The organism is Chitinispirillales bacterium ANBcel5 (assembly GCA_029688955.1).
GTDB classification, from domain to species: domain Bacteria; phylum Fibrobacterota; class Chitinivibrionia; order Chitinivibrionales; family Chitinispirillaceae; genus Cellulosispirillum; species Cellulosispirillum alkaliphilum.
Genome location: JARUKZ010000026.1, coordinates 1 through 57,671, shown reverse-complemented (window position 1 = coordinate 57,671; position 57,671 = coordinate 1). Strand labels below are relative to the sequence as shown.

At 41.0% G+C, this 57,671-nt stretch carries 50 protein-coding genes (1 of these 50 running past the window's edge); 19 read left to right on the top strand and 31 right to left on the bottom strand.

Going from position 1 to position 57,671, the window contains the following annotated elements; translation table 11 throughout:
- Positions 1-953: the 3' portion of a GNAT family N-acetyltransferase gene (locus tag QA601_13575; protein ID MDG5816118.1), read on the top strand. Its footprint begins 124 nt before the window's first position; 953 of the gene's 1,077 nt are visible here — the last part of the coding sequence; the start codon falls outside the window, past its left edge; the stop codon is at positions 951-953.
- Between the two features lie 121 nt (positions 954-1,074).
- On the opposite strand, the gene QA601_13570 is transcribed toward QA601_13575, so the two are convergent.
- Positions 1,075-1,767: an FKBP-type peptidyl-prolyl cis-trans isomerase N-terminal domain-containing protein gene (locus tag QA601_13570; protein ID MDG5816117.1), complete on the bottom strand. Its 693-nt coding sequence runs from the start codon at positions 1,765-1,767 to the stop codon at positions 1,075-1,077.
- Between the two features lie 177 nt (positions 1,768-1,944).
- On the opposite strand from QA601_13570, the gene QA601_13565 reads away from it, so the two are divergent.
- Positions 1,945-2,763 carry an aldo/keto reductase gene (locus QA601_13565; protein MDG5816116.1) on the top strand — a complete coding sequence of 273 codons (819 nt, stop codon included), beginning with the start codon at positions 1,945-1,947 and terminating at the stop codon, positions 2,761-2,763.
- 19 nt (positions 2,764-2,782) lie between these two features.
- On the opposite strand, the gene QA601_13560 is transcribed toward QA601_13565, so the two are convergent.
- Both QA601_13560 and QA601_13555 read right to left on the bottom strand, forming a co-directional pair.
- Complete coding sequence (locus QA601_13560; GenBank protein ID MDG5816115.1) at positions 2,783-4,159, bottom strand: hypothetical protein; 1,377 nt, start codon at positions 4,157-4,159, stop codon at positions 2,783-2,785.
- Positions 4,156-4,998 carry a TIGR02147 family protein gene (locus QA601_13555; protein ID MDG5816114.1) on the bottom strand — a complete coding sequence of 281 codons (843 nt, stop codon included), beginning with the start codon at positions 4,996-4,998 and terminating at the stop codon, positions 4,156-4,158. Before QA601_13555 ends, QA601_13560 begins: the two co-directional genes overlap by 4 nt.
- 512 nt (positions 4,999-5,510) lie before the next feature.
- Here QA601_13555 and QA601_13550 point away from each other — a divergent pair.
- Complete coding sequence (locus QA601_13550; protein ID MDG5816113.1) at positions 5,511-7,946, top strand: carbohydrate binding domain-containing protein; 2,436 nt, start codon at positions 5,511-5,513, stop codon at positions 7,944-7,946.
- A 305-nt stretch (positions 7,947-8,251) separates the two neighbouring features.
- Complete coding sequence (locus tag QA601_13545) at positions 8,252-8,422, top strand: hypothetical protein (GenBank protein ID MDG5816112.1); 171 nt, start codon at positions 8,252-8,254, stop codon at positions 8,420-8,422.
- Between the two features lie 780 nt (positions 8,423-9,202).
- On the opposite strand, the gene QA601_13540 is transcribed toward QA601_13545, so the two are convergent.
- Positions 9,203-10,504: a hypothetical protein gene (locus QA601_13540; protein MDG5816111.1), complete on the bottom strand. Its 1,302-nt coding sequence runs from the start codon at positions 10,502-10,504 to the stop codon at positions 9,203-9,205.
- Between the two features lie 249 nt (positions 10,505-10,753).
- On the opposite strand from QA601_13540, the gene QA601_13535 reads away from it, so the two are divergent.
- Positions 10,754-12,055, top strand: a complete 1,302-nt coding sequence (locus QA601_13535; GenBank protein MDG5816110.1) for an erythromycin esterase family protein — start codon at positions 10,754-10,756, stop codon at positions 12,053-12,055.
- Between the two features lie 73 nt (positions 12,056-12,128).
- Here QA601_13535 and QA601_13530 read toward each other — a convergent pair whose 3' ends face one another.
- Complete coding sequence (locus QA601_13530) at positions 12,129-16,523, bottom strand: acyl-CoA dehydratase activase (protein ID MDG5816109.1); 4,395 nt, start codon at positions 16,521-16,523, stop codon at positions 12,129-12,131.
- A gap of 285 nt (positions 16,524-16,808) precedes the next feature.
- On the opposite strand from QA601_13530, the gene QA601_13525 reads away from it, so the two are divergent.
- The gene (locus QA601_13525; GenBank protein ID MDG5816108.1) at positions 16,809-18,536 is read left to right on the top strand and encodes a hypothetical protein; all 1,728 of its coding nucleotides are present in this window, start codon (positions 16,809-16,811) and stop codon (positions 18,534-18,536) included.
- Positions 18,537-18,685: 149 nt separating this feature from the next.
- Positions 18,686-19,039 carry an HU family DNA-binding protein gene (locus QA601_13520; GenBank protein MDG5816107.1) on the top strand — a complete coding sequence of 118 codons (354 nt, stop codon included), beginning with the start codon at positions 18,686-18,688 and terminating at the stop codon, positions 19,037-19,039.
- A 47-nt stretch (positions 19,040-19,086) separates the two neighbouring features.
- Here QA601_13520 and QA601_13515 read toward each other — a convergent pair whose 3' ends face one another.
- Both QA601_13515 and QA601_13510 read right to left on the bottom strand, forming a co-directional pair.
- The gene (locus QA601_13515; GenBank protein MDG5816106.1) at positions 19,087-20,031 is read right to left on the bottom strand and encodes an RluA family pseudouridine synthase; all 945 of its coding nucleotides are present in this window, start codon (positions 20,029-20,031) and stop codon (positions 19,087-19,089) included.
- Positions 20,028-20,954 (bottom strand): response regulator, encoded by a 927-nt coding sequence (locus QA601_13510; protein MDG5816105.1) that lies wholly within the window; start codon positions 20,952-20,954, stop codon positions 20,028-20,030. Before QA601_13510 ends, QA601_13515 begins: the two co-directional genes overlap by 4 nt.
- Before the next feature lie 118 nt (positions 20,955-21,072).
- Between QA601_13510 and QA601_13505 the strand changes: the two genes are divergently transcribed.
- The 10 genes from QA601_13505 (at position 21,073) to QA601_13460 (ending at position 31,808) form a co-directional block, all read left to right on the top strand.
- On the top strand, positions 21,073-23,226 hold the full coding sequence (locus tag QA601_13505) for a ComEC/Rec2 family competence protein (protein ID MDG5816104.1): 2,154 nt from the start codon (positions 21,073-21,075) through the stop codon (positions 23,224-23,226).
- 200 nt (positions 23,227-23,426) lie between these two features.
- Positions 23,427-23,765, top strand: a complete 339-nt coding sequence (locus QA601_13500; GenBank protein MDG5816103.1) for an STAS domain-containing protein — start codon at positions 23,427-23,429, stop codon at positions 23,763-23,765.
- Between the two features lie 72 nt (positions 23,766-23,837).
- A complete protein-coding gene (locus tag QA601_13495; protein MDG5816102.1) occupies positions 23,838-24,380 on the top strand; it encodes a DJ-1/PfpI family protein in 543 nt (180 codons plus the stop codon).
- A gap of 27 nt (positions 24,381-24,407) precedes the next feature.
- Complete coding sequence (locus QA601_13490) at positions 24,408-25,595, top strand: leucine-rich repeat domain-containing protein (GenBank protein ID MDG5816101.1); 1,188 nt, start codon at positions 24,408-24,410, stop codon at positions 25,593-25,595.
- Positions 25,596-25,686: 91 nt separating this feature from the next.
- Positions 25,687-26,787 carry a glycine cleavage system aminomethyltransferase GcvT gene (gene gcvT / locus QA601_13485; protein ID MDG5816100.1) on the top strand — a complete coding sequence of 367 codons (1,101 nt, stop codon included), beginning with the start codon at positions 25,687-25,689 and terminating at the stop codon, positions 26,785-26,787.
- A 32-nt stretch (positions 26,788-26,819) separates the two neighbouring features.
- On the top strand, positions 26,820-27,209 hold the full coding sequence (gene gcvH, locus QA601_13480; GenBank protein ID MDG5816099.1) for a glycine cleavage system protein GcvH: 390 nt from the start codon (positions 26,820-26,822) through the stop codon (positions 27,207-27,209).
- Positions 27,206-28,543 (top strand): aminomethyl-transferring glycine dehydrogenase subunit GcvPA, encoded by a 1,338-nt coding sequence (gcvPA, locus tag QA601_13475; GenBank protein MDG5816098.1) that lies wholly within the window; start codon positions 27,206-27,208, stop codon positions 28,541-28,543. The genes gcvH and gcvPA overlap by 4 nt, the downstream gene beginning before the upstream one ends.
- Positions 28,534-29,988 (top strand): aminomethyl-transferring glycine dehydrogenase subunit GcvPB, encoded by a 1,455-nt coding sequence (gcvPB, locus tag QA601_13470; GenBank protein ID MDG5816097.1) that lies wholly within the window; start codon positions 28,534-28,536, stop codon positions 29,986-29,988. The genes gcvPA and gcvPB overlap by 10 nt, the downstream gene beginning before the upstream one ends.
- Positions 29,989-30,096: 108 nt before the next feature.
- Entirely contained in the window at positions 30,097-30,546 is a 450-nt protein-coding gene (locus QA601_13465; GenBank protein MDG5816096.1) for a hypothetical protein, read from the top strand.
- An 812-nt stretch (positions 30,547-31,358) separates the two neighbouring features.
- On the top strand, positions 31,359-31,808 hold the full coding sequence (locus tag QA601_13460) for a hypothetical protein (protein ID MDG5816095.1): 450 nt from the start codon (positions 31,359-31,361) through the stop codon (positions 31,806-31,808).
- A 25-nt stretch (positions 31,809-31,833) separates the two neighbouring features.
- Here QA601_13460 and QA601_13455 read toward each other — a convergent pair whose 3' ends face one another.
- The 12 genes from QA601_13455 to QA601_13400 all read right to left on the bottom strand — a co-directional run bounded on the left by QA601_13455 (position 31,834) and on the right by QA601_13400 (position 40,660).
- Complete coding sequence (locus QA601_13455; protein ID MDG5816094.1) at positions 31,834-32,511, bottom strand: HAD hydrolase-like protein; 678 nt, start codon at positions 32,509-32,511, stop codon at positions 31,834-31,836.
- 169 nt (positions 32,512-32,680) lie between these two features.
- Positions 32,681-33,424, bottom strand: coding sequence for a tetratricopeptide repeat protein (locus QA601_13450; protein ID MDG5816093.1), 744 nt, complete (start codon positions 33,422-33,424; stop codon positions 32,681-32,683).
- A gap of 12 nt (positions 33,425-33,436) precedes the next feature.
- Positions 33,437-34,015, bottom strand: a complete 579-nt coding sequence (locus QA601_13445) for an OmpA family protein (GenBank protein ID MDG5816092.1) — start codon at positions 34,013-34,015, stop codon at positions 33,437-33,439.
- A gap of 25 nt (positions 34,016-34,040) precedes the next feature.
- Positions 34,041-35,288 carry a hypothetical protein gene (locus tag QA601_13440; GenBank protein MDG5816091.1) on the bottom strand — a complete coding sequence of 416 codons (1,248 nt, stop codon included), beginning with the start codon at positions 35,286-35,288 and terminating at the stop codon, positions 34,041-34,043.
- Between the two features lie 2 nt (positions 35,289-35,290).
- Positions 35,291-36,064, bottom strand: coding sequence for an energy transducer TonB (locus QA601_13435; GenBank protein ID MDG5816090.1), 774 nt, complete (start codon positions 36,062-36,064; stop codon positions 35,291-35,293).
- On the bottom strand, positions 36,054-36,473 hold the full coding sequence (locus QA601_13430) for a biopolymer transporter ExbD (protein ID MDG5816089.1): 420 nt from the start codon (positions 36,471-36,473) through the stop codon (positions 36,054-36,056). Before QA601_13430 ends, QA601_13435 begins: the two co-directional genes overlap by 11 nt.
- A 33-nt stretch (positions 36,474-36,506) precedes the next feature.
- Positions 36,507-37,259 carry a MotA/TolQ/ExbB proton channel family protein gene (locus QA601_13425; GenBank protein ID MDG5816088.1) on the bottom strand — a complete coding sequence of 251 codons (753 nt, stop codon included), beginning with the start codon at positions 37,257-37,259 and terminating at the stop codon, positions 36,507-36,509.
- 245 nt (positions 37,260-37,504) lie between these two features.
- Positions 37,505-38,419, bottom strand: coding sequence for an AEC family transporter (locus tag QA601_13420; protein ID MDG5816087.1), 915 nt, complete (start codon positions 38,417-38,419; stop codon positions 37,505-37,507).
- A 78-nt stretch (positions 38,420-38,497) separates the two neighbouring features.
- Positions 38,498-38,713, bottom strand: coding sequence for a hypothetical protein (locus QA601_13415; protein MDG5816086.1), 216 nt, complete (start codon positions 38,711-38,713; stop codon positions 38,498-38,500).
- Positions 38,714-38,731: 18 nt separating this feature from the next.
- Positions 38,732-38,947 carry a hypothetical protein gene (locus QA601_13410; protein MDG5816085.1) on the bottom strand — a complete coding sequence of 72 codons (216 nt, stop codon included), beginning with the start codon at positions 38,945-38,947 and terminating at the stop codon, positions 38,732-38,734.
- 32 nt (positions 38,948-38,979) lie between these two features.
- Positions 38,980-39,648, bottom strand: a complete 669-nt coding sequence (locus tag QA601_13405) for a BON domain-containing protein (protein MDG5816084.1) — start codon at positions 39,646-39,648, stop codon at positions 38,980-38,982.
- A gap of 1 nt (position 39,649) precedes the next feature.
- Positions 39,650-40,660, bottom strand: coding sequence for a dihydroorotate dehydrogenase-like protein (locus tag QA601_13400; protein ID MDG5816083.1), 1,011 nt, complete (start codon positions 40,658-40,660; stop codon positions 39,650-39,652).
- 165 nt (positions 40,661-40,825) lie between these two features.
- Here QA601_13400 and QA601_13395 point away from each other — a divergent pair, with 165 nt between their 5' ends.
- Complete coding sequence (locus QA601_13395) at positions 40,826-41,338, top strand: AAA family ATPase (GenBank protein MDG5816082.1); 513 nt, start codon at positions 40,826-40,828, stop codon at positions 41,336-41,338.
- A 1-nt stretch (position 41,339) separates the two neighbouring features.
- Here QA601_13395 and QA601_13390 read toward each other — a convergent pair whose 3' ends face one another.
- From QA601_13390 to QA601_13340, 11 genes are all read right to left on the bottom strand, one after another.
- Positions 41,340-41,849, bottom strand: coding sequence for an acyltransferase (locus QA601_13390; protein MDG5816081.1), 510 nt, complete (start codon positions 41,847-41,849; stop codon positions 41,340-41,342).
- Between the two features lie 42 nt (positions 41,850-41,891).
- Positions 41,892-42,482, bottom strand: a complete 591-nt coding sequence (locus tag QA601_13385; GenBank protein MDG5816080.1) for a UbiX family flavin prenyltransferase — start codon at positions 42,480-42,482, stop codon at positions 41,892-41,894.
- Between the two features lie 12 nt (positions 42,483-42,494).
- Complete coding sequence (locus QA601_13380; GenBank protein ID MDG5816079.1) at positions 42,495-43,478, bottom strand: hypothetical protein; 984 nt, start codon at positions 43,476-43,478, stop codon at positions 42,495-42,497.
- An 18-nt stretch (positions 43,479-43,496) separates the two neighbouring features.
- A complete protein-coding gene (locus QA601_13375) occupies positions 43,497-44,546 on the bottom strand; it encodes a UbiD family decarboxylase (GenBank protein ID MDG5816078.1) in 1,050 nt (349 codons plus the stop codon).
- Positions 44,547-44,553: 7 nt separating this feature from the next.
- Positions 44,554-45,906: an NAD(P)-binding protein gene (locus QA601_13370; protein ID MDG5816077.1), complete on the bottom strand. Its 1,353-nt coding sequence runs from the start codon at positions 45,904-45,906 to the stop codon at positions 44,554-44,556.
- Between the two features lie 7 nt (positions 45,907-45,913).
- Positions 45,914-47,080, bottom strand: a complete 1,167-nt coding sequence (locus QA601_13365) for a glycosyltransferase family 4 protein (protein MDG5816076.1) — start codon at positions 47,078-47,080, stop codon at positions 45,914-45,916.
- A gap of 10 nt (positions 47,081-47,090) precedes the next feature.
- Complete coding sequence (gene hemB / locus QA601_13360; GenBank protein ID MDG5816075.1) at positions 47,091-48,068, bottom strand: porphobilinogen synthase; 978 nt, start codon at positions 48,066-48,068, stop codon at positions 47,091-47,093.
- Positions 48,069-48,070: 2 nt separating this feature from the next.
- On the bottom strand, positions 48,071-49,720 hold the full coding sequence (locus QA601_13355; protein MDG5816074.1) for a hypothetical protein: 1,650 nt from the start codon (positions 49,718-49,720) through the stop codon (positions 48,071-48,073).
- 85 nt (positions 49,721-49,805) lie between these two features.
- Entirely contained in the window at positions 49,806-51,008 is a 1,203-nt protein-coding gene (hemA, locus tag QA601_13350; GenBank protein MDG5816073.1) for a glutamyl-tRNA reductase, read from the bottom strand.
- Between the two features lie 238 nt (positions 51,009-51,246).
- Entirely contained in the window at positions 51,247-52,776 is a 1,530-nt protein-coding gene (locus QA601_13345) for a hypothetical protein (GenBank protein ID MDG5816072.1), read from the bottom strand.
- Positions 52,777-52,916: 140 nt separating this feature from the next.
- Complete coding sequence (locus tag QA601_13340; protein ID MDG5816071.1) at positions 52,917-53,252, bottom strand: hypothetical protein; 336 nt, start codon at positions 53,250-53,252, stop codon at positions 52,917-52,919.
- A gap of 332 nt (positions 53,253-53,584) precedes the next feature.
- Here QA601_13340 and QA601_13335 point away from each other — a divergent pair, with 332 nt between their 5' ends.
- Positions 53,585-56,974, top strand: coding sequence for a fibro-slime domain-containing protein (locus QA601_13335; GenBank protein ID MDG5816070.1), 3,390 nt, complete (start codon positions 53,585-53,587; stop codon positions 56,972-56,974).
- Here the strand turns inward: QA601_13335 and thiF are convergent.
- On the bottom strand, positions 56,964-57,608 hold the full coding sequence (gene thiF / locus QA601_13330) for a sulfur carrier protein ThiS adenylyltransferase ThiF (GenBank protein ID MDG5816069.1): 645 nt from the start codon (positions 57,606-57,608) through the stop codon (positions 56,964-56,966). The two genes, QA601_13335 and thiF, sit on opposite strands and share 11 nt — an antisense overlap.
- Positions 57,609-57,671: the final 63 nt, after the last annotated feature.

The window sequence follows — 57,671 nt, the reverse complement described above, 5'->3', positions numbered from 1 at the left end:
ACACTTTCATTGCTCTGAAAGGTAATGAGATTGTTGGAGGAGCGATTCTTGACCTTTTCACGCTTCCAAACCGAGGTAAAATAGGGAAAGTTTCCTGGATTTTTACAGATCCTCAGGCCAGAGGCTTAAAGCTGGGCCAGCGTTTAACCGAGAAGGCCCTTGAGTTTTTCGGTGAAGAGGGCTGTGATGAACAGATAGCTGCGGTTGAAGGAAACAACACCAGTTCAAGCAAGCTTTTCGCTACACGCGGTTTTGATATTATCTCTCCGGGAGCACAGTTTCGACGCTATGGTGGTTGGACATTTCTAATGTGGTTAAAGATGTTTCACTATATGACACCAGGGGTTTTCCTTTGGGCTCGCCCAGTTGCCCAAAAACGGGACAGCCCGGCACTTCAATGGACTGCAACACTTGTTCTTAATCTGATCATTATTTCATTGATCTATAGTTTGACAAACCAGGGAGATTTCGCTCCATTGGTTTATTATTGCGTATCATTTGCATTACTTCTTGGGACGCGACAAATTGCTATGCAGATTACAGCAGCCATTATAAATTACAGGGTACGGTTTAGGATCTTTGAATCAGGGTTTCCGCTAAGCTTCATGATTGCCATACTACTAAGAGGCTTTTTCCCTGTGTTAGGAAATGTTTATCCAGCAGAAAAGGTATGGAAGTATAGCGAGAATATACCCCAATTAGGCAAAATAGCCTTATCTGGTATTTTAATTGTGGCTTTACCTATCTTTGGAGTATGGAGTTATGCTCAGCAGTCCGGGACATCCAATATGTTTATACACTCTTTTATAAGTATAGGCATATTTTTTCTGATTTTTGATCTACTTCTCTTCTTTTTCCCCTTTAGTGGTTTTAACGGAAAGAGATTGTGGGATTGGAACAAGTTTTTATGGGCACTGCTATCGTTTTTTGCACTTGTTGTTATTTTTCTATGAAACCTTACCTTCAAAATATAATTAAACCATTAGCGTATCCTGACAGAGAACAAATAGAGGAGAACGGCGAAACCCAAAAGCCCCGTTACTAAACAGGACAGTTATCGCCGTCTCTTAGGCATCAATCCAAAATCTCCACCAGTTCCACTTCAAAAATTATCACCGAATAGGGTGGCACCTCTGGTGGAATACCGTTTGAGCCGTAAGCAAGATCGGGGGGAATGAAAAAGCGGTAACTGCTCCCCGGGCTCATCATTTGTATGCCTTCAGAAAGACCGGGGATAGTTTTGTCAAGATCGATAATGTAAGCCAGATCTGGAAGAGAACGGTCAATGACCGTTTTATCGGTAAGCATCCCGATGTATATTGCCCGTACGGTGTCTTGGGGACCTGGCTGTTTTCCTTCTGAGTGGCTCAGAACTATGTACTGTAAACCGCTTGCAGTTGCTCTCACTCCCCTTCGCCTTCGATTCTGAGACATATAGATAACACTCTCTTCACGAAGACGCTCGCTTATCGTTTCAAGCTCCTTTTCCTCAAGCTCCTTTATTTGCTCGGCAAATACCTGCCGGACAGAATCCCGCTGCTTCGACTCCAAAAGAGACTCTTTACCGGTAAGCACCTGTGTAACAGCCATGGTAAACAGATCGATATTGAAATCTCTTCCAAATTCCTGAAGCTGTGATCCTACATCCCTGCCAAGTACATAACTAAGAGTGTCTGTATAGTTATGCAATACTTCACTTTTATCTTCAGAAACAACTGTACCTGCAAGTACCATTACTAACAAAAGAAAACACATCTTCTTTTTCACAAAATTCCTCCAGTGCACAAACAATTACTAACCCCACCAGCAAATATCCCTACTACTGTTAATTGCAATTGAGATACCAGAGGATAATTATAGTGATTAGCTCTACTTAAACGGTTTGTGTTCCCGGTGACACACAATTTATTATTAAAGGGTTAAACTAAACGTTAGGGGAGCTGCATGAGTTTTACGACCATAGAAATGAAAAGTGGCCATACGATACCAGTTCTTGGACTGGGCACATGGAAACTGACAGGAAACAGCTGTTTTACCACCGTAATGAAAGCTCTTGAAATTGGGTACCGACACATAGACACTGCGGCAGCATACGGTAATGAAGATCAGGTGGGCAAAGCTTTGAAAAAATCGGGGCTTAAACGATCCGATCTTTTTATCACCACCAAAATCTGGTATGACAGCCTGAAGTACCAGGACGTACTTAAACAATTTGATCAGTCGATGCAGAAACTAAACTGTGAGTACATTGATTTGCTTCTTATACACTGGCCCAATGAAACGATTCCGCTTGAAGAGACTCTCGAAGCATTCCAAAAGCTGGTTGAAACTGCTGGGGTAAGAAGTATAGGAGTCAGTAATTTTTCCTTAACGAAGTTAAAAAAAGCAATTGGGCTGAGTAGCCTTCCACTCTGCACCAATCAGGTAGAGTTTCACCCCTTTCTTAACCAAAAGGAGCTTCTGAAGTACTGTAAAAATAACGGAGTGGTTCTCACGGCATATTGCCCCATTGCACGGGGGCACGTATTTAAAGATCCCCTGCTCCAGAGTATTGCACGTGAGAAACAAATCAATGAAGCTGGGCTCTCCCTTGCCTACCTAATGCAAAAGGGGATGGTGGTAATACCTAAAGCCTCTTCAGCTTCTCACCTTCTACAAAACTATGCAGCTAAAGAGGTGAGTCTGAGCACAAAAGAGATAGAACTAATCGATACCTGTAACAGAGATCAGAGGCTTGTGAATCCGCAGTGGGCTGAATTTTGATTCAACCCACCTCTGCGTATCATCGGACAATCTCATCCATAATAAACGTTCCGGAGCGAAAAAGTCTGACAGCATAATCCTTTCCATCCATTTCAAGCACACCAATTGCCGTTCCGGAACTTCTGTCAATTCTTCCCTCAAAAATGCTTTCAACTTCTCTTGCAGATACCACTCTTGCACTCACCTTTGCATTTGTAGCACTTTGGGAACGCTTTAATTCTGTTTCAAAAGAAAACTCAATATGCATCTCATCCACTTCACCCTGACTATATACCCTGCTCTGTTTCATTGCAGCCAAAGCAAGGTGATGGTGTCCCGGTTTCTCAGTATCACCCTTTAGAAAATAGTGCGTGTTATAACTTCGCCGTTTAGTGTCAGATGGGAAATACTTACTAATTTGGGTACTGAGAGAGCGTGCATTTTCATCATCTACCCCAAACAACACCTTCTCCCTAATACTGCCGTTTTCACTAATTTTGCGTTCAAGAGTGTAAATATTGTTGTTAGAGGTGTTTTGAAAATTATAATCTTCACCATTACAAAAGAGTACGTCAAGGTTTATACTTGTAGCCGGGGTGGTATATGATGCATTTAAAAGTGCATACTGGGTGGAGCTATAGGTTCTTTTACTGAAAATAGTATCCTGTGGCTCATAGCCACTGTACTGTTCAACTATTGCTACACCATCCTGCTTATATTCTCTGCTCAGAGACATAAGATTATCTGCCTGGTGAATAATCAGATGTGGACTGGAGGGCATCATGGATGAATAACTAGCGTGCCTGTAACTCATGAGAATGGAGTAGCTCACAGAACCATCTTTATTTATTACCGTACCTTCATGATTAGCACTCCCGGTGACGATCTCTATAGGACTGCTGCGCCCACTCTCACCATCCAGGTAGAGCGTATCATAAGAAATTACAGTAACTGTGTCAAAAACACTGATTGTATCGGTAATAATAATTTCGTTACGATAACTGCGGCTTAAGTACACTGAATCACCGGAATCATTAATCAGCAGTTGAGTTGTGTCTGAAAATTCAATTAGGGTATCAGCAATAATTATCGGTATAGAATAGATTACGGTGTCTTCTCTTTCGATGACTTTGAACTCTTTTTCCTGCTCAGTAGAGAGCGTCTGCGCCTGCTTTGCAAGCACTACTCCTCCAAAATCCTGATAAATGCGGGCCGGATCCAGCTGCTCTGTTCCATCCACCAAATAGTGTTGTGGTTCCCACTGATCTGTGGAATCTATGACATCAAAAAGTGCAAAAGCAAGCTCAGTAATTACGGGATTTCCTGTTTCTGTACCACTGGCAACATTTGTACAACTAATGAAGGTAAACAGAGAGAGAGAGCAAACAATTAGAAGCAACGTTTTTACCGGTTTCATCTGTCCCCCCCTTTATCAAAGTTATCCGAAAGTGGAAAGAGCTGCATGTTTAGTTGCAAAACTTTTGAAGGTTCACTATCTGCTTCTGCCAAATCCAGCAACTCTTTTCTAAATGTTTCAATCTTGCTGATTACCTGCGAGCAGGTATCCTCAGAAACCGAAAGCGTAAGAGAGGAGATATTTCTCAGCTTTGAAGGAAAACGCTCAATAGCGTCAGAACCAAGCTTAATCATAGATTTGTGAAAATTGGACACCGCGACCGATCTTACCTGAGGCCCGGTGGTTAAAGTGTTGGATATTTTCTCATAGTTGCCATGATCATTTTTTCTGATATAATTAAGTTTTAGCAACAGATCAACAGACCTCTTTGCCTCTGATACTGTGATAGAGGGGATAACGAGTGAAGCGAGCCGTTTGAAATCATCACCAAAATCCACAGCGGTAACAAGCTCCCGTATCACCGGATGATACCACTGGGAGTAATATTCATATTGCGATTCTTCGATTTTTTTGGGATCGCATTTTACTCTGTGGCGCATAATTTTGCAAAGATAGGCATTTTTTTCATCAAGTGAGCGACACTGATTCAAAAATACAATGTTTTCAAAGTAATCAGTTTCACTTTTATTGAGATTAAGAGCTTTGGAGAATCTGAAAACACTTTCTTTGGTTAAGTTTCTTTTTCCATCAATTACGAGTTTTAGAAAGTTAGGTGATTTAAAACCGGCCTTTTGGGAGAAAAGTCTGTAAGAGTAAAAAGAGTACTTGTTTTTCTTCCAGTCATAGAAATCTTTTAGATACTCCCGGTAATCCAGATATTCGAATATAGTTTTCTCCATATACAGTATCCTTTTAAATGGAAGTGACCATTAAAATGTAAGGATAGATTGGGATTAACCCCTTATCCGGGTACAGTTGAGCTACAGAAACGAAACGGAGGCAGATCGTTTCTGTAGCTCAATATAAAAGAAAAATGATACTACGACAAGCACATTTCTACTTTTTCTGTATTCTGCTGTTTTGATATATACATCGTTTATAGAGACAAGTCATTGTTTTATAACTTTTTTTTGTATTCTACACACAATCTAACAACTACTTCAGGCTATCTTTTGTTTAGTATAAAAGTTTTTACCACATGTTGTCACTAAAAGTATTGCTATTGTGTGACATTGTAGTATTTTATTTACACAATAGGGTAAAAATGTCGTAACTATGCTGTTTTAAATGAAATAACTTATAAAATTTGAGCAATTTGCCCCGAAAGTTGAACTATATATTTTCCCTACAACACTAAAAGAGACGTAGCATTGTCAATACACTTTACACATAATCAAAACAGGAGTCTTTAATGACCAAAAGAACACTTTTGCTTGCCGTATTTTTACTTTCATTTAGTTTGCAGGCAGAGGAGGAAAACCTGATACGAAATGGGGATTTCTCTTCTGGAACTGATAATTGGGTGCTTGAAACACAAGATGCTGTAGCAAACAGCGAAATTCTAAACAACGCTTACCGAATCATAATTGAGACACAAGCCAATGAAGAGTCAAACGCCCCCTATCTCTCCCAAAACGGAATTGAACTGGAGCAGGGATATGGTTATACCTTTGAATTTACCGCAGCAGCATCCCTTATTGCAGACGCTGAAAATACAGATCTATCAATAAGGGTATTTATTGGAAGTAATGATGATTCCAGAACTCCTTATGTGGATACCTCTCTTACCACTTTTGAACTCTCACCATCCTCTCCAAACACCATTTCAATACCGTTTGTAATGAGAGAGGAAACCGATAACGATGTAAGGGTTGAGTTTAGTGGTGGAGTCAACAACAATCTCGATATTATCTCTATTCGTAATGTAAGCCTTACATACAGAGATGAACCGGTTATTTCAATCACTGCACCCACTTCCTCTACTACTTATAAGGCTGGTGCAGAGAATACCATACGCTGGAGCAATACCGGTACACTCTCACACGTTCAAATCCTGTTATCAACCAATGCCGGAGAAGACTGGTCAACTATTCAGGAAAGAGTTGTTAACGTTGGTCGCTATACCTGGCAGATTCCCGATGAAACCATTTCAGACAGTTGCCTTATAATTATCGCTGATACAAGCGCAACCTTTGCCGACACCAGCCTTCTTTTCGCCATTGCTGAAGATGTGGGTGATGACCCTGATCCCGTGGATCCAGACCCGGTTGATCCTGATCTGCCAGAGGGGGAACTGGTAATTAACGGCGATTTCTCTGATGGTAGCAGTAACTGGACCTTTGAGACACACGGAGGTGATGCATCCGGTTCAGTTGTTGATGAAGAGTATGTAGTTACCATTGACGAGCTAAGCGGTGCCGCCTGGGCTATTAAGCTCTATCAGTCCGATATAAATTTAAAAGAGAACAAGACCTATCTCTTCTCTTATGAAGCATATGCATCTGAACCAAGACCGATTTATGCAAATATAGGACTAGCTCATGGACCCTACACTTCAATGACTGGTGGGGATACCATCCCTGTTCGCCTCTCTACTGAGAAGAGAAGATTTTCAACCGTGTTCACTATAGAAGAGCCCATAGAGGATGAGATCCGGGTAGAATTTAATCTGGGTAGCGCGCTTGGCGATGTGCACATAGATAATGTAAGCATTATTGAAACCGATATTGATGGAGTGTTTATCAATCAACCCAATTCCGGAACTGTATGGAGAAATAATTCAACTCAAACCATACGCTGGGAATTAAACAGTGATCACGAAGTAATTACGCTTGAATACTCAACCGATGATGGTGAGAGCTGGGAATTGATTGAGGAAAATATCGAGTTTACACTTGGCCGTTTTAACTGGAGTGTTCCGGATGTGGTTACTGATAATGCACGTATCAGAATACTGGCACCTGAAACACAAGAGGAAGACAATGGCCAAGGTGAAGAAAATAGTGAAGATGAAGACGCCGAGAACGGTGAGGAAAATGGTGAGGAAGATGAAGCTGATGCACAGTTAGTTGTAATCGGACAAAGTGAACCCTTTATAATCAATACCCTTGGTGTGATGTTTAAATACGGCGAATTACTTATCAATGGTTCTTTCGCCAACAGACTTTCCGGTTGGAATGATCTTGCCTTGGATAACGGAGCTGAAGCTGAAGCCTCAATACAAAATGAGATTCTTTCTGTAGATATAGACAACGCCGGAAGCTCTTCCGATATAGTACTCTCACAAAACAACATACCCGTTTTTGAAGGTAAAGAGTACAACATCTCTTTCAGAGCCTTTGCCGCGGGAACCAGAAGTATGAATATTAAAGTAATCAGCCAGGATGATGATTCAAGTTCTGTAATCTTTGAAGAGGAAGTCCAACTGCCTTCAGACTGGCAGGATTTCTCATTCGATTTCACCGGTGAAACAGATGCAATTACCGATTTTGAAATTCACATGGGCGGATCGATTGCACCTGTGTTCATTGAGGAAGTCAGCTTTGAAGCAGTTGACCCAACCTCAGCCAGACCAGTTGCAAACACAAGAAGCAGAACAAATCAATCGATACGAATTGTTCAAAACAGAGGTGGAAGAATTATCTTTCAAACTCCCGGAGCTGCTGCTAATGCAAGTATAGATATCTACTCTATAAATGGAAGCAGAGTTAAAACCCTGGCAGTTGAAAGTGACAGAGTAGTATGGAATGGCAGAAGCAATGCAGGAAGAATGGTGGCCAATGGTGCCTATGTTATGGTTTACAGAGATAACCTCAATGTAATGACCCGTTCTTTCGTACTCAGGTAACTTTAGTAAAATGTCTGATGTCTGCTCCATACGTAGGCGCAGACTACCTCCCAGAAGGGCTGTTTCCGCAGAAACAGCCTTTTTTTTTTGGGAGTTCGTTTCATTAGGACCTCATCCCCTGTCCCCTTCTCCCACTGGGAGAAGAGGAACCCATTCAGTTGCTTTTGTTTTGTAAGTGTAGTGTTTGGGCTGGTATTTCTCCCACCCTTTTTACAGGCAAAACCCACCGTTACACGCTAAATTTGCCGTTGCTGTGTGGCCCTCTCCCGCGGGAGAGGGGTGCCGAAGGCCAGGGTGAGGTCTCTTTGGCGTTTCTGACACCCGTTTTCGCGTTTCAGATGACTTCGCAAACCAATCAGACACTCATTTTTGACTCACAGATGGTTCCGCCAGACCCTTCAGGTGCCGATTTCAGGGTTTTTGATAGTACGGTAAACATTGCTGCCAGCCCGGGTACGGTCACGGAAGACAAATAATGGGGTTCCGCCCATCGGGGGATTTGTTAAGGACAGTGTTCCGAAGGGTTCTCCCGATCGGGGGATTTGTTAAGGACAGTGTTCCGAAGGGTTCTCCCGATCGGGGGATTTGTTAAGGACAGTGTTCCGAAGGGTTCTCCCGATCGGGGGATTTGTTAGGGACAGTGTCCCGAAGGGTTCCGCCGATCTCAGATGTGCTTAAAATGTTCTCCTGTATCATTTCTTATAATCTCTTTTTACTATAAATTTTGATAAAACATCAGAAATAGCACTTCGAGGTCCGGTAATCTCTCTTCCGGGGATCATTAGCGAAGACAGTACGGGCAAATCCAGCTATATCGCGGATCAAATCGACCGTCTCCTTATACTTCGTTGCGATGAAGAACCTGTTTTAACAGTCGTTCTCTCTCTAATACTGTATCAGCAATTCGGTTTGAGAGATTCCACGACTCATCAAATAGCCTTCTGAATGAGTGCTGTATCGAAACCACCCTCGTTTTAACTTATTAGACCTTTTTGGATAGCAGTACTATTCCGTAGAGGTTACATGTAGTAAAAAAAACCTGTTGAAGGAACTCTCTGTCCCGTAGCGACACAACAGAAATCGCTTGCATGATAAGTACTAAAACATCTCTTCCCTACAGGATCAACGGTTTAGCACTTTAAACGAGGATTACCGCGTGACTCACAAACAATGCTCAATAAGGATAAAAAAAGGGTTTTATGCTAATTTAAATAAAGCATAAAACCCAAAAAATTCTTTTTACTTACTTATTTATTTTACCAACGAAACGTTGACGATCCGCCAAAATCCAGAGTTGCAGTGAATTTAAAAAGATCATCTGAGTCATAACTACTTAGGATTTTAGGCGCGTTGAGTATGAAATCGGGGCTGAAGTGAATATCCATGGAAAATACACCCTTTTTGATTCCAAGCCCAAGATCCATTTGAAAGCCGGTGCGGTCGGTAGGGAAACGCTCACGACTCTTAACGTTTGAGCCTTCACTTCTCGCAATATCGTAATCGGCAATGAAGCTAAGACCACCACGAGCAATGAATGCATCAAGGCGCTTTAAATCATCCCACGTTTTTTCCAAACCTGTTCTTATTCCGTATTCAAAGTTACGGTTTATTCTATCAGTTCCATCGGAACCTTCAGGCAAATTTCTGTATGTATTTAGATTTCCCAGAAGTTTTGCACCCAAAAGCATGTTTCTATCCACAAAAGTATGCTGCATTGCAGCAAAAAAGCCGACTGAAGCTAAAACTTCTGTGTTTTCAAAACTAGTAGTAGTACTATTTTCTCCAGTTCTTGTCTCTCTCTTACCCTGAAAAACAACTCTGTTAAAATCAAATCCAGCAGAGATATCGGTTGCCCCCAATGGCATAAGTGCTTCTGAGCCTACCTCAAAATGAAACCCACTTTCCTTGGAAAAAACGTCTGCATCATCGGCCAAGCTACTATAGACAGAGGGAAAACCCATGCCAAGTCTGGGCTGAATGATCAAAGTGTTAAGATCCAGTAACGCTCCTGCTAGAAAGCCAATATTTCTGAATCTACCGGTTTCCTCCAAGTCGTCACCATCATTATCTATATAATATTTATAAAAAGCACGTTCATAGTAGAGATTGGCGCCAACTTTCAGATGACCCAAATCGATACCCACAAGGATCTGTGGAATAGGATCAATATCGTTCTCCACCTCCATGCCATCAAAGTCAAAGTCACCATCAAAGTCAAAGCCAAAGTCATCCGACCCCAAAAACATAGGCCTTTCTGTTACAGTGTTGTTTACAAAATGATTATAGAGGGCATCATCGTGTAACAGTTGAGCATCATAAAGAATACCAAAATTTAGAGTGGGGGTGAACGACTTTATGGCTATGAGCTGAGCTGTTCCATCATAGGTTGTCTGGATAGAGTTTCCAAACAGATTCATATTTGCGGGGTTCACCATAATTCTTGCATGATCCTGCATCTGGTTAAAACCAGACATCGCATCCACCCGTGCATTCTGTGCACTTACACTCATAGCAAACAGCGCTACCGAAAAGACTACAGCAATTAGCTTCCTGCCCATCAGCTACTCCTTTTGTTAAGTTACATAGTAATAGTTTTCTATTTAGGAATACTAAGATATATAGCGCACTATTGAGAAAGCAATATATTATTTACAGAGCAGTGCACTACACCTGAAATAATCGTTTTTTGTCCTGTTTTATCTACTTAAACACACTCTTAATCCTGTGGGAATCTTGAATTTTAGAATCGTAATGGCTATTTTTCTCTATAATCGTTTTGTGAATACATTCATTTGAAAGAAGGCACTATGATTTCATCCCCGTTCTTTTTGTTCCTTTTGCTTATCGCTATCAGTATTTCAGCTAATGACGAGAGTGTTATTACTGAGTACTTCGCCAAAAACGCTCTCCCGGTGAGTGAAATTAGCTGTCTTAGCCCTGTAATCGACCGTGCCTCTGACAAAAAGGCGGTACTTCTTGGAGAAGCATCTCACGGCACCAGCGAATACTATACGTGGCGTAAAAATATCAGCAAACGACTCATCGAGGAAAAGGGGTATTCCTTTATAGTAGTGGAGGGTGACTGGAGCGCTGCAATGGAGGTAAATAAGTATGTAAAACATCTCCCCAATGCACCATCAAGCGCAAAAGATGCACTGGGCTCATTTAATCGCTGGCCGGAATGGATGTGGGCAAACCAGGAAACGCTCTCCCTTATTGAGTGGATGAGAGATTATAACAAAAACCGTCCCATGGAACAAAGAGTGGGGTTTTATGGAATGGACCTCTACTCTCCGGAGGGATCGATGAAAAGAGTTATCTCCTTTTTTGAAGAATTCTTCCCGGATAAAGTAAACCAGGTCAAAAACTCCTATTCGTGCCTGCTCAATTATTCCGATGATATGCAGCAGTATGTTCGTGCCGTTTTACAGGGCAAGCAGCAACAGTGTATGCCAAAAACCAACAGCGTCCTAGAGCTGCTAAAAGGCTTAACTCTTCCTGAAAACAGTTCTAAGCTTTTTTATGTAAAGCATGATGCATTGGTTGTACTTAACGCAGAAAAGCACTATCTGTCCATGGCAACCCAGGGTCCTCAGTCCTGGAACAGCAGAGTTTTGAATTTCAAACAGACTGTAGAGCACCTTTTTAACTATTACGGGGATAACAGCAGTGCAATTGTTTGGGCCCATAACACTCATGTTGGTGATGCAAGAGCCACCCCAATGGCATCACAGGGAAGAGAAAATATTGGTAAGTTGTTACGGGAACAATATGGCGATGAAGCCATTTTTATCCTCGGTTTTGGTACAAACACAGGCACGGTGATAGCCGGAACTCAGTGGGGTTCTCCAAAACAACTGATGAATGTGCCAGCTGCACCTCAGGGCACAATTGAAAACATTCTAAACTCCATTGATAAACCTAAAGCGCTGTTCTTATTTGATGAAGATGTACCTGAAGCTCTTTTAAACCAACGAGGCCATCGGGCAAAGGGTGTCATATATAATCCGTCCAATGAACAGGGAAACTATGTTCCAACAGTTTTACCCAGACGCTATGACGCATTCTTTTTTATCAGAGAAACTAACGCCCTTACCCCACTTGATTGATGTAGATCAGAAAACATCTCTTCCATATCCCTGTTTTAAGTAAAGGGATATGGAAGAGTCTGCTCATTCCTTTTTAGCTTTTCCTTTTGGTCAGAAGTTCAAAAGAGTTTTCGGTAACAAGATCGAAAATCTTTATAGAAAGCCCTTTCATGGAAAAACCCTGAGTTGTTTTCTCTTTTTTGCTCAATTTTTGAATATAGCTGTGAACTCTTCTTGCCTGAAGTACAAACGCCTCCATATTAGCTTCAACAAGTTGCGGAAAAGGACTTCCATCGGTTTCTATGGAGAGAAATGGGAATTCACCCAGCTCAGAAAACTCCAGTGCCTTATCTTCCCAACCCGGGACCCTGGCTTTTCCGGTAACATTCATCTCTTTTTTGAGTATCGCTTCAGCAACCCTTGAGGGCATACATCCAAAGGGACCTATTGAAATAACCCCACAGGAGTGGTTTAAAATCTCCCTTAAAGAAAGTCCAACAGTTAAAATAGCTTCACCACGAAAATTAACGTTCATAAGGTGAAGAGCGCTTTTAATGGTCTTTTCGACCTCAATCATCTCAAAGTGGTAAAGCCCACTTTCTGCCAGAACTGTTTTTATTTTCCGTTCCCACCACTCCTGAATCTGAGAGGTAAGTTTCATTCTAAACATTTCAAAAAACTCAAATTCCCGCTCTCCGAGTTTAGAGTTTACAATGTAGTTGCTGTACTGCATAAATTCTGCAATCGGAGCAACTCTTACCATAAACCCTCTCTCTTCCAGGTAATCAACGATATTTTTGCGACTAAACTCATCTCTCCTTACAAATATCTCCCCCACAAGTGACACAACAGGGATTTGGGATGGATCCATTTTAAGTGGAATTGTTTTTAGTCGTTCCGCAATGTTTGACAACAAAACAGTAAGTCGTGTGGATACACTGCCTTCAAAATACTTAATAAGCTCAGCCCAGCACTCCTCAAGCTCCTGTAATGCATTCTCCTTGTTTACAGCAGCAACAGAGAGCATACTTCTGATATCTGCCAATATGTCTGAGATTAAAATACCCTGCCAGGCTTTGAGTAACAGACGAGTTCCAAGCCCCCCATAGCCGTTCTCGTCTGTCATGGTAAACATTGCCACATCCCGTAATTTATTATTGTCGATAAGTTGCTCAAAGGCCCTGAAATATTGTCCAAGCCTGCATGGCCCGCCCCCTGTAGCCATAAAGAAGAGTGTGATTTTGTCTCTGTCTCTATGCTTGTCGAGATAATCAAGAAAGGAACCTGTGGTTACTATGTAAGGTAAACACTCCTTACAACTGGTGTTTTTCTTTCCTGTAAGAAGTACATCTTTATCTGCAACAGGTAATGCCCGGGCATTAACGCCAATATTTCTAAGAACCGCCGCTGCAGCTTCAGTACCATAGCGTCCCATTGAAGGCATGAGCACTTCAACTTTGGGGTGAGCCAGTGGATAACTGGTGCCATCACTACCCACAACCCGTATCTCTTTTCCATATAGTACTTTCGCCCTGACAAACGAGTCGTCTTCTTTTTTCTGTGCGCCGATTTTTCTGTAGCTTTCCATTATATCCAGCGCAGCCTCTACTCTGGTATCGATCCCGGCATCAGCGGTATGCTGATCCAGCTCAAGGGTAAGAGAGGGCTTTGTTTTCATGATGTTGCGGAAAAAGTTGAGTAAGAAAGAATCGGGACCGCAGGAGAAATTGGTAATAAAGAAGCCAAAGAGATTATCTCTGTCCCGAACAAATTTAGCGACTTTCATAAGCTTCTGTCCCATACCCCAAAACATCTTACTATCCACAGAGTAGTCATGAGCCGGAAGCATATCAAAGGGTAAGACTATGTATCCCCTTGATGCCACCTTATGTGGAATTCCCATGTTTGCATCGGAAGCAAAAGAATTATAGGGGCGTCCAAAGATAACGATGGCAAATTGATCAGGATTCTCATCAAGGTACTTAAGCGCCTTTTTGCCATACTCCTGTAACTCGTTGTCAAACTCTCTTTGCTTTTTGCAGGCAAAATCGAAGGCACGTTTAGCATCCTCTTCACTTATGCCCATTGCTACAGCCATTTCAACCAGTGTGTTTTTCGACCGGTCATAGGTACCATCCATACGTAAAACAGGCGAAAGCACAACACTGGTGGATTGTTCAAGTTCCCGTCTGAAAGTGGCTTTAAGGTAATAAGGTTCACCCTGAACAAAAACACAGGCTTTACTGTAAGTGGGCGCCTTTGGTACCATTAGCTGAGCTACATGAGGCAGAAAAATATAGTCAGGACTTTTCTTAAGCAGGTTCATAAAGCTCCCATGTGTAAGCTCAGCAGGGAGGCAAAAGGCCGCTTCTATTCTCGAAAGCCCTTCGGGGTCGATCTGATCGGAAAAAATCACTCTAAAACCCATCTGGTGGAAGAAGTTTGAATAGAGAGGGAAATAGGCATTGGTCAGAAAGGTTCGCATAATGCCCACTGTCCGCGCCGGTTTATCCTCATCAATTGGTTCAGCTTTATCCATCACCCCGTATTTGTTAAACATCAGATCATTTCTGATCGCAACATAATCCAGCTCTTTAACTTCAACTTTTCTGTTTAATCTCAGATTGTAGTACTTATTACAAACCCCACCAAAAGGGTACTTTTTCCCATTGATTAAAATCTTTGATATCTCACACTTTCTGTCACATTTTTCCTGACCACCCGCGCAAATAAAGCTTCCGTCTCTGGTCGCTTCTCTGTTGATGAGTTCTTCAAGAGAAAATTCAGCCTCGGGAATCAGATTCAGATCGATTCGGTTTGAGGTCTCAAGTGCCACACCGAAGGCCCCCATGAGTCCGGGTTCCGGTGGTACTATAATCCGATGCTGCATAAGGGAAGCCATGGCTATGGGTACAGATTTGTTATAACATACCCCACCCTGCATAAAAATTTTCTTACCAATGGGACGAGAGCCTTTAACTCTATTTACGTAATTCATACATACCGAATAGACCAGCCCTGCGAGTATGTCATTCTTTTCGATTCCCTCTTGTCCTGCAAGTTTTATATCACTTGAGATGAACGCGGAACACTGATCTGTAAAGTTAGGCGGTGATTGCCCCTTTATAGCTCTCTCCCCAATTTCTTCTGTTTTCACATTAAGTGATTCACGCGCAGATTCTTCCAGGAAAGATCCAGTACCGGCACTGCAGGCCTCATTCATGGCATAATCAGAAGGAACGCCGCCGGTTAGAAACGTGTATTTTGCATCCTGTCCCCCGATTTCAAAAATGGTATCAACATCTTTATCGAAGTATGAAGCGGCAGTAGCATGAGCAATAATTTCATTTATAACGCTGTCCGAGAGGGCATGAAGGGCGGCTATTTGTCGACCCGAACCAGTTACACCTAAGCCGCTTATTTTGACTTCTGTACCTTTCAACTGCTCTTTTATGGCTGCATAACAGTTTCGGGAGGCTTGTATGGGATCACCGTTTGTTCTTAGATAGACGCTTGCAACTACGGCCTTATCCTCTTTTCTCATCAGTACTGCTTTGGTGGTGGTTGAGCCTACATCAAGACCAAGTATGCATAAATCGGCTGGGTTTGCTTTGTCCTTAATAATTTGCTTAAACTCTACCAGATCTGTTGCATTGCTCAGCGATGGATGTCTTCCAAACGACGTTTTGGTATCGTGAACAACTGAAGTTAAATCCTCTGGCAGTGTTACGCACTCATTTTCAACAGCCCACAAGGCAGCCCCGTAAGCTTCAAATACTGAAGCAAACTCTGAAACATGCAGCGAATTGAATCGTGTTTTAAGTATCTCGACCATTGCTTCATTAAGAGAACCACCACCAATAAGCGATACCTTATCGCTTTCCATATCTTTTACCAGTTCACAGATCTTATCGGCCATCATAAGACATAAACCTGCGGCCACATTGGCTCTTGGTTCACCTTTATTTAGTGCATGTGTACAGTCACTTTTACAAAACACACTGCATCTTCCTGCGATTTTGTGCGCAGTACCCTCTTTTGCCAGTTCAACAGCCTGCTCAAGAGTAAGTCCCATACGCCTTATTTGCTGAAGGAAAAATTCACCCGTACCGGACGCACACTTATTTCCGGAGTGAACGGAGCTAATCCCACCCTTAGGATTAAGGGTGTATACCAGTTGGGTTTCCCCACCGGAGCTGATCACAAGGTTAGGGTAATCGGTACTGCTGTACACTTCTTTAAGAGCACACTCCACAGCTTCAGGTTCACTTATATTTGACAGTTCTACATTTGATCTAAAAGCACGCCCTGTAACAGCAACCCTGTCGATCTCCCCTTTATTTTCCTCAAGAATAGAAATAATAGCTTCTCTGGGATCACCTTCGTGGGCCATCCTGCACGTTTTTAAGACTGTTTTTTGCTGCCCTTTTACTGTTACTATAACATACTGAATTGTTGTAGCTCCAAAACAAATTCCCAGAGTCTTCATATCTTCTCCATAGCTGGCTTCATTTTTGTTTTCAAATTAAACCGTGACAAAATTATTGAATATTGTGGTTTTTTTGAGAATTGCAAATAGTTGTTCCCTAATTGATACCCTATAAATCAGTATTTAAAGAGAACAATGCTTCTTCTCTCAGCCAGAAATTTTGCAAAAACTATGCCTAAACTAAGGCAACTGGCGTAAACTATTTTAAATAAAGAAAGCAAAATATTATCACAATATAAAAATTATATACTGCTAATAGCAACTCAGGAGGGTAAAAACGTAGATATGTTAGATCTAAAGGATCACAAAACGTTGGAGAAATATTCAAGCGCTGTGACACTTTCAGATATGGAAGTCTTTATTTTTCCAGACCTTATGTACTCCCTCGTACTGGCAAATATAATGTCACCAAGGCTCTGGGAGTGGAGACGGGATTCCTGGTTCAGTAAAATGAAAAAATTAAACCACAATAAAAAAATCCAGCGACTTAAACAATTTATTATGGATAACTTCTCTTTCAATCTCGATCTGGATACCTGGGGTCTTACAACAAAAGAGAAAGAGCTTACGCGATTTAAAGATTTTATTACAGAGCAAATTTTGGCAGAAAGCAACGCGCTGTTTGGCTATGAAGGGGATAAGTACTATTTTGACATTGATATCAGACGGCATTTTGGCCTGGACAAATATACCTCAGAAGTAATCCCGTACTGGAAGACTGAAACCCTTGAAGCAATGGAGGCTTTTCGTTTTAAGGAGGGGTATCCTTCAGGTGCCGGAGAGTGTGTCTCTCTTGGGGCACTGTATGCCGCAGCGTCTTTTGTTGTGGCCCAGCTACCATTAAATGATATCTATATGTTTGCAACGCCACTACATTCTCAGAATTATCTGGATATAAACTCAGGTATTATCACCAACAATCGCCGGATAGTTACAAAAAACATGTGGTATAATGGTACAGAGCTATCCGCAAAAGCCAGAAGAGCCCTGGAGAACGAAAAAGTTACCATTGTTGCCCATAATACCGGATATATCCACACAATGTATGATACCGCAACGATTGCTCCATCAAGTTATGACAACTTCACCCAAAAGTTGCACTCTTTTCTCAAGACAGAAATCACCTACGAAATTCTTGCCAACTTTCTAAGACATAACAGCAGGCTTCAATCCTGCTTTCAACTTGCGCATCAGTGCTGCGGCAAACCACGATATATTGAAGCCGAAAAGGTATACAGCTACGAACATTCAAGCAAATTTCGCGTTGGAAGTCCAACGCAATCGCACCTGCTTCACGAAATAGAAGAAGACGAATACTACCCCACTCCCCACCCCGACAGAATGCTTCTAAGTGAACTGGAAACGTTTTTTAAAGACAAGCGGGTGATTGCCGATGAATCAGAAACCCTCATAGAGCTGGAGAAGGTGCTATCTCACAGCTGTATCAATGTTAATGAAGTAATCCATGATCTTAAGTCGTTTTCATTTACTCACCCCCGCCTTCCCGATGCAGAACAAAAAACCTTCAAACAATCAAAAGCAATTGAGCTTGATGGAGTGAATAGTGCAGACGAAGCAAAAGAGTACCTGCAGAGTATTCGAAATGAAAACGAAACTGTTGACCTTGCTTTTTCAGCATTCAGAGACCTTACACTTTCACCATGGAAACCTTTCTTAAAGGCCGCACTTCAAAGAAATCCTGTAAGTACCGAAAGTCTTAATCAGTACGATATCGATCAAATGTATACTAAACTCTCATCACTTCCTAACTACTCTATCTATCAGGAGCCCACCCGTCTTGCTCAACCCGATGAAGTCTGGAATTTTTCAACCGGCGACGGACTTGAGCGATCACTCTGTTTTATGAATGCTGTGAAAAGCAAATACAGCGACTCAGAAGTAGAGATTCAGATAGATGGAAAGCATGTATTGGTGCGCTGTGATGGTAAGAATTTTCTCTTTCCTACAACCAAAACAGTGCCACAGCCGGAGAATGAGGACTTTGAATTTTGATAATTATAGGGAAAAAACAGAAATATTCAATAAATAGTAGTGTTTTTTCATGGTTTTCAATTATTTTACTGGACACATAAGTAGTAAAAAATTATAATAACGCCAGTACAGGTTTTTTTTCATGTTTCACAAAAAAGGAGCGCGTATACATGCCAGGAAAGAGCCTGACCCAATCTCAAATTATTCAGAAGCTTGCCGATTCAGAAGAGCTTACAAAAAAGCAGGTGAAATCATTTCTGGATTCATTTGCTGCACTTGCTTACAAAGAAGCAAAAAACGGTTTTGTCCTGCCTGGACTTGGTAAGCTGGTACTGGTTCGCCGTAAGGCCAGAAAGGGAAGAAATCCAGCAACAGGGGAAACTATTAAGATTCCGGCAAAAAAGGTTGTAAAATTCAGAGTTTCTAAAACTGCCAAAGACTCTATACTGGGTACTAGCGCAAAAAAGACCGCGACTCCGGTTAAGAAAAAAGCAACAAAGAAAAAAGCAACCAAAAAGAAATAGTTTAGGCTATGGCAGGATAGAAAGTTTTATCCTGCCATTCTTTTCTCTCAGCAGTTTTCACCACGTAGTTTTCCCATCAATTCTTCCATATCATTTGGAATACCGGCTTTGATCTCTTCAATTTCACCAGTAAAAGGATGCTCAAAGCGTACACTTTCACAGTGAAGCGCCTGTCGCTGTATAATAAAATCGCTGTTATATTTCTGTGGATCTGAGCGCCATCTAAGGTGTAGCTTTTCGCTTATACCATAAAGTTTATCACCCAATATGGGATGACCATAATGTGCGAGGTGAACCCGTATCTGATGTGTCCTGCCACTCAGGGGTTTTAGTGAAACCAGTGTTGCGTTTTTGCCAATGTAATCTAATGCTACTATTTCGGTGGTAGCACTTTTACCATTTTTATGTACAGCTACTTTGTAGCGGATCTCTGAATTACGGTCTCTTGCAAGGGGTTCATCAATTATCTTCAGTTCCCTGTCTATACGTCCCTTAACAATAGCCTTATAGGTCTTTTCGATTCTGTTTTGTTTGAATAAGTTTGTAAACGCTGAGATGGAGTTACTATCTTTGGCTATCAGTGTGATTCCCGAAGTTTCCCGGTCCAGTCGGTGAATAGCATGCGCGTAAGGGAATTTGGGTTCATGCACATTCTGGAGTTGAAAAAGAAGATTATTCCTAAAAGATTTACCTGCCCGATGCACGAGGAGATTACCCGGCTTATCTACCCCAATGATCCATTGATCTTCATAAACAATCGTATAATTAAGATCTGCAGGGGGTTCTTCAAACTCTCCGGCATCATAGGATATTCGATCGTTAGCTTTTACCGTATCACCCTTTTGGCAGCATTTACCATTTATTGAAATTTTACCTTCATCTACCCTGTTTGCCCACTGCGTTTTCTCAAGGTAGGTAAAACGAGCCGAAAGATACTCTAAAATACCAATCGCTTTTACTACATTACAGGGAACATCAGAGTGAAAAATCATATTTCATTTATGTAAAGTGGCTTGTGTCCGTTGACTGTATGATTACAGTAATTAAACATGACAACTTCGGTTTGCTTATCTTTATCAATGTTTATTATCAGGCGATCTATATATCTTCTTGCGATAAAAAGCCCCCGGCCATGAGAATCGTATAAACCCAAGGGTAACCCTTTCTCATCATAGCTTGCCTGACGATTAAGCCAGTATAATACATCCTGCTTTTTAAGTCTGCCACCTTTATCTCTTACCGATATTACATATTTCTCCCGATCGGAGCCCACCAGAACCTCAACTGCACTCTCTTCGTTCAGTTCAAAGCAATGATTCCAGGACTCTTTAGTTTCGGGTGATTCATTACGAACCCCGTAAAATATGGCATTGGTAAGCAACTCTATTAACACCAACTCAATCCTTTTGGCTCGTTGATAATCATTTATTGTAGAGATGATTTTTCTTGCATCCTGGTCAAGGCAGTTTGATTTATTTACAGTATATCGGTAAACAGGTACATTTTCCGAAAAATATCGTTTGATACCAAAAATATTGCCCGCAAGGAGGTTTCGTAAAACTGAAGAGAGTTCACCAAAATTAAATGGTGCAGTTTTCACAAAGATGTTGCCGATGTCATGATCCATTGCCAGTTGCAAATATTCTTCTACATTATACGCAGTAATGAGAACTCTTTTTACGGTAGGGAACCTGTCACGAACAATCTGCAGCAGATCAAAACCCTTTATTCCAGGCATATTTATATCCGAAAGAATCAAATCTACTCTGTTTTGTTCAAGTAGCCCTATGGCCTCATTAGCATTTTCTGCCCTAAGTACATGGTAGTTTTCGAAATCCATCAGATAGTCACAAATCATCTCACGGATTTCCGGCTCATCGTCAACCAGCAAAATTGTGTGTGTTTTAGTGTTCATAGCTCTATTTTGGAAAATTATACTTTAAAATACTTTTTTCTACCCGGATAACATAACTAAAACTATTTTTACAGAAAGATCCTATAACCTAGCCTAAAAGCTAAAGCAGGAAATAGCAATGAACCGTCTGAAAGCGCTTTTCCCGAGTGCTGTCTACTGGTCCCGCCTACCCTGTTTGATGGCTGCGATAGCTTTCTGTGCCGGGATTTTTATCAGTTCCCTTGGAAGTGGTTCTTTTTCACCCCTTAAACTGCATCCAACATTTTACATTACTTTTTTGTCCATGACAACCATTTCAGCACTTCTTTTGGGTGTAGTTACAAAAGCACCAGTTTTTAGATTTTTACTATTTCTTGCAGCAGGTTTTTGCCATTATACCCAAAGTACTATAGCTACTAATCTTTTCTCTTCTCAAATTGCTGAATCACAGATTGATAATGCACAGATTGTACTTTCCGGACAGGTAACAGGACCTGTAAGAGAGCGATTTGGAAGAAATGTATTTACACTAAGGGTGCAAAACCGCGCCCAAACAGAAGCGGAAATGTTACTGGAGGGGAAATTGATTCAATGCACCAGCACCGACACCGTCTCTTCTGGTACACAACTTACTCTTAGCGGGCAATTTTCACTTCCGGCACAAAACCCCTTTCCATTTGGTTTTGATGAAGCACAGTTTTTCTCCACTCAAAATATCAGTGGCAGATTTGAGGTCTCTTCTATCTGGGAAAGGTACTCAGAATATAGCTTCATTGATGGAGCTTTTATTGCTGCGAGGCAAAGGGCTCATAGAGTCCTAGAACAGATAGAGAAAAAAGATGTTTCTTCTGTGTTTAAAGCCGCCATACTGGGAGAAAAGGATGAGATTTCAACTAAAGTCAGAGATGTTTTCAGAAAAACGGGAACATATCACCTTCTGGCTATTTCCGGGTTTCATGCGGGACTTCTTTTTTTGGCATCAAGTAAGTTCTTTATAATTGTGGGAATTAACAAGAAAAAATCCGCCCTTTTATCAATACTATTGCTTTGGATTTATCTTGCTTTTATTGGCTTTATTCCTTCACTTTTCAGAGCCACAGTTATGGTAAGCTGTATTGGTGTAAACTCTTTTTTTCAGAAAAAAAGCCATATTCTTCAGGCGCTTGGTTTTGCGGCTCTTTGTTGGTTAATAATGTCCCCCGGCAGCCTCTTCTCTGCAGGATTTCAGCTCTCTTTCTGCGCTACAACCGGAATACTCATTCTTTACCCTGTTTTACAGAGCATAGTGCCTGAGAGTAACAACCCTTACATCTCGTTTTTTCAAAAGAAAATTCTTGGCTCTCTATTCGTATCTTTTTCAGCGTTTCTGTTCACTGCACCTGTTTTACTTTACCACTTTGGCACTGTTTCGATTATCGGAATTGTTTTCAATATAATTGCCGTAGTTTTAATGTCAGCTTCAATGTGGTCGGCATTTATAGCTCTTTTCAGTGGAATGATCGTAACCGAGTTTTCGCTACCAGCACTATTTATTGCTCAAACATCACTAAATACGTTGCTTCTTATTTCACAATGGACTGCTCAGCATTTTCCATACTGTGAGCTATCTCTTCCGGCACCAAAGCTCCATGTTTTCATTCCACTTCTCCTGTTTTGCCTCGGGGTATGTGCGGTAAAACATAAACACCTGCTTAACTTTGTTAAATTTTTTACTCCTGCCACTCTCATAATTTTGCTGGTGCTGCATAATTTTTTCGTTAACCCAAAGCAGTTGGAACTGATTCATCACCCCCTGCCTGGTGGCGGAGTTAGTGGGATTCTTTGGCCAGACAGAACAGTATGGCTTATGGGAAACGGAGATGTGCAAACCATTCAACGGTTTATCAGACACTCAATAGAACCGTGGCTTCATCATCGAAATAACCCTGATGTAACACTTGTAATTGTTGGATCAAAAGCAGAATATGCAGCCCATCTTGCGCGTTTTTCTTTCAGCAGTAATCCATCAATTATCATAATGCCGGAGAAAGATGAAAAACAGTTCAGCACCCCTGTCTCAAATTCCTATGAATATACAACTATCTCTGCGCCTCTTATGCTTTCACCTTCAGCTAAATGCACGGTAACTATCTCCCAAATGGATTCACATTTTCTTTTTATATCTACCTTTGAAAATGGTTCTGTAGAATTTACTCTTAACCAAAGGGATACCCTGATTATAAGAGAGGGTGATTCAGAACCAATACGGGTGTATAACAAAAGCCTGATAAAGTGCTTAATGGGTCTTTTATAGAAAATTGTTAAAAAAACATTGTTTTTTTTCCACAACTTGGTCTCCCCTGAACAATTTTACCACATATTTAAGCATTATAGAAGAGGTAGTTCTAAATACAGGCTTTTACCGACATTTTCTCAAAAAGGGCAGCAAATTCTCATTGTTCTTTATTATTTTAGTACTCACGATCGAATACACTTAGAAAGCATTAAAAGCGCATGAAAGTTTATAATGAATTCCGGCACAACTGGCAACTTGTACGAGTTGAAGGGAAATTTGTAGTTAAACACCTTTTAGAGATCAGAAAACTGCTGGAAGATACAAATTCTAATCCGGTTTCAAAAAAAGTAGCTTTTGATCTAAGCTCAACTCAGTACCTGGATTCAAGTGCGTTGCAACTCATGCTTAATTTAAAGAAGCGTTTGGATGCAAATGGCGGTGAATTTGCTGTGTGTAATCCAAATGAGGAGATAAAAGAGATCTTTTCTATTGTGGGGTTTGATCGAATAATAGCTATTTACCCTTCGATCGATTCGCTTTTTAAAATGCGGCTCTAAGGCTCAATTTTTGCTCTTATTTGGAGCCTTTAGTACTTTAATCTTTCATCTGCATAGTGCAAAGGATCTGTTATGTCACGTGCCATAATCATTTTAGCAGAGGGCTTTGAAGAAACAGAAGCCATAACCTGCATCGACCTGTTACGTAGAGCAGACATCTCTACTACTGTTCTTGGCCTTGAGAGCTTAGAGATTACGGGGTCACACGAGGTTACGATTATAGCCGATTCTTTGCTCAAAGACTTTTCGGATGATTTTGACGCTATCATTTTACCAGGTGGAATGCCCGGGTCAAATAACCTTGCACAATCACAATCCGTTCTTGACTTAGCAAAAAAAGCCAACTCTAAAGGGAAACTATGTGCTGCAGTTTGCGCTGCTCCCCTGGTTTTTGAAAAGGCAGGTCTGTTAAAAGGTGTTAAAGCAACCTGCTATCCCGCCTTTGAAGAGAAATTAAACGAAGCTGATTATCAAAAGCAGAGAGTAGTTAAGGACCAAAATATAATTACAAGCCAGGGGCTTGGTACTTCAATAGAGTTTGCCCTGAAAATAATCGAAAGTCTCTCTAATAAAGAAACCGCGGACAAAATCGGTTCATCCATTCTATATTGTTAATAACTTATACCAGGGATATATAGCACTATGATTGTAAAAACCATCCTTTTCCTGATCACCTGTACTATTATAACCTCTGCTGCTTCTTTTAAGGACGATTCAATTGCTGTGGAATCTATCCTGAGTAGCAATTCAATCGAGGTAAATGATTTTTACCAGATAGCAGATACCCTAAGCGGAAGAATAACCGGCTTACACCTCGATTCCTTAGATTTAACAGTGCTCCCCGAAGAGATTGCAGTGCTCAGTGAGCTGAGGGTTTTAAGAATTAATGATAATAATCTAGAAGCACTTCCTGAACAGATCAGCTCGCTCTCCTCACTCAGAGAGCTTTGGGCAGACGGCAATAGTCTCAAAACTTTACCAGATTCCTTAAAAGGCCTCAACAATCTCCAAATACTTTCTTTAAACAGAAATAAACTAAGTTTTATACCGGAACCTGTATCTGCTCTTGAGCTGCTAACAGAGCTTTCATTACAACATAACCAAATCAATGAAGTACCGGATAACATACAATTACTGCAAAACCTAAAGTATCTGTATCTCGACCATAACAGTATTAGCAAATTACCCGCACCGATCTGCTCACTTAGTAACCTTGAAGTACTCTCTTTAAAAAACAACGACCTAAGCTCTTTACCACACGGTATAGGGGGACTTGAAAACTTAAGAAGAGTCGATCTAAGTAATAATAATTTGAATCTGTTACCAGAGACTGTCGGAAAACTCCTTGAGCTTACCGACCTATTCATTTCCGGAAACCAACTAAGCTCCCTTCCGGTTTCCATTACAGAACTGAGCCAATTAAAGTGGCTTTATGCCGATAATAACAGAATTGCACATTTACCCGCAGAACTTACTAATCTCAAAAAACTACAGATTTTATCAGTTTCAGGTAATGGCATTTCCACAATTACTGAAGAAGTGGGCTCAATGACCAATCTAATGGTACTTAATTTGTCTCATAATGAGTTAAATAACTTACCCGAAAGCCTCGCTGAACTTCCACAGCTTAGGGTGTTGGATCTTTCTAACAACAGTCTTCAAACAGTACCCAATTCATTTATCCGTCTGCGGAGTAAGAGCCAGGAGCATAGCAATGTACCCTTTAAACTTAATCTATCCGCTAACAGACTATGTGATCTATCAGATACTATAACCGATTGGGCTAACCAAAATAACCCTGGGTGGGAAAACAGCCAATCCTGCAGGTAATCAGAAAAAGGTACTCTTTTACCCCTGAATCTTATACCTGCATTTAATTATTTTAACCCCTTGTCCTTTTTTACAACCTGGTCTGACTACTATGAAAAAAACACCATTATTTGAAAAACACACAGCCCTCGGGGGCAAAATGGTTGAATTTGGTGGTTTCTGCATGCCGATTCAATACAAAAGCATACTCAATGAACACTTTGCCACCCGTAATGAAGCTGCTCTTTTCGACACCTGCCACATGGGTGAATTCTCAATTGAGGGCAAAGGTGCTGCAGATGATTTGGAAAAGATCTTGAGCTGTGATGTAGATACGCTAAAAATTGGCGCATGCAGATATGGTCTGATATGTAACGATCAGGGCGGAGTTATTGATGATCAGATTCTCTACCGAGTTGCAGAACAGAAATTTTTTATGGTGGTCAATGCTGCAACCGAAGAGAGTGATTTTTTCTGGATTAAAGAAAACTGTTCTGATACGACAGAAGTGAAAAACCTGTCCAGTCAAACAGCAAAGCTTGATCTCCAGGGCCCGAATTCTCCTTTTGTTATTAACAAATTAGTGCGCACTCCTATTTCTTCCCTGAAATACTTTAATTTTCAGGAAAATTTTATCGATGACCAGAGGGTTCTTATTAGCCGTACAGGATACACTGGTGAGATGGGGTTTGAAATTTATTGCGATAATCGTTTTGCAACAGAGCTATGGGACACATTACTGGAAGCCGGGGCAACACCGGCCGGACTTGGTGCCCGTAACACATTGCGCCTTGAGATGGGGTACCCTCTTTATGGACATGAACTGCGCCGCGACATAAATGCCGCACAGAGCGGGTTAGACCGGGCGTTATCGCGCAATAAAGAATTCATAGGCTCTAAAGTCATTGGGGATTCCCAAAAGAACACTCAGGCTCTGTGTGGTATAATTTCCACCCAGAGGCGTGCAGCAAAAGAGGGTGATACAATAGTAAACACTGCGGGTGAACCGATAGGTTATGTAACAAGTGCCAGCTTCTCCCCTACTCTAAAATGTTCTATTGCTTTGGGGTATATAGAAAACAGCAGTTCGGCCATTGCTACATCAGTAACTATAACCAGTGGAACTTCTTCAATTGAGGGAAAAATTACCGAACTGCCGTTTTTCAGGGAGGGGACAGCAAGAAAGAAACTAAGTTCATATTTTGATGAATAAAGAGCAAAATTTCACTTACATAAAGGAGCAGATTGTATATGAATCCTGAAGATCTCAAGTATTCAAAAACTCACGAGTGGATACGAGTGAAAGACGACAGCGTCACCATCGGCATTACCCAACACGCACAGGAAGCACTGGGAGATATCACTTTTATTGAACTTCCCCAGACTGGCCAGAAGATCTCAAAACGAGGTGAATGCGGAGTGATAGAATCGGTTAAAGCTGCCAGCGACATCTACTCTCCCCTAAGTGGAGAGATAAAAGCTGTAAATGATGCACTTACTACTGCTCCGGAAGCCATAAACAATGATCCCTATGGTGAAGGATGGTTATTTGAGCTTAGCAATATAGATCCCGAAGAGCTTAAAGAGCTGATGGATAAAGAGCAGTATGATAAATTCCTGGAGACCGAACAATGAGCTATGTCTCGGTTACTCCGGACCAGCAAAAAGAGATGCTTAAATGCTGTGGGGCCGAGAGTGTAGATGAGTTGTTTAACGATATCCCCCAAGAGCTCAGGCCCCTGAGTTTTTCACTTCCAGAGGGCAAATCGGAACTGGAAGTTTTAAACCATTGCCGAAATTTGTCGGACAGAAATTACTCTCATCTCATCAATTTCCTGGGTGCGGGGTATTATGACCATTACATTCCCGCAGCGGTGGATGCATTGGCTGGAAGAAGTGAATTTTATACCGCCTACACACCCTACCAACCCGAGCTTTCACAGGGTACACTACAGGCCATTTATGAATACCAATCACACATTTGCAGACTTACCGGTCTTAAGGTTTCAAATGCCTCTCTTTACGATGGAGGCACCGCACTTTATGAAGCCTGTCAGATGGCAATAAATGCCACCAAGCGACCTAAAATTATCCTTGATGGTGGGGTCAATCCAATATTCAGAAAAATGCTTTATTCCTATACTGCAAACTTATCGATCGAATTTGTGGAAGTGCAGGTATCTCACGGTCAGAGCAACAGAGAGAACCTTTTTAATGAAATTGATGAAAACACTGCTGCAGTTATTCTTCAAAACCCCAACTTTTTCGGCGTAATTGATGATCATAGCGATATAGCCCAAAAATGTTCCCGAATGGGCGTTATGACTATACAGTCGGTGTACCCGATAGCCATGGCTCTTCTGAAAACACCCGCCCAGCAGGGTATAGATATTGCTACTGGTGAAGGACAGTCATTGGGTAATGGTTTATCGTTTGGCGGGCCCTATTTGGGGTTCATTGCTGCAAGAAAACAGCTTGTGAGAAAGATGCCTGGCAGAATTGTTGCACGCACTGTCGATAAAAGTGGTAAAGAAGGATTTGTGCTTTCTCTTCAGGCAAGAGAGCAGCATATCAGACGCGAAAAAGCTACTTCAAACATTTGCACCAATGAAGCATTGTGTGCGCTCAGAGCAAGTATACATCTGGCGCTTTTGGGTAAAGGGGGATTGAAAGAAGTGGCATCACTTTGTTTAAACAAGGCTCATTATGCTAAGGAGCGTATAAAGCAGATACCAGGGGTAAAGGTGATGGAATCATCGCCCACCTTTAATGAATTTACGGTAAAACTTCCCAAAGACGCAGCGGAATGTGTTGGAGAGATGGTTGAAAGAGGGTTTGCTGCCGGTTTTCCTCTGGGCAGATATTATAAGGGGCTTGAAAACTATCTGCTGATTGCTGTTACAGAAAAAAGGAGCAAGCATGAGATTGGGCTTCTTGCTGAGACTTTGGAGGCTGTTATATGTCGGTGATATTTGAAAAATCCATTAAAGGTAGAAAAGGGATTACTTTACCGAAAAACGATGTTCCGGTAGATGTATCAATACCACAGAAGTATAAAAGAGAAGACGAGCCGCCGCTTTGTGAACTATCTGAACTCGATGTGGTACGCCACTTTACAGCACTATCAACAAAAAACTACGGGGTGGATACAGGTTTGTACCCGCTGGGATCCTGTACCATGAAATACAATCCTAAGTTTTGCGAAAAAATTGCAGCTATGGAGGGGTTTTCTAATCTTCACCCACTGCTACCTCAGTTAAAACGAGGCGGAATGCTTACTCAGGGTGCACTGGCGGTTCTTCACGAACTTGAAGCGCAGTTGTGTGAAATTACTGCAATGGATGCCTTTACTCTACATCCCCTGGCCGGCGCTCACGGTGAATTAACCGGCATGATGCTGATTGCCGCTTACCACAAGAACAAGGGAAATAGTAAAAATGAAGTGCTGATCCCCGATGAAGCACATGGTACCAATCCATCCAGTGCTGCTATTGCCGGTTACAAGGTTCGCTCTATTCCTACGGACCCCGAAACAGGCACCCTGGATATAAAAGCACTCCAAAGTATAATCAGTCATAACACAGCTGCAATTATGCTTACAAATCCCAATACACTGGGGCTTTTTAACTCTGATGTAAAAAAAATTGCCCAAATTGCCCACTCTTTCGATGCGTTACTCTACTACGATGGTGCTAATCTCAATGCAATAATGGGAAAGTTTAGACCCGGTGATGCAGATTTTGATGTCGTGCACCTTAACCTGCATAAAACCTTTGCAACTCCCCATGGCGGTGGCGGGCCGGGTTCCGGACCCGTAGGAGTAAAAAAACATCTTGAGCCGTTTTTACCAATATCAAGAATCGCAAAACGTAGCGATGGCTCTTACGCGCTGGATTATGATCATCCAAAATCTATTGGCTATATCGCTCCCTTTTATGGGAATTTTGAAGTATGCCTTAAGGCTTACGCCTATATCCTTTTGCTTGGAAAAAACGGACTTAGCCAGGTCAGTGAAACCGCGGTATTGAACGCAAACTATATCATGCACTCACTAAAAGACCATTACCATATCCCGTTTTTAAAAACGTGTATGCATGAGTGTGTGTTGAGCGCAAAAAAGCAGATGGAACATGGTGTTCGTGCTGTTGATATTGCTAAGGGGCTGATAGATCGTGGTTTTCATCCACCCACCGTCTATTTTCCGCTCATTGTTAAAGAGGCTCTAATGATAGAACCTACAGAGACCGAAAGCAAGGAGATGATCGATTCATTTATTGAAGCTATGATCAGTATCTCTAAGGAAGCTCAGGAGAACCCGGAGACACTAAAAGAAGCTCCGGTTTCCACACCGGTGGGTCGTCTTGATGAAACTAAAGCAGCAAAAGAGATGGATATTGCTTATTTGTCTGACTAAAAATAAATAATTTTTCTAAGGGGCTGTTGCTTTTAGGCCCTGAATATATTATTATACTTATAAGGGTGTAACGTACAATGGAGGTAATCTATGAAAAGGGGTTTTTTTATGCGTTTAAGCAAATGGTCGGTGCTGCTTGTTGTGTCCATCTGCTCCGCAGCTTTTGCCCAAACTGTTGTAACACCAAACAGTGACGGAGTTGGGGTCTACGAAAATGAAATCAGAGAAGTCTACGAAAATCCTATTTTCACTGTGGACAGAAATGATAATCTTACTGTAGTAGAAACACAAGCCCGCCATTACAAGGTGCGTACAGGAGGCGGTCAGGTTGGATGGGTTGAAAGAAACCGTGTAAGTGCAGTATCAAGCGATGAAGGAAGAAGCAGAACTTTCGTCTTTGATAATGCTGAGGTTGTTGGTTATCTCGATAATCCGGCTCCGGTGTATATTATGGATACCGATGATCCAGGTGCTGAGCCCATTTCTTTGGACCGTTCTTTTAAGGACGCTCTCAGACAAAACATCGACAGGGAAACACTCGAACGTATTGCACGATAATCAAAGTTTCCAAACGACTTTTGTATTTAGAGCCGGTCAACAGATCGGCTCTTTTTTTTTGCGCTCAGAAAGGTAATATACGGCTTTTGACTTTAAAAAAAAACAGTGTTGTTCTTTTATATTCTCTGCAAAAACCGTATTTCAAAGTGTATAAGATTATTCCACAGTTATTACTGCCCTATCATTTGATATTCAGATACTTTTGAGCTTCAATTTTCATTATCTTTTTTTGTTTACATAGAGTACTCTGACCTTCGGGTGCCAAACAGATCAACACTACGCTAAATGCAAGAATTAAAAGAAGAAAATTACTTAAAGGTGAAAAGGATTCATACAGCATAAATCTCCCCTTTTTACAATGCTACATATAGTATTTATGGTTCGCTTGTCTTATAAATATCATCATTTTTTGTTGTAGTTTTATAAATGGAAAGTTTTAATATAATTAGCAACCAAATCAAAACTGTTGTTATAGCTGGTTTTGTAATATTCGACACCAAATAATATACTCGCATCTCGATACTTATATCTATTAGGATCTAAGTTACTTAAGGCGATGTGAGCAAGTTTTCAATGACTGGTTACCAATCTTAATTGAAGAAAATGTGTATCACTGTGGGGTGATCTTTTTTCAGGGAGGCTATCAAAGAGGCATTTAAGGCTTAATTAGCAATCTCGCAGATCAAAACATTGTCGCTGTAGTTATTTCCTTGCGCTGCTAACACTGTTTTAACCAGTTCTCCTCTTTAGGGACTTGATGTATTTTCATTTTAAAATGAATTAACCTGATCTTTTGGAATGGATACAGAGAAATGTCTATAAAATCAGAGCTCTTCAAGTATTGCCTTGAGCACATTGAACACCTCATCGATCTTAACAACAATGCACTCTCAGATGCTCAGAATGCAGCTAATAATGAAACAAAAAGCACCGCCGGAGATAAGCACGAAACCGCACGGGCGATGAAACAGCTTGAAACTGAGGCATTCGGAAAACGCCTGGTTGAAGCAATGGCCCAGTACAAGCTCCTCAGTTCTATTGATGTTACCCGCAAGTACGACAGCGTTCAACCCGGTTCACTTGCTCTAACCTCTATAGGAAACTTTTTTGTTGCCGTTAGTGCAGATGAAGTGGTCATCGATGGTGAAGAATACTGTATGATCTCAACAGAATCGCCGATCTATCAGGCGATGCAGGGCAGTACTGAAGGTTCCACTTTTTCATTCAGAGGAAAAGAGATACGAGTAACAGAGGTACTGTAGGCGAAAGGCGTTCGCTCGATCAATTTTATTGGCAACATTTACAGAATCGGGTCAAGAGCAAGTCTTTTAGTTCCTGCGGGGTTTCTGCGATTCCCTCCGGCTCCAACTCCACCAGCCGGTCACGGTGCTGAAACCCCCAGGTGACCGCAATGACGGGGATGTCACACCTGTGGGATGCTTCAATATCCCGTGATTCATCACCAACATAAACCACCAAATCAGCCGAAATTTTAAGCTTTCGCTTCAGGTGCTTAAGTAACCGATGCTTCCCAAAGAGCCCCGGAGCACTGTGAATGAAGTCAAATCGCTCACCTACCCCATTGTTCTCAAGGCAATTCCTTACATTCGCTTCCGAGTTTGATGTTACGATCCCAAGATTCATCCCATGCTTTTTAATCTCTTCAAGCACCTGAGCAATACCGGGAAAAAGAGTAATCTGAAGCATGCGGCTTTTTATTTCTCCCCTGGCCTCCTTGACCATCTTTGGAAGACGCCTCAGAGGCAGCTTCAGATGTTTTAAAAGCTGCACACCGTTCATCTTTCTGAGCATAGGAATATCCTTCTCTTCAATAGGATCATATCCAAATGAAGGTGCCAGATGGTTAACTGTACCCAGTGCCGCAGAGAAGGAATCGGCCAGGGTTCCATCGAAATCAAATATCACGGTCAGGCAGGGGCCAGCAGTTTTTTTTCGCTTTTTCATGTTGTTCTGTTTTGATGTGAAAACTCAGCCTGATTTCCTGAAGGTGCTTATGTCACTTAATAAATTAGTTCTTTATAAACACACCTTGTACGCAGTTTTTTAATTATAAGATAATAGTTGAGGAAAAAAGGGGCACTATGAAAAGCCCCCCTTTAAAGATTTTTACAATCTACTCACCTTCTATCTGATTCTCCACCACCTGTGCCTCCTGAGAGCCAGGACATTGCTTGATCAGATTTTCCCAAACCATATCTCTTGATTGAAACATCTCCTGTCGTTCATACACTAAACCGAGCTTATAAAGGGAAACACAAATTCTCTCTCCGTCCGGATACTTTCTGATCAGATCCATGAAAGCTTGCTCTGCTTTTTGGTAGTCACGCTGGGCATAATAAATTTCGGCGATCCAGTATTCGGCTTCACTGACTAGATGAGAGTCGGGATATTGCTTAATTATATCCTTAAATCCGGGAAGCGCAATATCGTAACGCCCGGCATCAAAATCTCTCTTTGAAAGCTTAAACAGGTTTTCTATCTCCTGCTCTCTGGCTCTTTCTGCTTCAGCTTCAGCGCTTAGTTTTTCCTCAAGTTTTCGCGTAAACTCAGCAGTTTTCCTGTCGATATTAGAAAGCCTGCTCTGACTTTCTAAAAGATTGGTTTCTATGGTAACAATTTTTCTATCAAGTTCATTAAATCGTACCTGCTGATCTGCTCGTAAAAGCCTTAACATTTCACTGGTTTTATTATGTTCAGCAATAATTTCTTTTTTCATACTTTCCATATCGTTATTTAGGGTATCAATTTTCGCTTGTATCTCCCTAAGCTCCTGAGTCCGCAGGACTGTCATGTGCGAACATCCGGTCAATTTAACCAGCAAAACAAAAGCAATAACGAATAAACAACACTTTTTCACCTATATCCCCCTTTATCTTCCCAATGGTCTGAATTCAGCCCGTCTGTTTAAGGAATGACACAGTTCATCATCTTCACAACCAGATTTAGCAGGATTTTCTTTACCATATGAAGTAATTTCGATTCGTATGGGATCGATTCCAATGCTCACAAGATAATCCCTTACCGCTTTGGCTCTTCTTTCTCCCAGTCCCATATTATATGCAGATGTTCCCCGCTCATCACAGTGTCCCTCTATTAAAATCCTTACTGCTGAGTTGGTTCTCATGAATTCATCAATAATTTGAATCCTCTCTAACGCTTCATCAGTAAGAGTAAACCTGTCATATTCAAAATACACAGGCTTCAGAGCTTCCTTTGCTCTTCTTTGAAGTTCAGAGGACAAAGAAGCTTCTCTGAAAACGGCCTCGCTTGTAGTATCAACATGGCTGAAATCAACCACATCAGAGAAGTCTGTGTCGGCGCTTAGAGTATCCGATTCTTCAAAATCAGTAGTTTCCACCACAGAAGTTCTATGCCTGTTACACCCTGTAATCATCACCAAAGGAACGATAAGAACAAAAGCAGCAATGAGTGTAGTACACTTTTTCATATCAGGAATTCTCCTTTTTCTATTTTCAGAAATCTGACCAATCGGGCATACCAACATCTCCTGAGGTGGTAACCCTGCGCAAATTGGAACCATCAGGTCTAATTACATAAAGATCACTTCTGTCGCCCACAATTGAGGTAAAAGCTATAAGTGAACCATCGGGAGCCCATGTAGGATACTCATTTGATCCCCGCATATCTTTTGTGACCTGAAAATGATCGGAACCATCGGGCGAAACAGTCCAAATATCAAATCTACCACCAAGGCCCATCGATACATAGGCAATTTTATCACCTCTGGGTGACCAGGCTGGAGCATCGTTGTATCTGCCCTCAAACGTTACTCTTTCCTGGTTAGCACCATCAGCGTCCATGATGTATATCTGTGGCCTTCCAGACCTATCTGATGTAAAGGCAATCTGACGACCGTTGGGTGACCATGAGGGGCTTGTATCAATTCCCCTGGTTACAGTAAGCCGTCGAACATTTGAGCCATCTGCATTTGCGGTATAAATATCCAGAGTACCGGCTCTTGAGCAGCCAAATGCAATTGTACCATCAATTCGTGATACTGAGGGAGATACCTGCATTGCCCGGTTATAGATGAAAATCTCATGGGCTCCGTCGGTAATAGATCCCCTGAAGATATCAGGTTTACCCCTTTGGTAAGAGCTCCATAAAATATTGTTGTTGTCGGAAAATTTTGGAAATATATTGATTACATTGGTATTGGTAAGTAACTTCTGGTTATGTCCATCAAAATCCATAATGGCAATATTTTTTCTTGCTCCCTCAGTTCTGACAAATACGATTTTACTTTCAAATATCCCTCTTTCACCAAAAAGCATCTCTACTACTTCATTTGCATAACGGTGAGCCATATTCCTCAAAAATCTGACATCACCACTGTATTTTTTTCCGATAATAAGATTTCTTGTAGCGACATCCCTCAAATAACACTCTATTGTTATGTTATCACCCTCAATAGTGTACTCCCCATCAATATAAATGCCTACCCCGTTATCGATAAATAAAGCACTGTCATATTCAGGTGTACTTACCACATGAAACCTTCCACTAAAATCAAAATCAGACGCAACAACTTCCCAGGGAGCGTTTCGTTCGACCTCAAGATCATTGGTAGAGGAAAAATCAACAATCCCAATTGGAATGCTATCGAATCTGCTTGCATAGACATCAAGGTCAAATCGTTGTTGGGAAAAGAGCGTTGAAGGTAAAATTAAGAAAACTACTGCAATAATCAGGTATTTCATATTTAGTTCCTGGTAGTTGGAATTAGGGTTATATTAAGCTCCAGTTGATCTCCGGAAAACCCGGGAGGCAATCTCCCAAATGGAGCAGCCAGGTTAACAGCCCGAATTGCCAGATTATCCACCGTTCTGTTTCCACTTGATCTTACAATTTCTACACCACTTATTGAACCATCATTATGAATAATGAATTTCACCACCACCGATATGGTTCGGTCTTCAAAAGGTGGTATCCAGTGACGCTCAATCCTTTGAACCACGGCATTAAGATACCAATCTTGTTCAAAGTCGCCCGGGGCAGAAATATCGGCGGGCACAGGTAGTTCCCGCAACAATTCGGCAAGTTCCTCCAGATTTTCTTCAACCCGGGGTGCCGGCTCTTCATCCTGAGGCTCGGGCTCCTGAGCCCTTGGCTCCTCAACGGGCTTAGTCTCTACCGGCTCCTCAGGTGGCTCTTGCACCGGCTCGGGAACGGTTTGCTCCTGAGGAACTGGCTCTGGTTCTGGTTCTGCTTCCGGAGGTTCAGGTGTTTCCTGTTGTGGCGCTGGTTGCTCCACAGGCTCAGGAGTAGGAGCCGGCGGTAGTGGAACCTGAACAAGTTCAAATGTCTTAGGGCGCTCATATTCAGCCGGCCTGGAAAAGAGCATAGCTAATACAGGTATAATTATTATTATAATTACATGAAACAGAGCTGATATACCCAAAACTGCACGGAATGAAAGCTCTTTGGCATCATATTCAAAATCAGGTTTTTCACCCTGCATTATCTCAGTACCCATCCTCAGACTGCAGTGGAGTGGTTAAAAACCCCAATTTCACTACACCTGCGTTTTGAATGTCAGAAATCACACGCATAACCAATCCGTAAGGCACTTTTTTGTCTGAATTGACAAAAACAGGGATATTTGACCTTCCCGCAAAAACATCTCTGAACCGTGCTCTAAACTCTACTAACGGAACCTTTTGGTGATCGATAAAGATTTCGTTACTTGAATTGATTGAAACCTGAATCGACTCATGAGCCTCAACGTTTTGACTCTCCGTTTCAGGTAGATCGACCTGCACCCCCTGAGTCATCATAGGGGCAGTAATCATAAAAATAATAAGAAGAGCAAAAACCACATCAATAAGGTTGGTGAGGTTAAGCTCACTAATCACACGCCGTCTGCGTCGTTTTCTATTTCTCATTGCTGCTCCACAAGATTATAATCTGATACAGTTTCAAGGACCATAGTTATTACTTTGTGATGGCGGTGTTTGCCTTGTGGGCTTACCACTGTAGAGCAAATTAAAAATCTCTCTTTTTAAGCGCACCGTCAGTGTCTCTTTAAATTCATCAAGATCATCCTCTATGCGCTCTGTTCGATGGTTGATATAGTTGTAGAAAAACAGAGAAGGTATAGCAACCGCCAACCCTACGATGGTAGTAATCAAGGCCTCTGCGATTCCGGGTGCAACTACCGGCAGACTTGCTGAACCATGTGTACCTATCTCATAAAAGGAGTTCATGATACCCCATACAGTACCCAACAAGCCCAAAAAAGGTGCAATACTACTGATCATAGCCAGAAGAAATACACCCTTATCAAACGGTGCCACAATCGAGTTAAAGGAGCTCTCAAGATAATCTCTGGCCATGGTGAATTGGTTCTGAAGGAAAAACGACCAGTCCTTCACTGCAGTATGAGACCTGGCATCCTCAAGAATTCGACGATATTCAATAGCACCACTTCTGCCTAACTGCGCCATTGGCGAGTTGAGATCACTGAGACTTAAATTCTCTATCTCGGAAAGACGCCTCAAACCAGCAAACTTCTTGCGAAACAGCCGATTTCCCGACGATAAGCGACCCAACACAACAAGACGATTGAAAATAATGGCCCAGGAAACCAAAGAAAAAATCAGAAGAAGAAGAATTATTACTCTTCCCATCATCCCGGACCGGGTAATCATATCCATTAAAGGAATATTCATGGAGCTCCCTTCTTTCTATTTAAGCCTAAGCAGTAACTCTAAAAATCACTTTTCCCATACAAGGATTCAACAAAAACAGCCGAATAAAAAATTATAACCAGCATAGAAAATTACTTCCTGAATGTAGCGCGGGTCAAACTTACTGTCAGCATATGGACAATTATACTCTAAAGTGCGTTGCGAGTAACTGAATATTGCACCTGTTGGTGAAGCAATTTGTTAAAAAAATGACCCATTTGTTCTTTTTAGAGCAAAAAGTGCAACGCAAGGGGAACCGTTATTATTGCAGCCACCGATGTGGTTATAGAAGTCTGAGCCGCATAATCGGGATCCCCTCCATAACGAATAGTGAGGATAGTGGAAGAAACAGCTACAGGCATAAGTGCAACCACGACTGCAATCTTATAAACTTCTCGGCTAATTGGAAGCAAATTGAGAATTATTACTGCAATAAGAGGCAACAGAAGTAATCTGCTTGCGGAAGCATAAAAAACAGGCCAGCTAACCCGTATAAGCCCCGGCCGGTGAAAAGAGGCCCCTATAAGAATAAGCATCATTGGAACCGCTGCAGAGCCGGCAGTCATCAAAATATTTCTAACCGTTGAAGGAACAAAAGCCTGAAGACCGGAAAGGGAAAAGAAGAGGCCCAAAAGAACAGCGACCAGATTGGGGGTTAGAACTGTTCGGAGGCTATGCAAGATTCTGATCTCCCCAAGTACCCCCACTCCAATCGTCCACATACCAAGGGTAGTCCCAAGATTGAAGAAAAAGAGATTGGCCAAAGCACTCTCCCCCCATAGATTTCTTATGATTATGATAGGAAGGTAACCTGAGTTATTCACCGCACAAAAATGAAGGTAGGTTTTCTTCAAATCCCTGTTTCTGGTAAATAATCCATATCTTAGAAGAAGCCCTGTTGATGCCCCCATAATTACCAATCCTATACCAATGAATGGAAGTGGCCATAATTCATGGAGACGGTCGGGTTCAAAGCCCTGAGTAATAGAGCTAAAGATATAGGCCGGTAAAAGAAAATCGATTGAAAAACGAGACCACCTGACAGTTTCCTTCTGATCGATATAGCCCCAGTGATGAGCTATCCATCCTATTGCAAAAAGACCAAATATCTCAACCACTGCCGACATCACTGGTAAGATCATTTACATCTTCTATTTCTTGAACAAATTATTCATAGTTTTTCAATTACTATCAAAGGTACACCTGATCCCCAGTGCGATTCATAATTCGGCAGGTACACAGGTACAGGCAAACAGTCCTATTATCTCTCCGGAATCATCTTTGATTTGGTAGATAATATTATCCTGAGTATAATTAGTGTCGATCCCCTCCTCGCCCTGGGGTACACAGGCACCCATGATCTGGTATTTTTTTCCTTTTCTTACCTTTGCATGTTTAACCAGCGCAGGATCTACAAAAACAGACTTGGGTATCATACCGTCTCCTTGGTTAAATCAGGTTTGTACCTCCCTACCCTGCCATGTACCATACTCATTGTTACGTGTAAGTATGTAATGTCTGGCGTTATCGGCAAAAACTTTAAAGTAAGTAAACCCCGGACCATACCATCGATCCTCAATCTCAAGTACCTCAAGCGGCTCTCCATCAAAAATCCAGAAACGCACCGGATATTCATCCAACTTGTAACCACTGTAAGTCTCTACTTTCAATCGTCACTCCATATTAAGGTATACACCCCTCATCAGGCCACATCACGACGAACCTGAAGCAGATTAACGATGTCTCGCACTCCCCTGGTAAATTTTACCGTATGAAGTATTTCACTGATCTCTGCTATTCCAAAACTTCCTGCAACAGAAACGATCCCATTTTCCACCTGCATCTCAAGTCGTTGGGGATCAATGTTTCCGCTCCGTTCGAAAGCATTAATAATCGATTCGGCAATCTCCCGGTCTGTGTAGTCTCTTGAGGGAACTACCACCAGCTCATTTTTAACGTGTATTACCCCCCGCATATCATAGGCGATCTCCTCTGCCCTAATCTTTTTCCAGTACCCATCAACCGTTCCCTTAATAGTAACATTTCCATCCCTTACTTCTACATCTATCTGAGAAGCAGGGATGCTGGGATTCCACAGGAATCGATTCAACATTGATGTTTTTAATTCTCTGTCTGCCACCTTTTCAACACCACCGGGGTATTCTATTACCATTTGGTCATTAACCTTTAATACCCCAGGAACAAGCAATGTATCTGCTTCTGCTGCCTGCCTTGCACTGTAGGAACTCACGGTACCCTTCAGTATCACCTCTCCATTCATAACCTCAGCATCAATGCGTGAATTCACCAATCTTCCATCCCATGAAAGCTGATCTAAAACCAACCTGCGTATCTCTTCATCTGAATACATTTTATCCCTCCTGTCGTTTTATCCATTCACGATAATTACCTAAAACCCTCAAATATTCAGCCCTTCTGAAATGCCTGAGATGATCTACTGTAAGTTCACTCAACATCCCCTCAATCTCTCCAAGTGAAGAATACCCGTTGCGATCAAGCCACGAACTAATCTCTGCCAGTATGTCTTTAACCCCCTCTATGTCGCCTTTAAGTAACCGTGAGGTCATCATTACAGCTTTTGCCCCCGCAACCTTACTTTTTATTACGTCCTGTGCTGTGTGTACCCCACCGCTTATCCCTATATCGATGGCTACTTTATCAAAAAGAATGCTGGCCCACCGTAAGCGCATCTTCAAATCTTCAGAACTGCTTAATCTAAGGGCGGGTAAAACATCCAGTGTTTTTAGATTAATGTCAGGCTCATAAAGCCTGTTAAACAATACTATACCATCTACTCCTGTATCCCGTATTCTCTTAACCATATTGGGTACAGAGCTGAAATAGGGACTCATCTTTACAGCAAAGGGAATTTTAATACTTTTACGAATGATCCTGATAAGCTCAAGATAACTCTCCTCCACTGATGGGGCCGAAAGTAGAGGATCGTCTGCAATGGAATAGATATTTAACTCCAAACCATCTGCCCCACACTCCTCAATCTCAGAAGCATAATGTGTCCACTCCCCTGCAGTAGTTCCATTGAGACTGGCTATAATGGGTATGGTGGTACTTTTTTTAACCTTATCAATAAAATCAAGGTACTGCTGAGGAGAAAAGGAGTAATGTCCAAAATCCGGAAGATAGGTGAATGACTCAACATCATCCTTATCTGCATATGCAGCGTTTTTCTTACTTTTTTCATCCAGCACAACCTGTTCCTCAAAGAGAGAGTATAAAACGATTGCCGCACCACCTGCCTGTTCGAACCTCTTTACATTACTTTCATCAGACCAAATCGGTGATGAAGACCCGATCAGTGGATTTTTTAGTGTTAAACCCATGTAATTTGTCGAAAGATCCATTCTCTAAACTCTCCAGTAAGTGCCAGTCATTACAAGTTCTCTGTCCTTCACCTTTTTTTTCCAAAAAAGAGCAAGAATTTTGCCACGCTGGATAAAAGCTATCATAACAGATTGGCGTAGCTATTGCTCGTTTGATGGTGAAAACCTTAATGATTTATCTGAACAATGAATATTATACTGCCATACCCAAATGTAATTGTAATGATAGGGCCCTCTGGAAGTGGAAAAAGTCTCTTTGCAACCAAACACTTCCTACCAACAGAAATAGTATCATCAGATAAGTGCAGGGGGATGATAAGTGATGATGAAAACGATCAAAGCGTATCTTCGGATGCTTTTGATCTAGTGCATCTAATTGTACAAAGACGCTTGAAATATGAGAAATTAACAGTCATTGATGCAACAAATGTAAAAAAAACATCAAGAGAAAGTATTTTAAGAATAAATGAGCAGTGTGGAGCATTCAATACAACTGCCTTTATCTTTAACCTACCTCTAAGCCAATGTATCCAAAATGATAAAAACAGAGAACGGTCTGTCGGTGCAGATGTAATAAAGAAACAATTTCAAAGTATGAATGAATCGATAGATAGTATCAAAAATGAAAGTTATTTAGCTATCTGTGTTTTCCATGATATATCCTCGGTTTTGAAAACTAAGATTACAGTGCTCAGGTAAATTAACTATTCTTGTGTAAGACTTTCTGTGCTTGCAAAGGTCTCAACCCTTTTAAAAAACTATCATATCCAACCTCTGCAGTAAGTGGATTGGTCACTCTTGCTAAGGGCCCCGCTTTTGCCACCCCCCATAGAGTATTTGGCGGAACATCTTTTGAAACCACGGTACCAGCCTGAATCACCGATCCTTTACCAATTTTAACCTTAGGAAGTATCACGCAATGGGGACCGATAAAAACATCTTCTTCGATATGTATAGGTCCCGCAAACTGTGAGGAACGCCTTGGGCCCCAGTAGAAATGAGATACAAGAGTGGTATGCAAACCGATTGTACAATTATCCTCTATAGTTATGACTTCTGGATGAATTTCGTCTATGTATACATACTGACTTATCCAAACGTTTTTACCAATGGTTACTCCCCGCATCCTGTGAAGTTGTGGGCGCAAAGTGCTTCCTCCAGGAGATATGTAAGCCAACTTCCTAAAAAAACGCTGAATCATTTGATTCATTAAAACCGCCTTTATTGCTATAGTTCACATTCTTGTTTTGTCTTAGTATTCATATTCATGCAAATCCGATGCCCCGGACCAGCGTTTGTATAGAACAGTATCTATTCCCACCAGATCGAGTAATTTGCCCACGCTCTGTTTAACTATCTCGTCCAGCGAATCAGGTTTTGAGTAAAAGGAGGGGCAGGGGGGTGAAATAATTGCACCTGCATCACTGGCCTGAAGCATAAGTTTAAGATGACCACAATGAAATGGTGTTTCCCTCACACACAATACAAGGCGCCTCTTTTCTTTTAGAGCAACATCTGCAGCTCTGGTTATTAATGAAGAAGAATAGCTGTTAGCAACAGATGAGAGGGTTTTTATGGAGCATGGAGCAATAATCATAGCATCGGTTTTAAAAGATCCACTTGCAACAGGTGCAAACAGATCGTTGGGACTATACACAAATGAAGCAAGTGTTTCTATCTGATCTACAGAAAAAGAGGTTTCAAACTCAATAATCCTCCTTGCAGTGTCACTAATTATTAAATGTGTTTCTAACCCATATTGCTTTGCTTCCTTTAACAAATATATCCCGTAAATAACTCCAGACGCACCGGTGATTCCAACAACGAGTTTTCTTGTAGCCATTTTTTCCCACTTTTAATATTCGATTTCGATAAAAAGACTTCTGCTATATCCATCCACACATGCAATCCATTGTTCGTTAGGTAATTTATGAGCATCAATGTGATGCATACCCCTCCTGGTCCAATCATAGGCCCCGGGCTGCAAAACAGGATTTTTTGAATGAGGAATATCACTGTAGTTTTCTCGTGTTAGTTCAGTAATTTTAAACGCATTAAGCTTTCTGCCATAGGTAGGATAACAATCCTGAGCAAACCAGTAAATTGTTCCATCCAGTGCAGGAACTCTGCCCCCCGGTCTTGCCCTGGAAGCATCAGAGATCACTATAGGACTCTGAGGATGCTCTGTCCATGTACCCTTTAAACTATCGGCAAAGAATAGTTTTGTGTTGTCGTGAGTGTAGGGTGATGAATTAGCAATCAACCACCAGGTAGCATCATGCTTAAAAAGAACATGGTCCCCGAATTCACCCTCTATAAGTACCTTCTCAACCTCCCAGGAATAGGGAAACTGCTTAGCTCTGTAAAGAAGCAACTGCATGGCTTCAGCGCTTTCAGGGATCATGTAATATTCATCTTTATATAGAAAGACTAAGGGATAGGAGAGGTGAAATGGCTCATCAAGTACAATCCTTTCATACTCCCAGGAAAAACCGTCTCTGCTAACAGCCAGGCCTATGTCACTATGATTGGTCAGAGAATTTTTCACCTCAAAAAACATGTACCACAGAGAATCTTTTTTAATCATAAACGGGTCTGCTACATAGTCTGCTTTAATGTCGGTAATGTCATCTGCTGTTAGTACCGGATTTTCTATATGCGGAGGACTACTTAACGTAAAAGGATCAGGGCCGGTGTATATTCCTATTGCCCAGTTATTTTTGGTAAAACGATTAACCCTGCTTTTATTCTGATTCCAATAAAAAAACGATAAGGAGATTAAAAGAAGTATGATCAGGAGACCCAAAACACGCAAGCGTTTACCCTTTTTTCTGCTCATTTCATCCCCTTCTTTTGCTTATTTAATTAGTTTTCCTATTCTGCCACTCATCTGTAACAATGTATACATCCTGTTTTTTAAGAAAAAGTTTTGTAACAACCTCCTCATTTTTGATCCGTGAAAATCCACCAGCCCTGCACCGGCTAAAAGAGACAACATATGATGATCTTCTGCACCTGGTCTGCCAACAGCAGTACCCCTGAAAATGGGATTATTTCTATACATTACAGAGTTAACTTCAAAAAGAAATGCAGCCGGATTGGAATTCGCAATGCCGGCATAATCAAGATAGGGACCATCTTTGACCCGAATTCCTGGTTTAAGCTCCCCCTCAAGAACTATTTCAGACTGTGCGGGTACTTCAAGATCCACACCCCTGCACCTGATAATCTCAAGTGGCTTGCGAGCCCAGGCCCCAGCCATACTGTACTCATCCACTCCCAGAGCAAATGATGCACCACCTGCCATAACCAAAAACTCACTCACCCCAATAGCTACAGCCATTTTTAATGCTTTTCCCCTCTTCTCTGCCTCCCTCATATGAATCGCCAAGTGCCCCTTAGGTGATACACTTACTGTAGCACTTCTCTTATCCACTATTTGCATCCTGTATACACCAACATTTCTACTACCTGTCTGGGGATCCTTGGTAATATTTACATGCCAGGTACCAATGAATCTCCCACCATCCACACGACTCCACCACGGAACAGCAAAACGAAACAGATTTACATGTTTACCCATGCAGATATTTTCCGTAACAGGACCATCTTCTACCACTACAGGGGCAAGAGGAATCCTTGCACGCTGGCGGATGGCTTTTACAAGCTCCCGGCGTCTTCTATTCTTTTGACCCTCTATTTCAAATAACAGCTCTATAGCCTCACTACTGCCCAGGGCACCCGTAAAAACACTTTGTCCCGGATAGTCCTTAACATTTTTAAACCACAGAGCTGAAGGTACAGTTCTACTGATTTCACCTATTTGATGTTTCCAGTCTACAGGTTCTTCTACAGTTTGGATTAAACCTCTTTTCTCAAGAACCGCAATGAATGTTCTAAAATCCATTTGTCCCTTATTCTTTGTGGGTTATTCTTTTCGTTGACTCTGAGAAGCGTATATGTCTTTTGTATACCTTTTCTGCAACAGTAACTCCCATCATGAAGGAATCTTCCATTGATTGATATTCCCAGGCTCCGAAACGACCAATTGAATAGATTTTATTATCCCTAAGGTACTTATTGATAGTAGACAGAGCAGTATTTCGTTGTTTGTCGAAAATCACATACCCAAACGGTATGTCGATAACATTCTCACAAACGACTTGATCAGCCGATTCGATAACCTTCATTTTCTCTAAATCATTAATGGATCTTCTCTTTGCCTCCTCAATATCTATACCAACCTTTGGATCATAAGAAATTTCAAGGTAAATGGAACTGTGCTCTTTAGGAGCCATAGTATCCGAGAAATTGTGAGGAAAACCAATACGGTGAAAAAGCATGTCTTCCTGAGGAATATAAACCCAGTGTTTATTACTTATAGTGCCTTTTACTCCCAGATTAATATTTAAAACCGAAACATGCTTCAGCTCTGATGCTGAACGGGTGACCAAAGATGGAATCTTTTCGCCTATGCTGTTTACCAACAAAGTAATAGGCTGAGATGATAGGAGGTAATCGTAGGGGATTTTTCTTTTTTTTGATGTGATAACTTTTTTTTCAGAGGGAAGTATTGTTTCAACCGATTCCCCCACCGAAACACCATCAATTTGTGAACTGATCCCTTTGACCATACTCTCTATCCCTCCCTTAATGGGATAGTGGAATAGTGAGTTATACCCAAGTTCACCACAGTTCTCCGATAACGCCCCTGCTAAGAGTAATTTTAAATTACTGGATGGTACAAATCTTCCCGTACAGTCAGGGGTCATCTGTGAAGGATCTCTTCTGTAGATTTTTTTATTGTAGGGAATCATAAAGTGTCGCGCAATACCATCACCAAAATAGGCCCGTATCCAGTCATCAAAGGTATTTATTTCTCCCTTATAGTCATTAAAGTATTTTTTGCTGTATTCATAAATGCATTCTATTACGATATTTTGTGGTAACCCAAAAAGATTTGCCTGAAAGGGGTACTTTGTATAAACCTGGTTTGAATAAATCCAGGCACTTCTATTTCTTTTATCTATATTTTTTTCCAATACCGAAAACACCAGATTTCTAAACTGCTCAGTTCTGAAATGAAGCAGGTGTCCGGTATAATCAAAAAGAAAACCAGACTGATTTTCGGTTCTGCATAAACCACCTACCCTGTTTTCCTTTTCTAAAACAGTGCACTTTAAAAGCCGGGGTTCTTTTATCTGCTTTAATTTCCAGGCCGCACCCAACCCAGCAAGACCACCACCAATTACTACTATATTTTTCATCTTTATCTCACTTATCACTTGTTTCTAGTACAGTCTGATTAGTTGTCTTTTTTTGATATAGTTCGTCATAAAGCTGCTGCAAAGATTGAGTGAACTTTTTAGGATGAAAAACTGTAAATGCCCGTTGCTTGCCAGCTTTCCCCATTTTTTGAGCTCGGCTACGGTCATGGATTAATTCAAGTATGGCAGAAGCCATCTGCTTACAATTACTGTGTTTTACCAGTAACCCTGTACTGCCATCCACTACAAGTTCACTATTTCCTCCGACTCTGGTCGCAACAACAGGCAACCCCATCGCCATAGCCTCAAGAATTACTATAGGACAACCTTCAGTTCTTGATGACAGTACAAAAATATCCATTTCACGCAAGGACTGAAATACATTAGAGCTGTATCCGCAAAAGGTAACATTGCTTTGCAGGTTAAGTGAGGAAGTATAGTTTTTAAGATTTTCTTCCAGCGGACCAGTCCCCACAATACTCAACTGTGCCTCAGGTCTCAAAGAAACCACTATCTTCATTGCATCAAGTAGAACGTCTACTGATTTCTCATCTGAAAGCCTTCCGATAAAACCAATTCGTACCTCCCCTTTTTTATTTCCGGAACGTTTTTTACCAGCAGAATTTAATTTTGTTAGATTAAAGGGAGGGTAAATAACCCGAAATAATTCTGAGTTGCTGATGCTTTCCCACTGATCTTTAATAAACTCTGATGTAACAACAAATTTATCACACTTACCTATAGCAGCATTGGTAATCGGCTGAACAAAACGATCTCTTATTCTTGCAAGCTTTGATGGAGCAGTATCTTTCAGGGTCATTTCGGTCCCTATGACCACCGGAACCCCCGCCTTTCTTGCAGCTACTGTTCCCAAAAGATTAGCCTTGAGTACATGGGTTTGAACTACATGAGGCTTGTAGGTTTTAAAGAAGTCATAAAGCTGATTAAAACTTGTTATTTCATTAATTGCACTTTGCGCTACATTTAGATTAAATATCTTCCCACCGAGTTTTTCAAAATGCTCACCAAATGCATTCTTCTCATACTCAAATACCACCACCCCCAGCTCATAACGGGTATGATCGAGATCATTGGCTAAAATAGACAATATCTCAATTAGTCCATTATAAACATTAAAAGACTTATATACATGTACAATCTTTATTTTTTCCATAAATGATTCCTCATCTATTTAAATTATGAGCGATTTCTTTGGCATGATAGGAGATAATCAGATCAGCCCCGGCTCTCTTAAAACTTGTTAACATCTCGTTTCTTATCTCAAATTCATCAATTTTTCCAATGGACGAAGCGGCCTTAAGCATGGCATATTCACCGCTGACATTATATATTGCAAGAGGTACTTTAAATCTTTCCTTTGCTCTGTAAACAACATCGAGATAAAACATCGCCGGTTTGACCATTACTATATCAGCACCTTCTTCTATATCTAAAGCAATCTCACGCAATGCCTCAAAGGCATTTGCACAGTCCATTTGATGAGTACGCTTATCACCAAATTCCAGCACAGATTCTGTCCCCTCCTTGAAAAAAGGATCGTAAAGCTTTGATGCAAACTTTGCAGAGTAAGCCATGATTGCAACATTGGTATGAGACGATTCATCCAAAACTTTTCGCATTCTGCTAATCTGGCCATCAAGCATTGCCGCAGGTGCAACAATATCTGCTCCAGCTTGAGCATGTGATACAGTAACCTTCTCAATGAGTTCAAGGGAAGAATCGTTATCAAGATATCCATCTTTTATAACACCGCAATGACCATGAGGAGTATACTCACACAGACAAACATCAGTAATAACCACAAGTTGCGGTACCTCTTCTTTTATGGCCCTTACAGCTCTTTGAACAATTCCATTGTGGTCGTAAGCTTCCGTTGCTTCTAAGTTTTTACTCTGAGGAACACCAAAGAGCAAAACTGCAGGGATTCCAAGATCTCTTATCTCTTTAGCCTCTTCCACAATTCTATCCACCGATAAATGATAATTTCCTGGTAGTATAGATATTTCTTGCTTCACACCATTCCCATGAACCGCAAATAAAGGACAGATAAAGTTTTCAACATTTAATCTGTTTTCCCTAACCATATTACGTAAATACTCATTTTTTCTAAGCCTTCTTAGTCTATGTACAGGAAACCCCATAATTATTCCCCTTTTGTTATTCTTTTTAAATTAGCAGGTGCGTTTGACTGAATATGAAAAGGTAAAATTTTTCCACTGGGAGTTGTAGCGGGATGCTCTCTTTTTATTCGTATGGTTCGTGCCTGATTCCACATTTCAGATCCAGACTGTGCCCATGATTCCGGACTACTTTCACTTTGTTTTAAAGAATTCATAAAAAATGTAACTAATTCATCTTCTCTAATTGTACCCAGTGTCGGACTTACAAAGAGTCGTAGTCTGTTGAATCCTTTCTCATCTTCCTCCTCAACAAGTTGATAGTCTGTGCTGCTTCCTCCAAACTTTGAAGGCAAATCTTTCTCTATTATTCTAATGAAATCTGTATCAACGAATGTTACCCCTTCCCCGGTGAGCTTTTCATAGCTTTTAATATTGGTAATATGAGTATCAAAACCTATTTTACCAAATCCACAATTGGTAGCCTTTGTATAAACAGAACCATAATCTCCCATACCAACATTTAATAGAAGCTTTGGTGATTCGTATAAAAGAGAAGAAAACAAAAAGGAATCAACTATCAGATCAAAGTGGGGTACTCTTTGCTTGTGAGTTATTACTGCCGTGGTATCTTTATATAGATGACAATGATCACTTCCACCGTGACTTGAAGAACAATTATTATGTTTTTCACACCCAGCAGCAATCACCCCAGCCTCACTTATTCCATATACCGGGATTGCAACAGCCCCAACCGATTCAATCTCTTTTCTCTTCTGCCCTGTAAGCGTTTCTCCTGTAACAAGAAAACGTGTCCCTTTTATATTGTATCCATTCTCTTTAGCAGCCATACATACACGTACAGCTGAAGTGGCAAAGGTATAAATTACACAATTGGGATAGTGATCTAACATCGCTGAAGCCCACCTGGCGATTTTATGAGCATGGTTTAAACTTACATATTCAGGTTTTGCCAGTGACATGCCATGAAGCCTGCTCATGAAAAATATCAGCTCTGTTCCCCATGTTTTCTCCCAGTTGACCTTGATCTGTGCCTTTTCTACCTGAGAAAACCATTTTTGAGGCGGGTTACCAATACGACTGAATCTCAGGGAAGAATTGATCCCCGGAGCACCTGGAAAAAGTGGAAACCAGTTGGCGATGGGTACTGTTAATGACCCGTGCAGATGCAGAAGATACGCATCATACAGTGATCTTTGGCTTAAATAGTCAAAATCTATTCTAACTCTGGTCCCGGCACTGCGCGTGGCTCCGCTTCTCACCTCATATGCCGTTGAAAGAAACGGGTTATCAAACATCGACTCTTTACACACAAACTCAACCCCATTTCTTTTCACTGGTACTTTTCCCTTGAATTCATCAACGGTAAAATAGACTTCCTCCGATTTGAGCCACTCAAGAGTATTTTCGATTCCTTCACTCTCTACCTTGTTTTTAATATCTCTGTATGCTATTTTCTTTGGCTCCAGAAGCATTTTATAGGGGCTTTTAGAATAGGAAAAGATCCCCTTATCAACTATGTTTAAAAAATTTTCATCTCTTTTCGCGATTCTGTCTTTTAGTAGATTTTGTGCACCCTGATATGCTTCGGGCGCAGATAACCTTCCCTTTAAAAAGGTATTGAGGCCAGATATAAATCGTATATACTTTTTCATTTGTACTTGCTCTCAATGTTGAGGTTTCTTTAGTTTTCTTTCATATATTACTGTATTATGCAATTTATTTTCCAATTGATTATATCTATCTACTTGTTCTGATAGTATTCGTATAATCCCTAAACTTACTTTCTGAATGATGTAATACTTTATTTACAATGTTTTTTGTTAAACTATCAACTCCTGATCTCTGGTCTTCTGCAAGTTTCATAGATTCTATACAGGTTTTTCTTATCTCTTCAGCTCTTGTTCTAATTGAGATCATTGTAGGAATAATATCATGGGACTGAATGTAGCTATACATATCGCCAATTTTTGACTCAATTATTTCCTTTGCCTTTTTTGACTCAATATTTCTCAAATGAAGATTAGTATTGCTAAAAGCTTTTAAGTCATCGATGTTATATAAATGACACATTTCAACATTAGTGCAATCGGGATCTATACTCCTTGGAACCGATATATCAACTATAAATAATGGTTCCCGGTTTCTTCTCTTTAAAATCTCTTCAACATCTGTTTTTTTAATAACATAATCGGGGGTAGCTATTGAAGAGATCACGATATCTGCCTTTGGAACATATTCCCTAATCTCATGCAGCATCACAGCAGTCCCCTTAAACTTATCTGCAAGCTCAACTGCCCTGGTAAAGGTTCTGTTAGCAACCATCACATTACTTACACCACTGCTTATGAGATTTCTAACTGTTAACTCTCCCATCTCTCCTGCCCCAAGGATCAAAACACACCTGTTTTCGATTTCATTAAATACCCCCTTAGCAAGTTTAACCGCCGAATAACTCACAGAAACATTACTTTGACCAATTTTAGTTTTTGAACGGATTTTTTTTACAGTACTAAATACCTGTGCCATCAAATGATCAAAGGCATATCCTGCAGTACCACACTTCTGTGCTTTTGCATAAGCATCCTTAATCTGACCAAAAATTTGTGACTCCCCAATAATCATTGAATCCAGTCCCGATGCCACATAACAAAGATGCCTCACCGCTTCAAGATTCTGTTTATGATAGATGATACCACTGAGATTACCCTCAAACTTATGAAAATCCCGAAAAAAATCCTCAAACAATCCAAGTCTCGACTCCCGCAACAATGCATATATTTCTACTCTGTTACAGGTAGAAAGTATAAAACACTCCAGTACTTCCTCTTTGGCTCTAAGCAAGCCAAGGGCACTGCAAATTTCATCATTGCCAAAAGAAAGTTTTTCTCTGATTTCTATAGGTGCAGTTCTAAAATTTAGTCCCACAACACCAAACAACATAGTTTTCCCCTAATTATATTGTTAACTTTTTGGCTTTGTATTTACTATATCTGTCTTAATAAAAATATGGAAATACTATAGAAGCTAATTGAGAACATAGTGATTTTTTCTTGCAAATAGAAAATGCTTAGTGTGTATATTTTTAAATAACAGTAAGCTATCAATTATTAGGGCAATTTTTATACCACTAATTTACTTACTATTATACTGGGTGTTTTAAGGAAAGATTGGGAAATAGCTACTTACTCTTGGATAAAACCATTCCTTTTGCAGAATAGGGAAATAACCGTATAGTTTTCACCAGTGAATGAGCTTTAGTACGCTTTAAACTCCTTAGCGTTGACCGCAGCCTGTTAGGAGCCGGATTAATATCCCAGTTTAATACTTCGGGCCACATTCTGCGAATTAATCCTTTGTGGAAACGATAATCAGGTTGGTTTTTTAAAATAGGTTTAAGCCCCATACTAACCTCCACCAGCTTTCTGCAATTAAGTGGTGAAAGGCTTTCAAACGCTATATCATACTCGCTGTAAGACATCGCAGCCCAGTTTCCGTTGCGCTGCTCCCAGTAAAACAGATTGAGGAGATTATCATGATCTTTAATTACCTCTTTTGCAGACCTCAACCAATCAGTAAAAGCAGAGGTGACCAGTTCACATCCACCCATTCCTGAAATCATAGCCAAAAGATATCCATTGAGCTTTACGCTCTTTGGCAGAAAGTAAAAACTACGCGTCATCTCTCCCACCACACCGTTGGTTACGACCATTTCCCGCCCAATTTCATTAAAGAAATTATACATAGTATAAGCATTACAAATCTTTGTTGATCTTGCTGTAACGACATTTCTGTTCATAAGGTTAGCAAATTCTCTCTCTACTTTTGGAAAATGGTATACAAGATTGTGTTTGAGCCCAAAATAAGAAAGCATTTGAGAAGGAATGGTAATGTCCGGGTCATTTAATGATAACCGTTGATTAGTATGGGTAAAAAAGAATAACCGCTCATAAACATCTCTGGATGCAGCAAAAATTATCCTACTATCAAGCCCAGCAGTAAGGGCCACTGCAACTTCAAACCTGTTAACAGCACTTTCCATCATACCTCTAAGGATGCTGCAGCTATATTCTATACTGGTATCTAAAGAAAAGGAGTTTATAGGCCTTCTGGGCCAATAACGTTTCACCGAACCGGTTTTCATGTCCAGAAAGTGATTGGGCTGCAGATGATATACCTTTTTATAAATGGTGAAGCCGGCAGGATACCAATGTTCAAGATTTTTAGTGAAAAGTGGGAGTGAAAAGAATTGGTTGCGTATTTTTAGGTCAATAGCAATCCCACACTGTTCAGCAAGAAGTGAAGGCTGTCCGGCACACCACATTTTGCCGGCAAGGTCTGTATGAAAAAAAAGTTGTCTGAACCCCGCACAATCATTAAAAGCTTTTATTTGTTTATCTTTGCCGGCAATCAGTACATACCGTCCACCCAAATGATCAATTTTTTCGAAAATGTCTTCAAACGTATCAAAATCGCTAAACATCTCAGAAAGTATTTGAGTGTCGTTATATTGAGGGTTAAGTGGATCAAGAATATAGCCCAAGAGCAAAAGAAAACAACCATCTCCACCAATCGTTGTTACCGAGAGATCAGGATGTGCGGTTAGAAATAAATTATCCTCTATCTTTAGCTGCTTCCAGCCTTCCAATCCCTTTGCATAGTGAGGTCCAATTATATACTGACGTCTAAACAGATACCTTTGCAGATCCATCTCCCTTGCTCCCGATTTATATACCTAATCAGATTCACATAGTTTACCTACATAATCAGAGCAAAAGAAGTACCTGTGTAGGGAAAGGGGGGGTATAGTACCTTTAAGCGCATAAAAATCAAAAGAGCAAGGGATTAACCTCACACCCGCTCTTTTGATTTTTCTTCAACCAGCTCAAGAAGTCGCCGGGCAAGTTCCTCAGGAATTAATTCATGATAAATAAACCTACTGCCAACACAGCCAAGTGCCCCTATTATGCTGGCAAATGGTAAAAGGTATCTTAGACTAAATGTTGGCCAGAAATGAACAACCGGAGCCCAACCAATCAAAAGTGCTGCACTGTTTAGCAGAAGGGTTCTGGTAATAATCCTTGATGCTTTTTGGCCATACGTAAGCTTATAATAGGGGTGATTAATAAAAACAAAAAGAACCATAAGAACAATAGAAACCGACACACATATTGCAAATATTGCCATCTGTTCCCTCTTTCATTTGGATTACTATTCCATATCTTTATTACTAAATATACCAACAAACAACCTCACTGATCAAAAATCTTTAAATAACTACTTTGATGACACTTTCTTCCCTTTGCTACTTACAATTTTCGTTCCCAAGAACCCTGAGACTCATTGTAACTACTCCGTTATTTTTGCAGCAGTGAACACACGTTTGAATTCGTTGACTGCACTGACCACACTTTTTTCTCCATTACAGTTATTTATAGGGCATTAGAGTGCAATTTTTATTATTATACTAAATATGGGAGTTTTTATCCCTTTTGCGCAAAATTAAACGGGGGGCACACATGTCTTTTCTCATAAATAGAGTGAAGGTAAGTTCTTTTCTTCTGCTCTTTTTTATATCTTCTTATTCATTTTCTCAACTTACCATTCACTTTCAAAGCCCATGGTATGATGATCCGGTACGCTCGCAAACCCCACTATACATCCTCTCAGAGGAAACCGGATGGTGGCCGGGAGAGGAGATGGAAGCCCAGGGCGCAGGCTGGTATAAACATACACTTTTAAATACAACCTCTCATTCCAGATTGGAATTCATGAGCGTTATACCCACAGGCGATGATCAGCATGATAACAGAGTGATATACAGAGGTGGCTCACAAAGAATCGCTCTAAACACACTTGTTGAACAGAATCCCAATGCTGAGCAGGTATGGATCAGCGTTTCTTCACCCGATTCTGACCCTGAGCTCCTGTTTAGTGAACCGGAGAGCAGAGTTGTTATGTTTTTTAACCCATGGGATCTTGGATTTCCAAGAATACAGTTTCCCGATGAGGCTATCAGACGCATGGAACCACAGATCGATTATTGTGGATGGCATAGTTACCGACTCTTTGGTGACCCATCTTCTTTAGAGTTTAAATTCATTAACTCACGTGACAGTTCCATCTATTCGGAAGCAGGATTTCAGGATGGTGATTTTTTAAATCCCGCACTTCATTTAGAAGAACATGACACACTGTGGCTTCTTCCGTCTCAACCAGGTGGGGAACTTCAAATTACCTCCTCTTTCCCCAATCGCGTTGGCAAATGCGACGTAATTGCACTGGCTGCTACCATACGGGATATTAACGAAAACCATCCCGATTTCCAGGCTTGCGTTACCGGTTTAGTCACTGGTATGGTAGAAGAGCGGCTTGGACCAGATGGAAAACCCGTACAGGCATATGTTGATAGTAGCAATTGTTACACCGATCTGGCATCCTGGTTTACCGTAGAGGTTTTCGAAGGTGGATATACCAACGAAATTTGCCATAATCTTATTCTCCACAGAAACGAAGAGGGTCTTTATGAGATAGATGACCCTAACTTTTTTCCTATTGATGATTGGCTATATCTGGATAGTGCCCAAACCATTCCTAACCCTAATTTCGACCACGATGGACGCGGTAACAACTTTCATTTTTCAATGGAAGTTCCTGCGCAGTTTGTGTACGAACCAGGCCAAACATTTGAATTCAGAGGTGATGATGATGTATGGGTGTTTATCGACAGCCAATTAGTTGTCGATATAGGGGGTGTTCATAATCCGGAATACGGCGCGGTGGATTTAGATACTCTTGGCCTTGTTCCAGGAGAAGTCTACGATTTTAATCTCTTTTTTGTGGAAAGACACCGCTGGGGTTCAAACCTTAGAATTGTTACTTCTATTGACCTGATCTCAAGAAGCAGAATTTTTTATAAAGCAGATTTCCTCTCCGAGGGGGTTGTACAATACGACCTTTTTACCCGTGAAGAGAAAGAGGGGTTATCCTGTGAACTGACCTGTATAGATTGTGATGATGATAATCCAAGAACAGATGTACAGCAGGCAATAGTGGACTTTTCCCTAACCGGGCCTTCCTATCCTGACCCTCACAAACTACCCTCAGGTATATCCTATGGAGGGATCATTATTTCTGAAGATTTCACAGGCATTACTATAGATGAGAATTCGATAACCAGCCTGGAACCCGGTACCTACACCGTCGCCTACTATCTAAGAGAAGACATGTCTCAGGAGGGCGAAATCTATTTCACAGTTCCAGAGAGAATAATAATACCCACAATTGAACACGCCTCTGCTCATGCAGACAATGGCTATGGAATGGTCGACAGGTTTGAAATTTACTTTGACCACGAACTGGAATCACCCCCGGATTCCATCAGAATCTCATGGCCATCAATAGAAAACAGTCAGCTTTTTACACCAGATGAGATGATTATTAACCCCTTAGATTCCACGCATATCACAATCAATGTAGCTCAACCATATCAGAGAGAACAAACGACATTTGCAACAGACATGCTGGGAATGCATTATACAACTATATATCAGAATAATATACGCTCAACACCGTTTAGTGTTGCTGATAGTGTGGGCCCCCTGATAAAAGAAGCGATCCTTGTTGAAGGAGATTACCAGCAAAGAGATACCCTTTTGCTCATCTTAACCGAGAGGGTTATGCTAAACTCGCTTAGCGGTGAATCGCTTCTTCTACGAAAAGACCAGGAGCCTGAACTTATACTTAACGTAAGCAATGTGATTCCCCGACACCAAGATACCATTGGGGTTTTGCTCAGTGCCAGAGAACTCACTATCTCTGAAACGGATAGCATTCGATTCAATCCCGATGGCCCGCTTACAGATTTTTACGATAACAGTGCCCACCCAGAAAATCGTCCTGTGCCAATTAAAATCAGAAGAAAACCACCTCTTTTGCTCTCCGGATACTATAGAGACAGTAATGGAAATGGAATCGTTGATTACGCTCGTCTTACCTTTTCCAAACCACCTTTATTATCTGAAACAAATCTTGAATTTACCTGCTTTGAAGGAACAAAAACACCGGCAATTGAGCAATACCGGCTTTCCTACACACAAGACAGCACACAGATCGAAGTTAATCTAACCGATGCATTCAGCCAAACACTGATTGATCAAACATCCGGAAATTTAGTTGCCCGGGCAGAATTCAACAGTTTTGATAGTTTCACTACTAGTCAAACACTGCAGGACAGTGCTGCACCAGTTTTAGTATCTGCACTGTATAGTTATTGCGACTCAGATACTTATTGTACCGATACCCTCTTTATTACCTTTTCAGAAGAGGTGTTGGATGTTCCCCATTCAACACCTTTCCTCTTTGAAGAGACCGAGCACAACCAGAATTACTCTATGGAACTTCAGCAACTGAGAGCAAACCGAAGTGAATGGGCATTTCTTGTCAGAAGCTTAAATGATATAGAGTACCCACTGGAGGGCGATTCGGTTTGGATAAATCCAGAAGCAAATGTTGCAGATTTGTACTCAAATGTACAGGATATTAGCACAAACAAAAGAGTACCATTGGCAATCCGACTACCCAAACCAGAATATGAGGTTTTTGCCGGCCCTAATCCATTTGACCCCGCAGAGGAGTCACTTCAGATCCATATTACATCTTCCACTAAAACAAGGGTACATATAGATTTTTCTGCAAATATTACCATTTATGATAACGTAGGGAATATCGTACACAAAGAAATCAAAGAAAACAAACTTTACTCAAACAAAATACAAACCGAGTGGAATGGTTTAAATACAAATGGAAGGACGGTAGGAATCGGAAGTTACCTGATTGTAGTTTTGGTAGAAGATGATATCGATGAAGAAACCTCTGTTCATAAAATTCTAATTGGTGTTAACCGATAGTTTTATTTTTTTTTTGGAGAGGATCTATACCGTTAACAACACTCAAAACCACATCGGCCTGCTTTGCCGCCGCAATGGTAACACAGGGTGCAAACGGTTTAACATCCTCTCTAAGTCCACTTTTTTCATCCCCGATGATGTATATGCGATCCCCGATCTTCCTAACTTGTATTCGGTCGCTGTCCCCGTAACCACCAAGCCCACTTACAGTTACCAGTGTTTTACCTGAGCACGAAAACGAATCAAACATCATCACTTTTGACTCGGGTACATCAAAGGCCTCAACTATTATATCACAGTCACCGAAAATTTTTGCTCCATTATCCATCTCTACTCTCACCTTATGAGTTTGCACCGCCATCTCAGGGTTCAGGGTCAAAAGAATCTCCTTCAAACAATCTACCTTGTACTTACCGATGTGGGCAGGAAAATAGATTTGACGGTTGAGGTTAGTCAGTTCAACCCTATCATAGTCGGCAACTACAAAGTTTTCAAACCCGCACCTTGCAAGAATTAATGCGCAATTGGAGCCAAGACCACCGGCACCACCAATCCCAACCCTGCACTTTTTTATCTTTAATTGCTGTTCATTGTTCATAAACTGTTTTGTAATATCACTATACCTGTATTTCATTCAGAATTCCTGCTTTCAATTTTTAGCCCCAAAATTAAAGAATATAATTTATAAAAATTATAA

What these genes read in the sequence shown, in the direction of transcription:
- QA601_13565 (MDG5816116.1), top strand. Translation starts at nt 1,945, where the DNA reads ATGAGTTTTACGACCATAGAAATGAAAAGTGGCCATACGATACCAGTT.
- QA601_13560 (MDG5816115.1), bottom strand. Translation starts at nt 4,159, where the DNA reads ATGAAACCGGTAAAAACGTTGCTTCTAATTGTTTGCTCTCTCTCTCTG.
- QA601_13555 (MDG5816114.1), bottom strand. Translation starts at nt 4,998, where the DNA reads ATGGAGAAAACTATATTCGAATATCTGGATTACCGGGAGTATCTAAAA.
- QA601_13550 (MDG5816113.1), top strand. Translation starts at nt 5,511, where the DNA reads ATGACCAAAAGAACACTTTTGCTTGCCGTATTTTTACTTTCATTTAGT.
- QA601_13540 (MDG5816111.1), bottom strand. Translation starts at nt 10,504, where the DNA reads ATGGGCAGGAAGCTAATTGCTGTAGTCTTTTCGGTAGCGCTGTTTGCT.
- QA601_13535 (MDG5816110.1), top strand. Translation starts at nt 10,754, where the DNA reads ATGATTTCATCCCCGTTCTTTTTGTTCCTTTTGCTTATCGCTATCAGT.
- QA601_13530 (MDG5816109.1), bottom strand. Translation starts at nt 16,523, where the DNA reads ATGAAGACTCTGGGAATTTGTTTTGGAGCTACAACAATTCAGTATGTT.
- QA601_13525 (MDG5816108.1), top strand. Translation starts at nt 16,809, where the DNA reads ATGTTAGATCTAAAGGATCACAAAACGTTGGAGAAATATTCAAGCGCT.
- QA601_13520 (MDG5816107.1), top strand. Translation starts at nt 18,686, where the DNA reads ATGCCAGGAAAGAGCCTGACCCAATCTCAAATTATTCAGAAGCTTGCC.
- QA601_13515 (MDG5816106.1), bottom strand. Translation starts at nt 20,031, where the DNA reads ATGATTTTTCACTCTGATGTTCCCTGTAATGTAGTAAAAGCGATTGGT.
- QA601_13510 (MDG5816105.1), bottom strand. Translation starts at nt 20,954, where the DNA reads ATGAACACTAAAACACACACAATTTTGCTGGTTGACGATGAGCCGGAA.
- QA601_13505 (MDG5816104.1), top strand. Translation starts at nt 21,073, where the DNA reads ATGAACCGTCTGAAAGCGCTTTTCCCGAGTGCTGTCTACTGGTCCCGC.
- QA601_13500 (MDG5816103.1), top strand. Translation starts at nt 23,427, where the DNA reads ATGAAAGTTTATAATGAATTCCGGCACAACTGGCAACTTGTACGAGTT.
- QA601_13495 (MDG5816102.1), top strand. Translation starts at nt 23,838, where the DNA reads ATGTCACGTGCCATAATCATTTTAGCAGAGGGCTTTGAAGAAACAGAA.
- QA601_13490 (MDG5816101.1), top strand. Translation starts at nt 24,408, where the DNA reads ATGATTGTAAAAACCATCCTTTTCCTGATCACCTGTACTATTATAACC.
- gcvT (MDG5816100.1), top strand. Translation starts at nt 25,687, where the DNA reads ATGAAAAAAACACCATTATTTGAAAAACACACAGCCCTCGGGGGCAAA.
- gcvPA (MDG5816098.1), top strand. Translation starts at nt 27,206, where the DNA reads ATGAGCTATGTCTCGGTTACTCCGGACCAGCAAAAAGAGATGCTTAAA.
- gcvPB (MDG5816097.1), top strand. Translation starts at nt 28,534, where the DNA reads ATGTCGGTGATATTTGAAAAATCCATTAAAGGTAGAAAAGGGATTACT.
- QA601_13465 (MDG5816096.1), top strand. Translation starts at nt 30,097, where the DNA reads ATGCGTTTAAGCAAATGGTCGGTGCTGCTTGTTGTGTCCATCTGCTCC.
- QA601_13460 (MDG5816095.1), top strand. Translation starts at nt 31,359, where the DNA reads ATGTCTATAAAATCAGAGCTCTTCAAGTATTGCCTTGAGCACATTGAA.
- QA601_13455 (MDG5816094.1), bottom strand. Translation starts at nt 32,511, where the DNA reads ATGAAAAAGCGAAAAAAAACTGCTGGCCCCTGCCTGACCGTGATATTT.
- QA601_13445 (MDG5816092.1), bottom strand. Translation starts at nt 34,015, where the DNA reads ATGAAAAAGTGTACTACACTCATTGCTGCTTTTGTTCTTATCGTTCCT.
- QA601_13440 (MDG5816091.1), bottom strand. Translation starts at nt 35,288, where the DNA reads ATGAAATACCTGATTATTGCAGTAGTTTTCTTAATTTTACCTTCAACG.
- QA601_13435 (MDG5816090.1), bottom strand. Translation starts at nt 36,064, where the DNA reads ATGGGTACTGAGATAATGCAGGGTGAAAAACCTGATTTTGAATATGAT.
- QA601_13430 (MDG5816089.1), bottom strand. Translation starts at nt 36,473, where the DNA reads ATGAGAAATAGAAAACGACGCAGACGGCGTGTGATTAGTGAGCTTAAC.
- QA601_13425 (MDG5816088.1), bottom strand. Translation starts at nt 37,259, where the DNA reads ATGAATATTCCTTTAATGGATATGATTACCCGGTCCGGGATGATGGGA.
- QA601_13420 (MDG5816087.1), bottom strand. Translation starts at nt 38,419, where the DNA reads ATGATCTTACCAGTGATGTCGGCAGTGGTTGAGATATTTGGTCTTTTT.
- QA601_13415 (MDG5816086.1), bottom strand. Translation starts at nt 38,713, where the DNA reads ATGATACCCAAGTCTGTTTTTGTAGATCCTGCGCTGGTTAAACATGCA.
- QA601_13405 (MDG5816084.1), bottom strand. Translation starts at nt 39,648, where the DNA reads ATGTATTCAGATGAAGAGATACGCAGGTTGGTTTTAGATCAGCTTTCA.
- QA601_13400 (MDG5816083.1), bottom strand. Translation starts at nt 40,660, where the DNA reads ATGGATCTTTCGACAAATTACATGGGTTTAACACTAAAAAATCCACTG.
- QA601_13395 (MDG5816082.1), top strand. Translation starts at nt 40,826, where the DNA reads ATGAATATTATACTGCCATACCCAAATGTAATTGTAATGATAGGGCCC.
- QA601_13390 (MDG5816081.1), bottom strand. Translation starts at nt 41,849, where the DNA reads ATGAATCAAATGATTCAGCGTTTTTTTAGGAAGTTGGCTTACATATCT.
- QA601_13385 (MDG5816080.1), bottom strand. Translation starts at nt 42,482, where the DNA reads ATGGCTACAAGAAAACTCGTTGTTGGAATCACCGGTGCGTCTGGAGTT.
- QA601_13380 (MDG5816079.1), bottom strand. Translation starts at nt 43,478, where the DNA reads ATGAGCAGAAAAAAGGGTAAACGCTTGCGTGTTTTGGGTCTCCTGATC.
- QA601_13375 (MDG5816078.1), bottom strand. Translation starts at nt 44,546, where the DNA reads ATGGATTTTAGAACATTCATTGCGGTTCTTGAGAAAAGAGGTTTAATC.
- QA601_13370 (MDG5816077.1), bottom strand. Translation starts at nt 45,906, where the DNA reads ATGAAAAATATAGTAGTAATTGGTGGTGGTCTTGCTGGGTTGGGTGCG.
- QA601_13365 (MDG5816076.1), bottom strand. Translation starts at nt 47,080, where the DNA reads ATGGAAAAAATAAAGATTGTACATGTATATAAGTCTTTTAATGTTTAT.
- hemB (MDG5816075.1), bottom strand. Translation starts at nt 48,068, where the DNA reads ATGGGGTTTCCTGTACATAGACTAAGAAGGCTTAGAAAAAATGAGTAT.
- QA601_13355 (MDG5816074.1), bottom strand. Translation starts at nt 49,720, where the DNA reads ATGAAAAAGTATATACGATTTATATCTGGCCTCAATACCTTTTTAAAG.
- hemA (MDG5816073.1), bottom strand. Translation starts at nt 51,008, where the DNA reads ATGTTGTTTGGTGTTGTGGGACTAAATTTTAGAACTGCACCTATAGAA.
- QA601_13345 (MDG5816072.1), bottom strand. Translation starts at nt 52,776, where the DNA reads ATGGATCTGCAAAGGTATCTGTTTAGACGTCAGTATATAATTGGACCT.
- QA601_13340 (MDG5816071.1), bottom strand. Translation starts at nt 53,252, where the DNA reads ATGGCAATATTTGCAATATGTGTGTCGGTTTCTATTGTTCTTATGGTT.
- QA601_13335 (MDG5816070.1), top strand. Translation starts at nt 53,585, where the DNA reads ATGTCTTTTCTCATAAATAGAGTGAAGGTAAGTTCTTTTCTTCTGCTC.
- thiF (MDG5816069.1), bottom strand. Translation starts at nt 57,608, where the DNA reads ATGAAATACAGGTATAGTGATATTACAAAACAGTTTATGAACAATGAA.